Source organism: Streptomyces sp. NPDC021096 (assembly GCF_040641275.1).
In the GTDB taxonomy this organism is placed as follows: domain Bacteria; phylum Actinomycetota; class Actinomycetes; order Streptomycetales; family Streptomycetaceae; genus Streptomyces.
Window position 1 is genome coordinate 171,117 of sequence record NZ_JBFADG010000006.1, and the last position, 57,671, is coordinate 228,787.

47 protein-coding genes (2 of these 47 cut by a window edge) are annotated in these 57,671 nt (G+C 72.1%); 10 read left to right on the plus strand and 37 right to left on the minus strand.

Features of this window, described 5'->3' with window-relative positions; all coding sequences use genetic code 11:
- Window positions 1-60: the final stretch of a DNA topoisomerase IV subunit A gene (locus AB0G59_RS12360; protein ID WP_360910704.1), read on the plus strand. 2,403 nt of this gene lie to the left of the window's left edge; 60 of the gene's 2,463 nt are visible here — the last part of the coding sequence; its start codon lies beyond the left edge, outside the window; it ends in the stop codon at window positions 58-60.
- Between the two features lie 44 nt (window positions 61-104).
- Here AB0G59_RS12360 and AB0G59_RS12365 read toward each other — a convergent pair whose 3' ends face one another.
- Window positions 105-1,145 carry a GTP-binding protein gene (locus tag AB0G59_RS12365; RefSeq protein WP_360910706.1) on the minus strand — a complete coding sequence of 347 codons (1,041 nt, stop codon included), beginning with the start codon at window positions 1,143-1,145 and terminating at the stop codon, window positions 105-107.
- Between the two features lie 149 nt (window positions 1,146-1,294).
- Between AB0G59_RS12365 and AB0G59_RS12370 the strand changes: the two genes are divergently transcribed.
- Entirely contained in the window at window positions 1,295-2,200 is a 906-nt protein-coding gene (locus AB0G59_RS12370; RefSeq protein ID WP_360910708.1) for a sucrase ferredoxin, read from the plus strand.
- 28 nt (window positions 2,201-2,228) lie between these two features.
- Here AB0G59_RS12370 and AB0G59_RS12375 read toward each other — a convergent pair whose 3' ends face one another.
- The 3 genes from AB0G59_RS12375 to AB0G59_RS12385 form a co-directional block, all read right to left on the minus strand.
- Window positions 2,229-3,281: an ABC transporter substrate-binding protein gene (locus AB0G59_RS12375; RefSeq protein WP_360910711.1), complete on the minus strand. Its 1,053-nt coding sequence runs from the start codon at window positions 3,279-3,281 to the stop codon at window positions 2,229-2,231.
- Window positions 3,282-3,375: 94 nt separating this feature from the next.
- Window positions 3,376-4,251 (minus strand): ABC transporter permease, encoded by an 876-nt coding sequence (locus AB0G59_RS12380; protein ID WP_360910713.1) that lies wholly within the window; start codon window positions 4,249-4,251, stop codon window positions 3,376-3,378.
- Window positions 4,241-5,125, minus strand: a complete 885-nt coding sequence (locus tag AB0G59_RS12385) for an ABC transporter ATP-binding protein (protein WP_360910716.1) — start codon at window positions 5,123-5,125, stop codon at window positions 4,241-4,243. Before AB0G59_RS12385 ends, AB0G59_RS12380 begins: the two co-directional genes overlap by 11 nt.
- A 340-nt stretch (window positions 5,126-5,465) precedes the next feature.
- Here AB0G59_RS12385 and AB0G59_RS12390 point away from each other — a divergent pair, with 340 nt between their 5' ends.
- Complete coding sequence (locus tag AB0G59_RS12390) at window positions 5,466-7,103, plus strand: sensor histidine kinase (RefSeq protein ID WP_360910718.1); 1,638 nt, start codon at window positions 5,466-5,468, stop codon at window positions 7,101-7,103.
- Window positions 7,100-7,780, plus strand: coding sequence for a response regulator (locus tag AB0G59_RS12395; RefSeq protein ID WP_360910720.1), 681 nt, complete (start codon window positions 7,100-7,102; stop codon window positions 7,778-7,780). The genes AB0G59_RS12390 and AB0G59_RS12395 overlap by 4 nt, the downstream gene beginning before the upstream one ends.
- Window positions 7,781-7,801: 21 nt before the next feature.
- On the opposite strand, the gene AB0G59_RS12400 is transcribed toward AB0G59_RS12395, so the two are convergent.
- The 7 genes from AB0G59_RS12400 to AB0G59_RS12430 all read right to left on the minus strand — a co-directional run bounded on the left by AB0G59_RS12400 (window position 7,802) and on the right by AB0G59_RS12430 (window position 15,192).
- Window positions 7,802-8,071: a hypothetical protein gene (locus AB0G59_RS12400; RefSeq protein WP_360910722.1), complete on the minus strand. Its 270-nt coding sequence runs from the start codon at window positions 8,069-8,071 to the stop codon at window positions 7,802-7,804.
- A 135-nt stretch (window positions 8,072-8,206) separates the two neighbouring features.
- Window positions 8,207-9,844, minus strand: coding sequence for a cation acetate symporter (locus AB0G59_RS12405; RefSeq protein ID WP_360910725.1), 1,638 nt, complete (start codon window positions 9,842-9,844; stop codon window positions 8,207-8,209).
- Window positions 9,841-10,308, minus strand: a complete 468-nt coding sequence (locus AB0G59_RS12410; RefSeq protein WP_360910727.1) for a DUF485 domain-containing protein — start codon at window positions 10,306-10,308, stop codon at window positions 9,841-9,843. The genes AB0G59_RS12405 and AB0G59_RS12410 overlap by 4 nt, the downstream gene beginning before the upstream one ends.
- A 95-nt stretch (window positions 10,309-10,403) precedes the next feature.
- Entirely contained in the window at window positions 10,404-11,132 is a 729-nt protein-coding gene (locus tag AB0G59_RS12415) for a response regulator transcription factor (RefSeq protein ID WP_360910729.1), read from the minus strand.
- Window positions 11,129-12,328: a histidine kinase gene (locus AB0G59_RS12420; protein WP_360910731.1), complete on the minus strand. Its 1,200-nt coding sequence runs from the start codon at window positions 12,326-12,328 to the stop codon at window positions 11,129-11,131. Before AB0G59_RS12420 ends, AB0G59_RS12415 begins: the two co-directional genes overlap by 4 nt.
- Window positions 12,321-12,809 carry a DUF1453 family protein gene (locus tag AB0G59_RS12425; RefSeq protein ID WP_071961818.1) on the minus strand — a complete coding sequence of 163 codons (489 nt, stop codon included), beginning with the start codon at window positions 12,807-12,809 and terminating at the stop codon, window positions 12,321-12,323. The genes AB0G59_RS12420 and AB0G59_RS12425 overlap by 8 nt, the downstream gene beginning before the upstream one ends.
- A gap of 262 nt (window positions 12,810-13,071) precedes the next feature.
- Entirely contained in the window at window positions 13,072-15,192 is a 2,121-nt protein-coding gene (locus AB0G59_RS12430) for a DNA topoisomerase IV subunit B (RefSeq protein ID WP_071961819.1), read from the minus strand.
- 433 nt (window positions 15,193-15,625) lie between these two features.
- Here AB0G59_RS12430 and AB0G59_RS12435 point away from each other — a divergent pair, with 433 nt between their 5' ends.
- Window positions 15,626-15,856 (plus strand): hypothetical protein, encoded by a 231-nt coding sequence (locus AB0G59_RS12435; protein ID WP_071961820.1) that lies wholly within the window; start codon window positions 15,626-15,628, stop codon window positions 15,854-15,856.
- Window positions 15,857-15,998: 142 nt separating this feature from the next.
- Here AB0G59_RS12435 and AB0G59_RS12440 read toward each other — a convergent pair whose 3' ends face one another.
- The 7 genes from AB0G59_RS12440 to AB0G59_RS12470 all read right to left on the minus strand — a co-directional run bounded on the left by AB0G59_RS12440 (window position 15,999) and on the right by AB0G59_RS12470 (window position 26,608).
- Window positions 15,999-16,934: a serine protease gene (locus tag AB0G59_RS12440; RefSeq protein ID WP_360910735.1), complete on the minus strand. Its 936-nt coding sequence runs from the start codon at window positions 16,932-16,934 to the stop codon at window positions 15,999-16,001.
- Window positions 16,935-17,080: 146 nt separating this feature from the next.
- Window positions 17,081-18,640 (minus strand): RNA polymerase sigma factor, encoded by a 1,560-nt coding sequence (locus AB0G59_RS12445; RefSeq protein WP_071961822.1) that lies wholly within the window; start codon window positions 18,638-18,640, stop codon window positions 17,081-17,083.
- A 378-nt stretch (window positions 18,641-19,018) separates the two neighbouring features.
- Window positions 19,019-19,957, minus strand: coding sequence for an FCD domain-containing protein (locus AB0G59_RS12450; protein WP_360910737.1), 939 nt, complete (start codon window positions 19,955-19,957; stop codon window positions 19,019-19,021).
- A 175-nt stretch (window positions 19,958-20,132) separates the two neighbouring features.
- Window positions 20,133-21,929: an ATP-binding cassette domain-containing protein gene (locus tag AB0G59_RS12455; RefSeq protein WP_360910739.1), complete on the minus strand. Its 1,797-nt coding sequence runs from the start codon at window positions 21,927-21,929 to the stop codon at window positions 20,133-20,135.
- Window positions 21,930-22,080: 151 nt separating this feature from the next.
- On the minus strand, window positions 22,081-22,842 hold the full coding sequence (locus AB0G59_RS12460) for an NUDIX hydrolase (protein WP_071961825.1): 762 nt from the start codon (window positions 22,840-22,842) through the stop codon (window positions 22,081-22,083).
- Window positions 22,843-22,931: 89 nt separating this feature from the next.
- A complete protein-coding gene (locus AB0G59_RS12465; RefSeq protein WP_360910857.1) occupies window positions 22,932-24,869 on the minus strand; it encodes a glycogen debranching N-terminal domain-containing protein in 1,938 nt (645 codons plus the stop codon).
- A gap of 218 nt (window positions 24,870-25,087) precedes the next feature.
- Window positions 25,088-26,608 (minus strand): DUF4192 domain-containing protein, encoded by a 1,521-nt coding sequence (locus tag AB0G59_RS12470; RefSeq protein ID WP_360910741.1) that lies wholly within the window; start codon window positions 26,606-26,608, stop codon window positions 25,088-25,090.
- A gap of 157 nt (window positions 26,609-26,765) precedes the next feature.
- Between AB0G59_RS12470 and AB0G59_RS12475 the strand changes: the two genes are divergently transcribed.
- Window positions 26,766-28,931 carry a RecQ family ATP-dependent DNA helicase gene (locus AB0G59_RS12475; RefSeq protein WP_360910742.1) on the plus strand — a complete coding sequence of 722 codons (2,166 nt, stop codon included), beginning with the start codon at window positions 26,766-26,768 and terminating at the stop codon, window positions 28,929-28,931.
- A gap of 218 nt (window positions 28,932-29,149) precedes the next feature.
- Window positions 29,150-29,737, plus strand: a complete 588-nt coding sequence (locus tag AB0G59_RS12480) for a hypothetical protein (protein WP_360910744.1) — start codon at window positions 29,150-29,152, stop codon at window positions 29,735-29,737.
- Window positions 29,738-29,798: 61 nt separating this feature from the next.
- On the opposite strand, the gene AB0G59_RS12485 is transcribed toward AB0G59_RS12480, so the two are convergent.
- From AB0G59_RS12485 to abc-f, 5 genes are all read right to left on the minus strand, one after another.
- Complete coding sequence (locus tag AB0G59_RS12485) at window positions 29,799-30,392, minus strand: hypothetical protein (RefSeq protein WP_360910746.1); 594 nt, start codon at window positions 30,390-30,392, stop codon at window positions 29,799-29,801.
- A 59-nt stretch (window positions 30,393-30,451) separates the two neighbouring features.
- Window positions 30,452-31,153, minus strand: coding sequence for a ribonuclease HII (locus tag AB0G59_RS12490; protein ID WP_071961829.1), 702 nt, complete (start codon window positions 31,151-31,153; stop codon window positions 30,452-30,454).
- Window positions 31,154-31,219: 66 nt separating this feature from the next.
- A complete protein-coding gene (locus AB0G59_RS12495) occupies window positions 31,220-32,113 on the minus strand; it encodes an ADP-ribosylglycohydrolase family protein (protein ID WP_360910749.1) in 894 nt (297 codons plus the stop codon).
- An 11-nt stretch (window positions 32,114-32,124) separates the two neighbouring features.
- Window positions 32,125-32,784, minus strand: a complete 660-nt coding sequence (locus tag AB0G59_RS12500; protein WP_360910751.1) for a histidine phosphatase family protein — start codon at window positions 32,782-32,784, stop codon at window positions 32,125-32,127.
- 10 nt (window positions 32,785-32,794) lie between these two features.
- A complete protein-coding gene (gene abc-f / locus AB0G59_RS12505; RefSeq protein ID WP_360910753.1) occupies window positions 32,795-34,441 on the minus strand; it encodes a ribosomal protection-like ABC-F family protein in 1,647 nt (548 codons plus the stop codon).
- A 106-nt stretch (window positions 34,442-34,547) separates the two neighbouring features.
- Between abc-f and AB0G59_RS12510 the strand changes: the two genes are divergently transcribed.
- The gene (locus AB0G59_RS12510; protein ID WP_360910755.1) at window positions 34,548-35,174 is read left to right on the plus strand and encodes a TetR/AcrR family transcriptional regulator; all 627 of its coding nucleotides are present in this window, start codon (window positions 34,548-34,550) and stop codon (window positions 35,172-35,174) included.
- Between the two features lie 49 nt (window positions 35,175-35,223).
- On the opposite strand, the gene AB0G59_RS12515 is transcribed toward AB0G59_RS12510, so the two are convergent.
- The 4 genes from AB0G59_RS12515 to nrdR all read right to left on the minus strand — a co-directional run bounded on the left by AB0G59_RS12515 (window position 35,224) and on the right by nrdR (window position 40,383).
- The gene (locus tag AB0G59_RS12515; RefSeq protein ID WP_071961837.1) at window positions 35,224-35,829 is read right to left on the minus strand and encodes a YdbC family protein; all 606 of its coding nucleotides are present in this window, start codon (window positions 35,827-35,829) and stop codon (window positions 35,224-35,226) included.
- Window positions 35,830-35,862: 33 nt separating this feature from the next.
- A complete protein-coding gene (locus AB0G59_RS12520) occupies window positions 35,863-36,663 on the minus strand; it encodes an arylamine N-acetyltransferase (RefSeq protein WP_360910757.1) in 801 nt (266 codons plus the stop codon).
- A gap of 198 nt (window positions 36,664-36,861) precedes the next feature.
- A complete protein-coding gene (locus AB0G59_RS12525; RefSeq protein ID WP_360910760.1) occupies window positions 36,862-39,735 on the minus strand; it encodes a vitamin B12-dependent ribonucleotide reductase in 2,874 nt (957 codons plus the stop codon).
- A gap of 111 nt (window positions 39,736-39,846) precedes the next feature.
- A complete protein-coding gene (nrdR, locus tag AB0G59_RS12530) occupies window positions 39,847-40,383 on the minus strand; it encodes a transcriptional regulator NrdR (RefSeq protein ID WP_360910762.1) in 537 nt (178 codons plus the stop codon).
- A gap of 555 nt (window positions 40,384-40,938) precedes the next feature.
- On the opposite strand from nrdR, the gene lexA reads away from it, so the two are divergent.
- Window positions 40,939-41,724 (plus strand): transcriptional repressor LexA, encoded by a 786-nt coding sequence (gene lexA / locus AB0G59_RS12535; RefSeq protein WP_071961841.1) that lies wholly within the window; start codon window positions 40,939-40,941, stop codon window positions 41,722-41,724.
- Between the two features lie 108 nt (window positions 41,725-41,832).
- Here lexA and AB0G59_RS12540 read toward each other — a convergent pair whose 3' ends face one another.
- From AB0G59_RS12540 to AB0G59_RS12555, 4 genes are all read right to left on the minus strand, one after another.
- Window positions 41,833-43,812 (minus strand): ATP-dependent DNA helicase, encoded by a 1,980-nt coding sequence (locus AB0G59_RS12540; RefSeq protein ID WP_360910764.1) that lies wholly within the window; start codon window positions 43,810-43,812, stop codon window positions 41,833-41,835.
- A gap of 125 nt (window positions 43,813-43,937) precedes the next feature.
- Window positions 43,938-44,711, minus strand: a complete 774-nt coding sequence (locus tag AB0G59_RS12545) for a GNAT family N-acetyltransferase (protein WP_360910767.1) — start codon at window positions 44,709-44,711, stop codon at window positions 43,938-43,940.
- 23 nt (window positions 44,712-44,734) lie between these two features.
- Window positions 44,735-46,654 (minus strand): IucA/IucC family protein, encoded by a 1,920-nt coding sequence (locus AB0G59_RS12550; protein WP_360910769.1) that lies wholly within the window; start codon window positions 46,652-46,654, stop codon window positions 44,735-44,737.
- Window positions 46,655-46,673: 19 nt separating this feature from the next.
- Window positions 46,674-48,197: an aminotransferase class III-fold pyridoxal phosphate-dependent enzyme gene (locus AB0G59_RS12555; protein WP_360910771.1), complete on the minus strand. Its 1,524-nt coding sequence runs from the start codon at window positions 48,195-48,197 to the stop codon at window positions 46,674-46,676.
- A 260-nt stretch (window positions 48,198-48,457) separates the two neighbouring features.
- Here AB0G59_RS12555 and AB0G59_RS12560 point away from each other — a divergent pair, with 260 nt between their 5' ends.
- Entirely contained in the window at window positions 48,458-49,663 is a 1,206-nt protein-coding gene (locus AB0G59_RS12560) for a hypothetical protein (protein ID WP_360910773.1), read from the plus strand.
- Window positions 49,664-49,738: 75 nt separating this feature from the next.
- On the opposite strand, the gene hflX is transcribed toward AB0G59_RS12560, so the two are convergent.
- The 6 genes from hflX to miaA all read right to left on the minus strand — a co-directional run.
- On the minus strand, window positions 49,739-51,241 hold the full coding sequence (gene hflX, locus AB0G59_RS12565) for a GTPase HflX (RefSeq protein ID WP_360910775.1): 1,503 nt from the start codon (window positions 51,239-51,241) through the stop codon (window positions 49,739-49,741).
- A 137-nt stretch (window positions 51,242-51,378) separates the two neighbouring features.
- The gene (locus AB0G59_RS12570; RefSeq protein WP_360910777.1) at window positions 51,379-52,851 is read right to left on the minus strand and encodes a M1 family metallopeptidase; all 1,473 of its coding nucleotides are present in this window, start codon (window positions 52,849-52,851) and stop codon (window positions 51,379-51,381) included.
- Between the two features lie 126 nt (window positions 52,852-52,977).
- Window positions 52,978-55,110: an HD domain-containing protein gene (locus tag AB0G59_RS12575; protein WP_360910779.1), complete on the minus strand. Its 2,133-nt coding sequence runs from the start codon at window positions 55,108-55,110 to the stop codon at window positions 52,978-52,980.
- 168 nt (window positions 55,111-55,278) lie between these two features.
- Window positions 55,279-56,169 carry a diaminopimelate epimerase gene (gene dapF, locus AB0G59_RS12580; RefSeq protein ID WP_360910781.1) on the minus strand — a complete coding sequence of 297 codons (891 nt, stop codon included), beginning with the start codon at window positions 56,167-56,169 and terminating at the stop codon, window positions 55,279-55,281.
- A 52-nt stretch (window positions 56,170-56,221) separates the two neighbouring features.
- Window positions 56,222-56,698: a hypothetical protein gene (locus AB0G59_RS12585; RefSeq protein ID WP_360910859.1), complete on the minus strand. Its 477-nt coding sequence runs from the start codon at window positions 56,696-56,698 to the stop codon at window positions 56,222-56,224.
- 107 nt (window positions 56,699-56,805) lie between these two features.
- Window positions 56,806-57,671, minus strand: the 3' portion of a protein-coding gene (gene miaA / locus AB0G59_RS12590) for a tRNA (adenosine(37)-N6)-dimethylallyltransferase MiaA (protein ID WP_360910783.1). It continues 73 nt past the right edge of the window; the window shows 866 of its 939 coding nt (coding positions 74-939); its start codon lies off the right edge, out of view; the stop codon is at window positions 56,806-56,808.

Consider the following 57,671-nt stretch of genomic DNA (forward strand, 5'->3'; position numbering starts at 1 on the left):
CGTGACGGTTCGGGCACGCCGCTGCTCAAGCCGGTGGCCGCGGTGGCGGGGCCGGTGTAGGTCGCGGGCCCGGCGCGCGGTCCGGGCCGGCCCCGTCGGCCGGCTCAGGACTGCGCGTACCGCAGGACGCCCCACATGCTGTGGCCGGCGTCCTCCCCCTCGGTGGGCAGCGCGGTGTCCCGGCAGGCGTCGAGCCGGTCCCACAGGGCCCGGGCGTCGATGCCGCTGCCGATCATGACGAGCTGGGTGGCGCGCTTCTCGGAGCGCGCCCATGCCGAAGGGTAGAAGCGCAGGAAGTCGCCGACGGCGTGCACCGCGTACTTGTTCCTGTGCCCGGCCACGCCGAAGTGGACGAAGCCCTTGATGCGGTAGAGGCCCTCGGGCCTGCTGTCGAGGAACTCCATCAGCCTGCGCGGATGCATGGGGTCGTCGGATATGAACTCGACGCTCTCGTACGCGGCGTGCAGGTGGCCGTGGTGGTCGTCCTCGTCGCCCGTGCACAGGTCCTCGAAGGACAGCTGCCGGATCGCCTCGTTCCGTTCCTCTTTCGGCTTGCGGTCGAACAGCAGGTCCGGGTCGATGCGCCCGTAGGACGCCGTCACGACGGGCGTACCGGGGGCGAGCTCCGCGAGCGTCGCCGTGAGGCTCTCGCGCGCCTCGTCCCCGATCCGGTCGGTCTTGTTGAGGACCACGAGATCGGCGATGCCCACGTGCCGGTCGAGCTCCGGGTGCCGCTCCCGCGTGCCGGAGAACTCCGCGGCGTCGATCACCTCGACCAGGCCGCCGTAGACGATGGCCTTGTTCTCGCTGGCCAGGATCATCCGGATGATCTCCTGCGGCTCGGCGAGCCCGCTGGCCTCGACGACGATGACGTCGATCCGTGCCGCCGGGCGGGCCAGCCGGTCCAGGAAGCCGTCCAGCTCGCTGGTGTCGACGGCGCAGCACAGGCAGCCGTTGCCGAGGGAGACCATGGAGTCGACCTGTCCGGCGACGTTCATCGCGTCGATCTCGATGCTGCCGAAGTCGTTGACGATCGCCCCGATCCGACTGCCCCCGCTCCGCCCGAGAAGGTGGTTGAGCAGGGTCGTCTTGCCTGAGCCCAGGAAGCCGGCGAGGACGATGACCGGGATCTGTCGCTTGGCCAAGGGGGGCGCCTCCATCGTCGGTCGAGCGGGTCGTTCGCCCGTCCCAGGATAGGGGCGGGCGGCGCATCGGCCCCCGGGCACCCGTGGACCGCACCCGCATGCACCCACTCCGCGCGCCACGGGCAACCAGTCAGGTTAGGCTTACCTACGTGAGCACGTGCGCGACTGCTTCCCGCCTGTTGACCGAGCCGCTGGCCGGCACCGCCGCGACCGCGCGGACATGGCTGCTGATCGAGCAGCCGGGCCCGTGGGGCGCCGACGCGCTCACCTCCAGCCATCTCGATCCCGCCGTCGGCCGCGCCCTGGAGGAGGCGGCCGCGGGCACCGGCGTACGCGTCGCGCTGATCCGCCGCCCGGGACGGCACGCGGACTGCCACGGTCCGTCCACCCAGCGGGTCTTCGCCGCCCACACCGCGCCGGGCCGCTCCTGGATCCGTACGGCCGTGCTCGGCGACCCCGCCGCGCTGCTCGAGCTGGACCTCGCGGCGCTGGGCGCGGGCGAGCACGCCGGGCTGTGGGAGGAGTACGACGGGGATCCGCTGGCCCTCGTGTGCACCAACGGCAAGCGCGACCGCTGCTGTGCGCTCCTGGGCCGTCCCCTCGCGGCGGAGCTGGTCGCCTCGGGCGGTACCGAGGTCTGGGAGGTCACCCATATCGGTGGTCATCGCTTCGCGCCGACCCTGTTCGTCCTGCCCTACGGCTACGCCTACGGGCGGGCCACCGCGCACGCGGTCAAGGACGCGCTGGAGGCGGCGCGCGACGGCCGCATCGCCACCGCCAACTGCCGGGGCCGCTCGGCGTGGGAGCGCCCCGGCCAGGCCGCCGAGCTGGCGGTGCGCGCCCTGACCGGCGAGGAGGGCGCGGACGCCCTGGACGTCACCGCGACCGAGGGTGCGGCGCCCCGCTGGACGGTGACCGTCTCGCACACCGACGGACGCGCCTGGCGGGTCGAGGTCGAGCAGGGCGCGGCGGAGCCGCCCCGCCCCGAGAGCTGCGGCAGGGCGCTGGGCACGCCCGCCCGCATGGACGTCGCCGCCATCACCGCACTGGCGTGAGCCGCGGACGCCGCGCCCCGCGCGGCCGTCAGTCCTTCTTCTTCACGAACTCCGTGGTGTAGGTCTTGCCGAGGTCCACCGAGCCGCTCTTGAGGTTGGGGTTGAAGGCCTTGAGGACCTCCAGGACCGTCTTCGGCCCGTCGGCGGGCATCACGCCGTCCTTGGTGAACATGGGCAGGGTGCTCTCGATGGACTTCGCGTAGAGCTCCTTGCCGCCCTTCGCGTAGTCGGCGGGCATCTGCTCCACGATCTCCTCGGGCGTGTGCTCCGACATCCACTTCAGGGTCTTGACCATGGCGTTGGCGAGCTTCTGCACGGTCTCCTTGTGGCTGTTGACCCACTCGGTGTTCATGTACAGGCTCGACGCGGGGTAGAGGCCGCCGAGCGCCGCCCTGGACCCCTCGGGGGTGCGCATGTCGACGAGCACCTTGCCGAGGTCCTTGGCGAGGACCTGGGCGACGGTCGGGTCGGTGGTCATGCCGCCGTCGATGGCCCCCTTCTCGAGGGCGGAGATGAAGGTCTGGCCGGCTCCGACGGCCACCGGCGTGAAGTCGCTGACCTGGACGCCGTTCTTCACCGCCAGATACTTCGTCAGGAAGTCGGTGGAGGAGCCGAGTCCGGTGACGCCGAGCTTCTTGCCCTTGAAGTCCTTCGGCGAGGCCAGGCCGGACGCGGCCTGCTTGGAGACGATCTCCACCTCGCCCGGCGTCTGGGCCAGCTGGACCACGGACTCCACCTGCTTGCCCTTGGCCTGCAGGTCGAGCGTGTGGTCGTAGAAGCCGACGACGCCCTGGACGTCCCCGGACACCAGTGCGGTGGTGGCCTGCACGCCCGCGGGCTCGCTCAGCAGCTTGACCGACACGCCCTCCTCCCGGAAGTAGCCCAGCCGCTGGGTGAGCACCGCGGGCAGGTAGATGACCTTGTCCAGGCCACCGACCATGATCTTGACCTGATCACCCTTGAGCGCCTCGGTTCTGGAGCTGTCGACGGAGGAGTCGTCGGCACAGCCGGCGAGGGACAGGCACATCACCCCCGCGACGGCCGCCGCGGAGATCTTGGCGATCTTGCCGAACGTACGCATGGATCCGTTCCTTACGATCGAAGTGGGGCACAAGCGGGGGGTGTGGGGGTGGTGGGGGTGGTGAGACTTGCGGGACGGGACAGCCGTAAGGACGTCAGTGCCCGCCGCCGGACCCGCCGGGCTTCCAGCGGAAGAGGCGCTTCTCCGCGAAGGTCAGCAGCCCCTCGGCGAGGAGGGCGACGACGGCGAGGATGACCATCGCCGCGTACACGCCGGCCGAGTTGAACGTTCCCTGCGACTGGGCGACGAGCAGGCCGATGCCCTGCTCCGCCCCGATGAACTCGCCGACGATGGCACCGATGAGGGCGAAGCCGAAGCTGACGTGCAGGCTGGTGAAGATCCACGAGGTGGCGGAGGGGACCACGACCTGGAGCGTCACCCGGCGGTTGCTCGCGCCCAGGATGCGGGCGTTGGCGACGAGGTTGCGGTCGACCTCGCGCGCCCCCTGGAAGGCGTTGAAGAAGACGGGGAAGAACACCAGCACCACGGCCGAGGCGACCTTGGACGCCGGCCCGAGGCCGAACCAGATCAGGAAGATCGGCGCGAGGACGATCCGCGGCACCGCGTTGAGCACCTTGATGAACGGGCCCAGGACGTCGGCGAGGAAGCGGACCCGGCCCAGCACGATGCCGAGCACCACGCCGGCCGTCACACCGACGACCCAGCCGAGCAGGGCCTCGTAGAGCGTGCACCAGATCTGCTCCCCGAGCGAGCCCTGCGGGGTGCCGTGCAGCGTCCACTGCGCGATCTGGTCCCAGATCTTCGACGGCATCGAGAAGTTGAACGGGTCGATGGCCTTGGTGCGGGCGAGGATCTCCCAGGCCGCCAGCAGCGCGGCGAGCAGCAGCACGCGCGCGCCGAGCACCATGAGGCGGCGGTTGCGGGCGGCCTTCGCACGGGCCCGGGTCCGGCCGGTGTTCTGCTTCAGGGCGGTGTAGGCACCGACGGACTCGGCGGACTCAAGCGACATTGGAGGCACCCCTCTCGCGGGTGATGCGGACTTCCTCGCCGAGGGAGGACCAGATCTCCCGGTAGATCTCGATGAACTCCGGCTCCAGGCGCACGGATTCGACCCTGCGCGGCCGGGGAAGGGGGATCGGGAAGATCTCCTTGACGGTGGCCGGGCCGGCAGTCATCACCACGACCTTGTCGGCGAGCGCGATGGCCTCCTCCAGGTCGTGGGTGACGAAGACGACGGAGGCGGCGGAGGTGGCGCCGGAGGCGGTGCCGCCGCCCCACAGCTCCAGCAGTTCGTCCGACATCAGCGCCCTGGTCTGCACGTCGAGCGCCGAGAACGGCTCGTCCATCAGGAGGATCGCCGGCTCGTTGACGAAGGTCTGCGCGAGCGCCACGCGCTTGCGCTGCCCTCCGGAGAGCTGATGCGGATAGCGGTCCTCGAACGCCGCGAGCCCCACCCGCCCGAGCCAGTCACGGGCCCGCTCGCGCGCCTGCGCCTTCGGCACACCGCGGAAGCGCGGTCCGGCCATGACGTTGGACAGCACCGTGCGCCAGGGGAAGACCGCGTCCTGCTGGAAGACGAAGCCGACTTCGGGCCTGATGCCCTTCACCGCCTCGCCGCCGACCAGGACTTCGCCCTCGGTGGGCTCCTCCAGGCCGCTGACCAGGGTGAGCGTGGTGGACTTCCCACATCCGGTCGGGCCGACGACGGCCACGAACTCGCCCCGGGCGACGGTCAGATCGAGATCGCGCACGGCCGTGTGCGACGCCCCGGAGGGCGTACGGAACACCTTGCTCGCGCCCCGCAGTTCGATCGCCGCGACGCCGCCCGGCGGGATGTCCGGTGAGTTCGCGGGGGGATTGCCGCGTGGGGTGCCGCTGTTCATCCGTCTTGCCTCCGGTGCCCGGGTGTTTCGGCCCCGCGGTCCCGTGCGGGGCAACCGGTGCTGGAGGTTAGGAGTGGCGCAGGCCACAGGGGCAGTCTTGTGAGCGCTGTGCGACTTGAGCGCACGAAACCTGTTCTGCTCGTTTTGCTCGCGATAGAACAACAAATGCGACACGAGGGCGACACAAGAGGCCATCGTCCGGCTACGTTCGGTACACATCAACGGCGTTCGCGATCATGCAGCGGTCTGTGTGCTGAGGGCGAGCCGCCGTTCGTCGGTGAAGGGCGTTCGCGTCGGCCGGCGGCCCCAGGACGACGGATCGAAGACGAAAGGGACACGCATGCGCCTTTGGTGGCCCCGCCGCGTCTTCGCGCAGGTGCTCTCCGTCCAGCTCCTGATCACCACGGGCGTCATCGCCCTCACCGCCGGACTCTTCCTGCGGCCGCTGGGCGCCCAGCTCGACGAGCAGGCCCAGCACCGGGCGCTGGCCATCGCCCAGGCCACCGCCGCCCAGCCCGGCATCGCCCACGCCGTGCTCGCCGGCCGACCCGGCCCCGACGGCCCGGTCCAGGCCGCCGCCGAGCGCATCCGCCTGGCCACGGACGCCAGTTACGTCGTGGTGGTCGACACCCGCGGCATCCGCTACTCCCACACCACCCCCGGCCGGATCGGCCGGCACGTCAGCACCGACCCCGGCCCCGCCCTGACCGGACACGAGTGGACGGGCATCGAGAACGGCACCCTCGGCCGCTCAGCCCGCGGCAAGGTACCCCTGCGCGACACGGAGGGCGCCATCGTCGGCGCCGTCTCCGTCGGCATCGCCTACGACGACGTGCGCGACGTCCTGCTGCACGCCCTGCCCGGCCTGCTCCTGTACGCCGGCGCCGCGCTCGCGGCCGGCGCGCTGGCGGCGTTCGCCGTCTCGCTGCGGCTGCGCAAGCGCACCCACGGCATCGAACTCTCCGAGATCTCCGCGCTCCTCGACGAGCGCGAGGCGATCCTGCACGGCATCCGCGAGGGCGTCGTCGCGCTCGACCGGCGCGGCCGCGTACGGCTGGTCAACGACGAGGCCCAGCGCCTGCTGGGCCTCGGCCCGGACGCCATCGGGCAGTCGCTGGACGCGGTCCTGCCGCCCGGCCGGACCACGGACGTCCTGACGGGGCGCGTGACCGGCACGGACCTGCTCACCGTGCGGGACGGGCGGGTGCTGGTCGCCAACCGGATGGACACCACCGACGGCGGCACCGTCGCCACGCTGCGCGACCGCACGGAACTCGAGCAGCTCGCCCGGGAACTGGACGGCACGCGCGGACTGACCGAGGCCCTGCGCGCCCAGGACCACGAGCACGCCAACCGGCTGCACACCATCGTCGGCCTGCTCGAGCTGGAACTGTACGAGGAGGCCGTCGAGTTCGTGGCGGAAGTGACGGGAGCCCACCGGGCCACCGCCGAGCAGGTCACCGAGCGGGTGCACGAACCGCTGGTCAGCGCCCTGCTGGTGGGCAAGAGCGCGGTCGCGGCGGAACGCGGCGTGGCCCTGCGGGTGAGCGGTCGGACGCACCTGCCCGACGGGGTGGTGGACCCGCGGGACCTGGTCACGGTCCTCGGCAACCTCGTCGACAACGCGCTCGACGCGGCCGGCCGGCACCGGGCGGACGCGTTCGTGGAGGTCGACGTGCGCACGGTGGGCACCACGGCCGTGGTGAGCGTCGCGGACAACGGCCCGGGCGTGCCGGCCGAGGTGCGGGAGCTGGTGTTCGCCGACGGCTGGTCCACCAAGAAGGCCGAGGCCCCGCACCGCCCCCGTGGCCTGGGCCTCTCCCTCGTGCGGCGGCTGGCGGAACGGTACGGAGGCTCGGCCCGGGTGGCCGAACGGGACGGAGGCGGAGCGGTGTTCACGGTGGAGCTGCCGGAGGCGCTGCGTCCGGCGAGCCGGACACCGAAGGCCCCACGATCCCTCGAAGGAGTGAGCAGGTGATCGACGTCATGGTCGTGGACGACGACTTCCGCGTCGCCGAGATCAACGCGGCGTACGTGGCCCGGGTGCCCGGCTTCCGGGTGCGGGCCACGGCCCACAACGCGGCGCAGGCGCTGGCGCTGCTGGAGCGCGGCGGCATCGATCTGATGCTGCTCGACCACTATCTGCCCGACGAGACCGGGTTGTCGCTGGTCCGCCGCATCCGGCAGCAGGGCCATCACACGGACGTCATCATGGTCACCGCCGCCCGCGACATCACGACCGTGCGGACGGCGATGCGCTACGGCGCCCTGCAGTATCTGGTGAAGCCGTTCTCCTTCGCGGGCATGCGGGTGAAGCTGGAGGCGTACGCGCGGCTGCGCCGGACGTTCGAGGGCGCCGAGGAGGCGGAGCAGGACCAGGTCGACCGGATCTTCGGTGCCCTGCGCACCGCCTCGGCCGCCACGCCCCTGCCCAAGGGCCATTCCGCGCCGACCGCGGAGCTGATCCGGCGGGTCCTCTCGGACGCGGCGCAGCCGCTGTCGGCGCACGAGGTGGCGCAGCGGTCGGGGCTGAGCCGGTCGACGGCCCAGCGCTATCTCAAACGGCTGGAGGAGTCGGGCCGGCTCAGCCTGACGCTCAAGTACGGCGAGACGGGCCGCCCGGAGCACCGCTATGCCTGGTCGGGGCGCAACTGACCGTCCCCGGACGGCGGTCGGTCAGATGCGGGCGCAGTGCACGATCTGTATGCCCCGCTTGCAGGCGTGGACCATCGCGAAGCACTTGTTGCTGAACGTTCCTGTGGAGCCGTCGGAGAATCTGCAGCGCACCGGCTCGTACACGGTGGCGCAGACGTCGGGACACGCTGCGGCCACCTCGGCCACCTCGGTCTGCGGGGCCTGCGTGGCGGCGTGGGCGGGGGCGCTGAAGGTGAGTCCTGCCGCGCAGGTCAGCAGGAGGGTGGCGAACGGTGCGGCAAGCTTGCGCATGGATGGCTCCTTCGCTCGGCGTGCCTCACGTCTATCACCGGGCTTCTCCCGGGGGTAAGCCGGTGGCCGGGCTTCCGCCCGGCCGGAACCGGCCATCTCCCGTGGCCGTTTGCGAGGGGTGCCGCCGCCCGGTGCTCAGGCGGCCCCGGCGCCGGTGAGGGAGCGCACCTCGGCTTCCGCGTAGCCCGCGTCGTCGGCGGGTTCGGGGGAGGTGACGGTGCCGAGCCAGCCGGCGAGGAAGCCCAGCGGCACGGAGACCAGGCCGGGGTTCTCCAGGGGGAAGAGCCGGAAGTCGAGGCCGGGGAAGAGCGCGTCGGGGGCGCCGGAGACGACCGGGGAGACGAGCACGAGCGCCACGGCCGGGATCAGCCCTCCGTAGACCGACCAGACCGCGCCCCGGGTGGTGAAGCGCCCCCAGAAGAGCGAGTAGAGCAGCACCGGGAGGTTGGCCGAGGCGGCGACGGCGAAGGCGAGGCCGACCAGGAAGGCGACGTTGAGGTTCTGGGCGAGCAGTCCGAGCCCGATGGCGACCAGTCCGGTGCCGGCCGCGGCAAGGCGTGCGACGGCGACCTCACCGCGGGGCCCACGGCAAGCCCGGGCGCGGCCCGTCGGGTGCGTCCGGTCTCCGCGGCTCGCGCGGCGGCTCAGCGTGGCGTAGAGGTCATGGGCGACCGAGGCGGAGGAGGCCAGGGTGACCCCGGCGACGACGGCGAGGATGGTGGCGAAGGCGACGGCGGCGACCACGGCGAACAGGATCGTTCCTCCGGTGGAACCGGCGCCGCCGCCCAGCTCGAGGGCGAGCAGGGGCACGGCCGTGTTCCCGGCCGCTCCGGTGGCGCGCACCGCGTCGCTGCCGAGGACCGCCGCCGCGCCGAAGCCGAGGACGATGGTCATCAGGTAGAACCCTCCGATGAGGGCGATGGACCAGACGACCGACCGGCGGGCGGCGCGGGCGGTGGGCACGGTGTAGAAGCGGGCGAGGATGTGCGGCAGCCCGGCGGTGCCGAGGACGAGCGCGAGACCGAGGCTGATGAAGTCCAGCCGTGAGGTCAGGTCGTGGCCGTACTTCAGGCCGGGCGCGAGGAAGTCACGGCCGTGGCCGCTGCGGTCGGCGGCCGTGGTCAGCAGCGCGGAGAAGTCACCGTGGAAGCGGACGAGGACGAGGACGGTCAGCGCGATCGTGCCGCCCATCAGCAGCACGGCCTTGACGATCTGGATCCAGGTGGTGGCCCGCATCCCGCCCAGCGTGACGTAGACGACCATCAAGGCCCCGACGACGATCACCGTCCAGCCGCGGGCCCGCTCTCCGGTGCCGCCCAGCAGCAGGGCCACCAGGCTGCCCGCTCCGACCATCTGGGCGACGAGGTAGAGGACGGAGACGGTGATGGAGGAGATGCCGGCGGCGATACGGACCGGACGCTCGCGCAGCCGGGCGACCAGAACGTCGGCGAGAGTGAACCGTCCGCAGTTGCGCACGAGTTCGGCGACGAGGAACAGCACGACGAGCCAGGCGACGAGGAAGCCGACGGAGTAGAGCATGCCGTCGTATCCGTAGAGGGCGATGAGGCCGGAGATACCGAGGAAGGAAGCGGCGGACATATAGTCGCCGGCGATGGCGAAACCGTTCTCCAGGGGGGAGAACAGCCGCCCGCCCGCATAGAACTCCTCGGGCGAGCCCCGCCGTTCACGCCCCGCCCAGGTGGCGATGGCGAGCGTGACGACGACGAAGGCACAGAACAGAATGAGCGCGAGGCCCTGATGGGACCCGGTCAACGGATCTCACCCCGGCCCTGCGGCGAGCCCTGCTCCCTGACCTGCCCGGCGGTGATCGCGAGCCGCTGCGGCCGCACCCCGCCCTGCAGCGTCTCCATGGTGACCGCCCAGCGCAGCTCCATCGCCGCCGGGTCGCGGCGCAGCCGGGCATGGCGGGCATAGGTCCAGGTCAGCAGGAAGGTCGTGGCGAACTGGGCCAGCCCGGCGACCATCGCCACATTGAGCGCACCGGCCACGGGCCTGGCCATCACCCCCGGCGCGGCGATCGCCGCCAGCACATACGCCAGGTACCAGCCGAGGAACGCGGCGGTCATGGGAAAGACGAAGCGGCGGTAGCGACGACGCACTTCCCGGAACGCCACGCTGCGCTGGACCTCCCGGTAGATTCCGGCCGCGTCCCGTGCCTGCTCCGCCCCGGCCGTCCGCTGAACCGTTACGGCAACGCGCCCGTCGCTCTCTCTCACAGAACTCTCCTTGGTCGCCGACCCCGTTGGCCGCGTGCCCAAGAATGGACAGACCGGAAAGATCCAGCCCCGCCCACCAGCGGACGTTCACCCCATCAGGTGATAGGCGTCCCGGGTGGCCGGGCGATGCCATGCCGGAAGGCGTATCGCATGGCCTCCGCCCGGTCGCGCACACCTGTCTTGGCGAACAGGTTGTTGATATGCGTCTTCACCGTCGCCGTGCTCACCTGCAGCCGACGGGCGATCTCCGCGTTCCTCATCCCCTCGGCGACGAGCGAGAGCACCTCCGCCTCACGGGCGGTCAGCCCGTCAGGCAGCTCACGGGGGGCCGCGGGCCCGGCGGCCGGGCGCTGGTTCCCGGTAGCCGAGAGCCGCTCCAGAAGCCGCAGTTGCACCTTCGGCGACAGCCCCGCCTCCCCCGACATCACATGCTCCACGGCCCATACGATCTCCTCCCCGCCGGCGTCCTTGGTGAGGTACCCCCGTGCGCCCGCCTGGAGGGCGGGGAAGAGCGAGTCGTCGTCGGCATAGGTGGTGAGGACCACCACCTGGGTGGCCGGGTACTGCGCCCGGATCCGCCGCGTCGCCTCGACACCGTCGCAGCGCGGCATCCGCAGGTCCATCAGCACCACGTCCGGGGCGTGTTCGGCCACCAGCCGCACCGCCTCCAGGCCGTCGGCCGCCGCCCCCACGACCTCGATGCCCGGCAGCAGCCCCAGGAGCATCACAATGCCCTCACGCACCACGGTCTGGTCGTCCGCGACCACCACCCGTGCCGCCCGCCGGTCACCGGAGCCGCCCGCCCCGCCCGTACTGCCCGTCACGCGGGCACCCGCAGCCGCACCACAAAGCCCTCCTGGTCATCTCCGGCCGGCCCGGCCTCCAGCGTCCCGCCCAGCAACTCGGCACGCTCCCGCATGCCCAGCAGACCGTACCCGGCGCCGGGCAACGCCGGCACGCCCACGCTCCCGCGCCCGCCGCCGTCCCGGACCCACAACTCCACCTCCCCCTCCAGATAGGCGAATCCCATCTCCACCCGCGCGCCCGGAGCGTGCTTGCGCACATTGGTCAGCGCCTCCTGCGCGACCCTCCGCACGGCCTGCCCGGCCTCGGCGGGCAGCCTGCGCGGCTCCCCCGTCACCTCCAGTCGCGCCCCCTCCGACGCCGCCGCCTCCCGCAGGAAGTCCTCCGCCTGTGTCAGCTCACCGCGCAGGGCGGACAGTGCCTGCCGGGTCTCGGCCAGTCCCTCGCGGGCCATCCCCCGTGCCGCCGAGACCCGCTCCAGGATCTGCTGCCTGTCCGCCCTGCCCTCGATCAGCAATCGCGCCGCCTCCAGGTGCACCAACTGGGCAGAGAGGCTGTGCGCGAGCACGTCGTGGATCTCCCGGGCGATGCGGGCCCGCTCGGCCAGCGCCGCCGACTCGGCCTCCGCCTGCCGGGCCGCCCGCTCCTGTGCCAGCAGCCGGAAGCCGGCCCCCCGCGCCTCCTCGTCCAGCCGCAGCGCATACCCGATGAGCAGCACCCCGGCCACGGTCCCCGCCGTCGTCAGCGACCTGTCCTCGTTCACCAGGACGTACGCCGCCATGCCCACCCCCGCGACCGCCATCCCGTACCCGAGCGGCAGCCGCTCCACCGCGATGGTGGCGCAGACGCACCACAGCCCCGTGGCCACGGCATGCGCACCGGCGGACTCCGCCGCTGCCCCCACCGCCAGCAGCACCCCCAACAGCCCCACCGACAGCCACAGCCGCCGCCCGAGCGTCGAGAAGTAGAACCGCCACACGGCCCCCGCGCAGAGCAGGAAGCCCCCGGCGAGGGCGGCGTACCCCCACCCATGGAAGACGCCCTCCCGCAGCACCCCCCAGAGGAACACCCCGACCAGGGCGGTCCGCACCACCCAGGTCACCACCTGGCGCCGCCGGGGAACCCCCACCCCGGCCAGCGCCTCACGGGCGGGCCACTCGGTCCAGTTCTCGATCGGCACGCGCGTTCCCTCCACCGTGGCCTCGGTCTCAGCCACCGGCAGCCACACGGTACGCCGGGCGTATGTGCTGGGCCCGGTAGACCACCACCCCGGTGCGGGCGAGCAGCATGGCCGCCATCGTCAGCATCGTGGCGGGGCCGCCCTGGTGGACCCCGGCCAGCACGCCCAGGCCGTACAGGCCCACCCTCAGGGCAGCGCCGCCGAGCCATATCGCCGCCGTCGCCGCGCTGCCCTTGGCCCATACCGCCCCGGAGGCGTCGGTCCATATTCGGGTGGTCCACGCCCACCCGGCTCCGGCCGCGAGACCGGCCAGTACCCCGGCCGCGAGCAGCGCCAGAGAGACCGGTCGGTGATCCGGATCGATCAGCCCGGGCTCGCGCACGGACATGAAGATCAGGACGGCCGGCAGCACCGCCCAGCTCTTGGCGTCGGAGACCACCTGCTGCGGCTTCAGCTGCCGCGCGAGGACGAGCGCGCAGACCCCGACGATCACTGCGGCGTCGAGCGGACCTGACATGGGAGTGCCTCCGTGAGAACGCGGGCGAGCCGCGAAGATGCGTGGATGACCGACGCATCCGACGCTACGGAGTCGGCTCCCGGTCCGGATCGGAGCACGGGTGGGTTCGGGGTGGAGTCCGGGTGGAGAGCCTCTCTCCACCCGGGGGTGGACGGGCTGCGGGCCGCGGCCGGGGAATCCGGCCACGGCCCGGCAGGCGTGGAGAGGCGTGGATCAGGCGTGGATCAGGCGTGGACCGAGCGTGGAGCAGCTGCGGCGTCACTCAGGCATCGATGCGCGAGCGGTCGAGCGTGGCCGCGGAGTTGGTGATGAACTCCTTGCGCGGCGCCACCTCGTTGCCCATCAGAAGATCGAAGGCGCGCTCCGCCGCCTCCAGGTCGCTGATGTTGATCCGCCGCAGGGTGCGGTGGCGCGGGTCCATCGTGGTCTCCGCGAGCTGGTCGGCGTCCATCTCACCCAGACCCTTGTAGCGCTGGATGCCCTCCTTGTAGGGAACGCCCTTGCGGTCCAGCTCCAGCAGCGTCTGCCGCAGCTCGTTGTCGGAGTAGGTGTAGATGTACTTGTCCTGCCCCTTCTTGGGGCGGGTGAGCTCCACCCGGTGCAGCGGAGGCACCGCCGAGAAGACCCGGCCCTCCTCCACCATGGGCCGCATGTAGCGCTGGAAGAGCGTCAGCAGCAGGCAGCGGATGTGCGCGCCGTCCACATCGGCGTCGGCAAGGAAGATGACCTTCCCGTACCGCGCGGCGTCGATGTCGAAGGTGCGGCCGGAACCGGCTCCTATCACCTGGATGATCGCGCCGCACTCGGCGTTCTTGAGCATGTCGGAGACCGACGACTTCTGGACATTCAGGATCTTGCCGCGGATCGGGAGCAGCGCCTGGAATTCGGAGTTCCGAGCCAGCTTCGCGGTGCCGAGCGCCGAGTCGCCCTCGACGATGAACAGCTCGCTGCGCTCGACGTCGTCGCTGCGGCAGTCGGCGAGCTTGGCCGGCAGCGAGGAGGACTCCAGCGCCGTCTTCCGCCGCTGGGCCTCCTTGTGCTGGCGGGCCGCGATGCGCGTGCGGGCCGCGGCCACCACCTTCTCCAGCACGGCCCGGGCCTGCTGCTTGGCGTCGCGCTTGGTGGAGGTCAGGAAGGCCTTGAGCTCCTTCGCGACGACGTTGGCCACGATCCGGGAGGCGGCCGAGGTACCCAGCACCTCCTTGGTCTGCCCCTCGAACTGCGGCTCGGCGAGCCGCACCGTCACGACCGCCGTGAGCCCCTCCATGGCGTCGTCCTTGACGACGTCGTCCTCGGCGACCCGCAGCAGCTTGGTCGAGCGCAGCGCCTCGTTGACGGTCTTGGCGATCGACCGCTCGAATCCGGCCACATGCGTGCCGCCCTTGGGGGTGGCGATGATGTTGACGAAGGACTTCACGGTGGCGTCGTAGCCGGTGCCCCAGCGCAGCGCGATGTCGACGCCGAGCTCGCGGGTGACCTCGGTGGGGGTCATGTGGCCGCGGTCGTCGAGGACGGGCACGGTCTCCTTGAAGGTGCCCTGGCCGCTCAGCCGCAGCACGTCGCAGACGGCCTTGTCCTGCGCGAGGTACTCGCAGAACTCGCTGATGCCGCCGTCGTAGCGGAAGGTCTCCTCGGTGCTCTCCTGGCCGTCGAGGCCGCGCTCGTCGCGGACGACGATCGTCAGGCCCGGCACCAGGAACGCCGTCTGGCGGGCACGGCCGTAGAGGTTCTCCAGGGAGAGCTTCGCGTCCTTGAGGAAGATCTGCCGGTCCGCCCAGTACCGGACGCGGGTGCCGGTGCGGGCCTTGGGGACCTTCTTGCCCTTGAGGAGGCCGTTGGCCGGGTCGAAGGGGGCGTCCGGGCCGGACTCGGTGAAGATGCCGGGGACACCGCGGCGGAAGCTGATCGAGTGCGTCCGGCTGTTCCGGTCGACCTCGACGTCCAGCCGCGACGACAGCGCGTTGACGACGGAGGCGCCGACGCCGTGCAGACCGCCGGAGGCGGCGTACGAGCCACCGCCGAACTTGCCGCCGGCGTGCAGCTTGGTCATCACGACCTCGACACCGGACAGGCCGGTCTTGGGCTCGACGTCCACGGGGATGCCACGGCCGTTGTCCCGGACCTCCACCGAACCGTCCTCGTGGAGGATCACATCGATGCGGTCGCAGTAGCCGCCCAGGGCCTCGTCGACGGAGTTGTCGATGATCTCCCAGAGGCAGTGCATCAGGCCACGGCTGTCCGTCGACCCGATGTACATGCCGGGCCGCTTGCGGACGGCTTCGAGGCCCTCGAGGACGAGCAGGTGCCGCGCGGTGTAGTTGGATCCGTCCCGGTCTGCCCCGGTCAGCAATGCGGTGGACGGCACGGACGTATCGGCGGTCACGCGGTTCGCTCCTCGCTGAATTTCTGGCTGCCCCGACTGCGGGCACATGAGTGGCTCGGTTGCCGTTCAGAGGGTACCGAGGCCTGGTAGAGCCTTTGTGCCGCCACCCTTGAGAACAACCATCCTAATCGAGATTCGATCACATGTTCGATACCCCGATGGGGTGACGTGCACATCACGTTCCCTTCGAGGCATGAACCATTTAGGCTCCGGGCACGTCCTCAAGAACAACCCGGCAAGCCGGCCGGGGAGGACGACAACCCCCAGCGACGTGAAACCGTAAGCCCACGCAATACGGCTCATTCGCCGCCAAACGTCAAGATCCGGCTCACTCGGAAGGAAGTTTCGAGGAAAAGCCACGAGCGGGAACGTTTTCGGCCTGGTTGGATGTTGACCCTGGTACGACAGCTCGTCGAGCTAGAGAAGAGGCGACGTGACTACTGTTCTGACCCCCGCGAGCCCGCTGACGGCCGCTGACCGCTGCGACCGGTGCGGCGCTCAGGCTTACCTGCGCGTCGTTCTCATGAGCGGCGGTGAACTGCTCTTCTGCGCCCACCACGGCCGCAAGTTCGAGCCAGAACTCAAGAAGATCGCCGCGGAGATACAGGACGAGACGGAGCGGTTGACCGCCGTCCCGGCGTCCGCGTCCGACGAGGACCGCTGAGTCCGCAGTGGAACGCTGACACATCGCATCCCACGACGAGCGAGGTCCGGCCATCCAGGGCTGGACAGCCGCGGGCGGCTCCCCCACCGGGGAGGCCGCCCGCTCTCGTACCCTCTTGCGATCGCGGGCGCCCCGGGCGAGCTCATCCCGGCCCCCGGTGATGGGGCCTCTGCGCCGCATGCGGCTGCTGGGGCGGTGGCGCCGCGGGCGGTGAGCCCGCCGGAAGAGATGGCTGCCGCGCCGGAGGCGCCTTCTCGGGCAGCGCGTCGCTACTGTGCGCCCGTACCAGCCCGGCCACGGCCGAGATCCGCGTATAGACCCCCGGCCGCCCCGGCTGGGCACAGCCGCTCCCCCACGACACCAGTCCCACCAGACGCCCCCGTGCCACCAGCGGCCCCCCGCTGTCGCCCTGACAGGCGTCCCGCCCGCCCAGCGGCAGGCCCCCGCAGAGCATCGTCGCGGGGCTGTACGTGCCCTCCGGCCCGCCCGGATAGGCCTGCCGGCACAGCGCGTCGGCCAGCACGAGCACCCGGGCGCCACGCAACGTCTCCGAATAGGTGCCGGTGCCGGTCAGATCTCCCCAGCCGTAGACGCCGGCCGCCGTCCCCGGCTCGTACGCCGCGTCGCCCGCCGGAGCCATGGGGATCGCGCGCGCTGCCGGCACCGGCTCCGCCAGGGTGAGGACGGCCACATCCCCGGCGTTGGTCCCCATGTCGAAATCGGGATTGACCCAGATGCCGCGGATCGGAATCTCGGCCCCCGCCCGGCTGCGAAGATCGTCCCGGCCGGCGATCACTCGCAGATCCCTGGCATCCGCCACATCGACCCCGAGCACCTCACGGCTCAGACAATGCGCGGCCGTCACAACCGTCGTACGGCCCACCACGGCCCCGCCGCAGAAGTGCCCGGACCGTAGACCGCCGAACCGCTCCCGGCTCGCCAGAGCCACCATCCAGGGCGCGTCGGACACCTTTACGACCTGACCCCCGACGACCCCGCGGTCCACCGCCCTCACCGGATGGCCGGAAACCGCCAGCAGCACGAAGGCCGCGGCCAGCGGGTACCTCAGGGCGCGCATACACTCTCCCGACACAGCGGAGTCGTTTGTCTACCCAGCGTCACCCCAGGAGGGCGTCCGCGCATCCGGAAGCCCGCAGGGCCCGGCCCCTCCGAAGAGGAACCGGGCCCTGCCGGATCGATGGGCGCGGTACCGCGACGCCAGGATCAGTCGAGGTAGTCGCGCAGAACCTGGGAGCGCGACGGGTGACGCAGCTTCGACATGGTCTTGGACTCGATCTGACGGATCCGCTCACGCGTGACGCCGTAGACCTTGCCGATCTCGTCGAGGGTCTTGGGCTGACCGTCGGTGAGACCGAAGCGCATGGAGACCACGCCCGCCTCGCGCTCGCTCAGCGTGTCCAGGACGGAGTGCAGCTGCTCCTGCAGAAGCGTGAAGCTGACCGCGTCGGCCGGCACGACCGCCTCGGAGTCCTCGATGAGGTCACCGAACTCGCTGTCGCCGTCCTCACCCAGGGGGGTGTGGAGGGAGATCGGCTCACGGCCGTACTTCTGGACCTCGATGACCTTCTCGGGGGTCATGTCGAGCTCCTTGGCCAGCTCCTCCGGGGTGGGCTCACGGCCCAGGTCCTGGAGCATCTGGCGCTGGACACGCGCGAGCTTGTTGATGACCTCGACCATGTGCACCGGGATACGGATGGTGCGGGCCTGGTCGGCCATCGCGCGCGTGATGGCCTGGCGGATCCACCACGTGGCATACGTGGAGAACTTGTAGCCCTTGGTGTAGTCGAACTTCTCCACCGCGCGGATCAGACCGAGGTTGCCCTCCTGGATCAGGTCCAGGAAGAGCATGCCGCGGCCGGTGTAGCGCTTGGCCAGGGAGACCACCAGACGGAGGTTGGCCTCCAGCAGGTGGTTCTTGGCGCGCCGGCCGTCCTCGGCGATGATCTCCAGCTCGCGCTTGAGCTTCGGGGCCAGCTTGTCGGAGTTCGCCAGCTTGTCCTCGGCGAACAGGCCGGCCTCGATGCGCTTGGCGAGCTCGACCTCCTGCTCGGCGTTGAGCAGGGGGACCTTGCCGATCTGCTTCAGGTAGTCCTTGACGGGGTCGGCAGTGGCACCGGCCACCGCGACCTGCTGCGCGGGAGCGTCGTCCTCGTCCTCGTCGGACAAAACGAAGCCCTTGGTCTCGCCGCTCTCATCCTCGTCGTCACCCTTGCCCGGGGTGGGAGTCTCTTCGAGGAGCTCGTCCTCGAGGATCTCGTCGGAGTCCTTCTTGGCGGCGGTCTTCTTGGCCGTCGTCTTCTTGGCGGTGGCCTTCTTGGCCACCGTCTTCTTGGCGACCGCCTTCTTGGCGGCGGTCTTCTTGGCGGGCGCCACGGCCTCGTCACCCTCGGCGTCGTACGCGCCCTGGGCGGACGTGCCGGACGTCGAGGAAGGCGACTGCCGGGCCGTGACCGTCTTGGAGGAAACGGCCTTGGTGGCGGTGCGCTTCGCCGGGCTCTTCGCTGCGACGCTCTTGCGGGTGCGCTTGGGCGCCTCTGCGGCACTGACCATCAGCGTCACACCCTCCTCGTCGAGGACCTGGTTGAGGCTGCGCAGAACGTTCTTCCACTGGGTTGGCGGAATCTGGTCAGCCTCGAAGGCCCGACGCACGTCGTCGCCGGCGATCTGCCCCTCGGCCTTTCCCTGCTCGATGAGCGCCATCAGAGACTCGGATTCGGCGATCTCCGGCGGGAGCGTACGGGATGTGCTGGCCGACACGAACAACCTCTCGGAACGATGGAAACGGCTTCCGGCCCCGGCCGACCCTGAATGGGCGACCGGTTCCGACGACCGTCGGCAAAGGATGAACCGACGGCGCGGGCGATAGTGCAGAGCAACACAGCACCTCGAACGAGGCCTGTATTCCCTCCGCAGCCACCACCTCTTTAGTCATCGCGCTGCCTCAAGGAGCGTTACGCCCAATCCTCGTGGCCCGAGTCACACCGCATAACGGAGTGAATCACCACTGAAGCGGACAGATCGCCGAATCGGTCGCCGTCTGCGGCCGTGCGGAACGGCCCGTCCGGCTCGCGCGTACGGCCGTACGCGCGCGCTGGACGAGCGGTCCCGCACGTACCGCCCCCGTCCGGTGCCCTTCCGCCCTCAGTGCTCGCGGGGCGCGGGCACCACGCGCTCGACCTCCGGATGCGCGACGAGCAGTTGGCGCATCGCCGCCTCGGCCCCGGCGGCGTCGCCCGCGGCCACGGCGTCGACGATCCGCAGGTGCTGGCCGACGCCCGCCTCGGAGGGGCGGTCGCAGCCGCCGGTCGAGGCGCCGGAGACATGCAGGGCGGCGGAGACGATGCCCGAGAGGTGCTCGAGCATGCGGTTGCCCGCGACCTGCAGGAGGAGGGAGTGGAACTCGGCGTCGGCGCGGGCGAAGGTGAGGGAGTCGCCCTGGGCGAGGGCGTGCCCCATGATCTCGGCCATGTCGGCGAGCCGCTGCTGGACGTCCTCGCGGCCGTGGCCGGCGGCGAGCCGGGCGGCCAGCGGCTCGATGGTCCAGCGCAGCTCGCAGAGCTCACGGCGCTGGTCCTCGCGCTGCGGCCCGAAGGCCCGCCACTCGATGATGTCGGGGTCGAGCAGGTTCCAGTCGCTGACGGGGCGGACCCGGGTGCCGACGTTGGGGCGCGCGCTGACCAGGCCCTTGGCCTCGAGGACGCGCAGGGATTCGCGGACGACGGTGCGGGAGACCTCGAAGCGCTGTCCGATCTCCTCCGGGACCAGCGGGCGGTCGGCGCCCAGATCACCGGAGACGATCATCTGGCCCAGCTGCTGGACGAGCTGGCCGTGCAGCCCTCGGCCACGGCTGCCGGCGGCGCGGCGGCCGGCGCGGCTCAGCTCCGCCTCGCCGTCCCAGGCGGGCGAGGCGACGCGGTCGGGCCCGGGGGCCTCCGCGTAGGAGTAGCGGTCTAGCTCGCCCGGGCCGGCGAGGCCGGAGTCGGCGGGGCGAGCCGCGGTCATCATGGTGTGCGCAAGGGTACTCACGCTTCCTTTGTCGGCGACACCTCGAAGCCCCTTGAGGTCTTTGGTGAAAAGCACACGAAAGGGTGATCGCCCATTACCTCGCAATTGACGTCCAAACGGACAGAATCGGGCACCTTGCGAGAGGGGGCGATTGCGGAGCGTAATGGCAGTGGGTGTTTTTCTCCCGCCCCTTCCGACCGATTGTCACTCTGCGTTCGCTGCCGTCCGGCATGGCGCAATAGCACAGCCATCACCTCGGCCGGCCACGGAATACGGTGAGGACGTAGGCGCCGAGCAACCCCGCCAGCGCCAGGGCCAGGGCCCAGCCGATGGGCTGCGACATCAGCCGCAGGGCCGCCGAGATCCCCTGATCAAGACTTGACGGCCACTGCACCACGGCGGCCGAGCGCAGCCGTTCCGGAAGCCCGATCAGCGAACGGGCGGCCGGCCGGGAGAGCAGTCCGCCCAGGACGGGCACCACCAGCGTGGGCACCGCCAGGACCGCCACCAGCCCCAGCGCGGTGGACCGGAAGAGACCCGCTGCGAGCAGCCCGGCCCAGGCGCATCCCAGGGTGAGCCCGGTCCAGCCGGCGAGCGCGGTGACCCAGCCGTCGGGGAAGAGAGCGACGGAATGGCCGAAGAGGAGCCGCACAACGGCGCCGTCGAGGGCCAGGGAGACGAGGGCAAGGAGCAGCGCGGCCGCGGCCGAGACGGCGAGCTTCGCCCCCAGCAGGCCGAGGCGGCGCGGCACGGTGCCCTGGTCGGGAGCGAGCGCCGGGTAACGGAATTCCTGGCCGAAAGCGAGCGCTCCGAGCAGCCCGGCGGCGAAGGCGGCGGGGGGCAGCGGCAGCCAGACCGGCCAGCCCGTGAGCAGCCGCAGCGCCGGAGGGGCGCCGGTCCGGGCGAGCAGTACGGAGGCGACCAGCGAGGCGGCGAGCGCGGCGGCGGCCACGTTCCAGCCGGTGCGGACGCCCGTGGCCCGGCGCAGCTCGTATCGCAGCGGCCAGACGGGGCCGGGTGCGGTGAGTCGGGCGCTGAGGCCGGTGGGGACGGCGGGGACGGCGCTTTCGGGCTGCGGAGCGCTCTCGTCCGGCTCTGCGGCCTGCGGGTCCGCGGCGTCGGTGCGACGGCCGTCGGCCCGCTCCAGGGGGGTTACGGGGCCGGTGTCGCCGGTCTCCTCGGTCAGGCGGTGCACGAGGATGCCGTGCCGGTAGGCGGTCTCGCCGACGGCCGCGCAGCTGCTGCCGTAGACGGAGATGCGGCTGCCGCCTTCGTGCACGACCTCGACGGGAGGGCCGCCCGTCACTTCGCCGGCCTTGTCGGCCTCCGCGGCGAGGACGTGGGCGAGACGGTTCGCCAGCGGCGACCGGACGGCGACGCGGGGCCGCAGTCGGCAGCCGGCGAAGGCGGCGGCCTCCTGGTCGGCGATGAGACGACCCTCGTCGATGGTGACCACCCGGTCGCCGATGCGGCCCGCCTCCTTGGCGTCACGGGAGGTGACGAGTACGGCGCCGCCCTGGGCCGCGTAACCGCGCAGCAGCCCGTGGAGCCACGCGGTCTCGCGCGGGGAGAGCCCCTCGGCGGGGTCGTCGAGTACGAGCGTGTGGGGGTCGCCGAGGAGGGCGGAGGCAAGGCCGAGACGGCGGTCCATGCCGAGCGAGAAGTCGCCGAGGCGCTGGTCCGCGAGGCCGCTGAGCCCGACGACCTCGAGGACGTCGTCGGCGCGCTCGACGGGGACCCCCGCGGCCGCGCTGAGCATGCGCAGGTGGCCACGGGCGGTGCGGGAGGGGTGGCCGGGGACGTCGCCGAGCAGGACGCCGATCTCGCGGGTGGGGTGGGGGATCCGGTCCAGGGTGCGACCGCGGAAGAGGGCGACGCCACGGCCGGGGTCGAGGCGCAGCATGAGGCGCAGGGCGGTGGTCTTGCCCGCTCCGGGCTCGCCGAGCAGGACGGTGACGCGCCCGGGGCGGGCCTCGAAGGTGAGGTCGTCGACGACGGGAGGCTGTTGGCGGCGGGGAACGCTGGTCAGTCCGATGGCCTGAATCATGGCTTCACTCGCGGGACGACGGGACCGTACCGCAGCACCGTAACCCGATATGTCCTATTTGCTACGCAACGCCGGCATCTTCAGACACGCGTGTCACATCCGTGCGGGTGCGACGTCCCAGGGCCCGCGACTTCCGGCCGCCCGGCCCGGGCTAGGCCTCGGGCCGGAGCATCGGGGGGTTGAGCAGGGTGGCACCGCCCGCGCTGAAGAGCTGCGCCGGTCGCCCTCCCTGGCGTGTCGTCGTCCCGCCCGTCGGCACCAGGAAGCCGGGGGTGCCGGTGACCTTGCGGTGGAAGTTGCGGGGGTCCAGGGCCACGCCCCACACCGCTTCGTAGACCCGGCGCAGCTCCCCGACGGTGAACTCCTGGGGGCAGAAGGCGGTGGCCAGCGAGGAGTACTCGATCTTCGAACGGGCGCGCTCGACGCCGTCCGCGAGGATGCGGGCGTGGTCAAAGGCCAGCGGCGCGGCCTGTTCGTCCTCGCGGCCGTAGCCGACCTCCTGGTCCAGCAGGTCCTCCACCGGCGCCCAGCGCACGCTGCGCGCGTCGCCACCGGGGCGCGGGGCGGGCAGGTCGGGCGCGAGCGCGAGGTGCGCGACGCTCACCACCCGCATGCGCGGGTCGCGCTTGGGGTCGCCGTAGGTGGCGAGCTGCTCGAGGTGTGCGGCGTTGGCGATCGCCGGCCCCGCCGGGTCGTGGGCGTGCAGCCCCGTCTCCTCGGCCAGCTCGCGCGCGGCCGCCGTCGCCAGGTCCTCGTCACCCCGCACGAACCCGCCGGGCAGCGCCCAGCGGCCCTGGAACGGGGGCTCGCCACGCCGCACGGCCAGCGCGCACAGCGCGTGCCGCCGCACGGTGAGCACGACCAGGTCGACGGTGACTGCGAAGGGCGGGTAAGCCGACGGGTCGTAAGGCATGACGCGATCATAGTCGTCTTCCTGACGATAAACAGGCTCTTGACCATTGCCCGCCAGGGGGCCGTCGGACAACCTGACACGCATGACGTTCACGCCCCCAACTGCAGGCCATCGGCGGCCTCCTCGACCATGCCCAGTCCGAGCCGGCTGACCCTCACGGCGAACGGCTGCTCGGCGACGCGGAGCCCGGTGAACCGCAGCTCGCCCAGCGGTGCGGTGCGCGGCGGCCGGACAGCCACGCTGCCTGCCGGAACATCGGGGCGCACCCCGGCGAGCGACGCCAGCAACTGGACCGCGCCGGCCGCCGCGACGGCCGCGGGCCGGCAGGCCGCGGGATGTGGCAGGGGCGCGCTGCCGGTGATGCGCTGCTCCCCCGCGTACATCTCCGGCAGCCGGTAACCGAAGGCCTCAGCCGCGTCCAACGCCCCGCGCAACAGGCCGCTTGCTTCCTTCTCATAACCGGCCGCCACGAGCCCGGCCACGGCGACGGCCGTCTCATGGACGCGCACGGCCCCGCTGCGGTGGCCGAACGGGTTGTGCCCCGGCTCCTTGGCCCCCAGGCTGCGCAGCCCCCAGCCGGAATCGAGGGCGGGGCCGCCCAGGAGCCGGGCCACCTGCTCGGTCTGCACCCTGTCCAGCAGTCCAGCGGCGTACGCGCCGCCGCCGAGCAGGCCCGTGTCGAGCAGATGAGCGGCGGCGCTGCCGAGGTGAGGTATCCGCCGCCCGTCGGGGGTGCGCGCCGCCACGGGTCGGCCGCCGCCCAGGTCGTCGGTCCAGAACTCCTCCTGAAAGCGGCGCCGCAGACCGGCCGCCCACTCCCGCAGCCCGGCCGCGCCGGGGCGGCCGTAGGACTCGAGCAGGTCGGCGCCGAGCAGGGCGGCCCGGTGCGCGTGCGCCTGGACCTCACAGCGGTAGGGGCCTCCCGGCGCCGGGTCCGGGAGGTACACCCCGTCCCGGACGGACGCCCGCAGCCACTCCAGGCACCCCTCGGCCGCGGGCAGCAGCCCCTCCGTCTCCTGGTCGGCCAGGCCCCAGCGCCTGGCCTCCGCGAGGACGACGGGGAACAGCAGCGTCGCCTCCACGCCCGTACAACCGGGCGGCAGGTGGGCCCCCGAGTGCCGCAGCGCGCCGGGAATGCGGCCGCGGTCGGGCCCCGGCCCGGGCAGTTGCATACGAGCCAGGGTGCGCAGCGTGCCCGCGGCCAGGCGGACCCCCAGGGGCAGCGTCATGCGGGCGGCCCACAGCGCCTCGGCGGGGGCGAGATGACCGCAGCGCCAGGGAATGCCGGCGGCGAGATGGACGTCGCCCGGATGCCCGGGGTCGCGTACGAGCAGGGCCCGGAGGTCGGCGAGGCTCGCCGCCAGCAGTGCGGCCGCCCGTGGGTCGTCCCCGTCGGCCTCCGCGTCGCCCCAGGGAGGCGGTGCCCCGCCCCGGCTGGCGGCGACGGGCTCGGGCGTGCGGGGCCTGCCCGGCAGTTCAGGCCGGACCCGTAGTTCGATGTTCCGGCTGCCGCCGGGCGGCAGCTGTATCTCCCAGCACAGCAGCCCGGCCGAGGCGAGTACGTCCCCCGGCTGGGGGTCGGCCGTGACCACCGCGTGCAAGCCGGGCGCCGACCAACGCAGCCCCGAGGCGTGCACGGCGGCCGGGATCTCGGGGCCGGCGCGTCCGGCGGCGATCGCGCCCAGCTCGGCGAGGTCGGTGCCCAGGGACACCTCGACCACCAGCCGCAGCTCCTGCACGGCCGCGCTGCGCACGGTGATCCGCTCGACGCCCTCGGCGTCCCGCACCCGCTCGACGGTCACAGCCGGGTCGGGCCCCGCCTCGGCGGGAGTCCGCACCGTGCCGACGAAGCGGGCCCGGTCCGCGGTGAGCATGCGCCCCTGGACGGGGACCGGCTCGGCGCCGGCGACCTTCACCCGGCACCTCGCCAGCAGGCGGCGCCCACCCCTGTAGAAGCCTTCGAGTCCGTCGCCGGTGAGCTGCCCGTGCTCCCCGGAGATGGCGAACGCGGGCAGGGCGACGCAGATCAGCGCCTGATGAACGGGTTGCGGTGCGGGGGCCCGTCCGGCCGGGGGGCGCCGTTGCTCGGGTGGGCGGTGGATCGAAGGGCCGTTGGGGGCAATGCCTTGCACGTGTCTGCGCTCCCTTGGGCGTCACGGACCTGGACGACCGACAACGAGTGCGGGCCACTCAGGTGAACGGCGGCGGACCCGCCGAGGTCACGGGGGCCCGCCCGTGGCGAACCTCACTGCCGACCCCGCACCCCCCGATGCCCCGCGCGCCGCCGCGTGCGCGCCTTCCCCGCCGGTCCGTTCGCACCGGCCGCCCCGTCCGGGCGGCTCTTCCCGTTCGCACCTCCGGGGCCGGCGGGGCTGGTTCCGCGTCGGCGCGACCCGCCTGCCGGGGTCGCGGCCTCGACGGTGGCCTGGGCGGTGGCCCGGCCTGTAACCGCGTTGTCCGTCGCCTGCGTGTCACCAGGCGCTTCCGCCTCCATCGCCGCTTCCAGTACGTCGTTCTCCGGCGTATCGGCGGAAGCCGTCGGCGCCGAGGCCCCGGCCTGGTCGGCTCCGGCGCCGGCGGTCCGGTGGTTCACTACGCGGTCGGCGCGTTCACGGCGCAGACAGCGGCGCAGGAGCTCGGGGTCCATGCCGTCGTTGCACGCGCGGTGCAGCAGTTGGGCGAACAGGTACTCGGGGTCGGCGCTCAGGGCCCGGCTGAGGGCGACCCGGGCCTCGGGGTGATCACCGGTCGACCAGGCGACCCAGCCGGCGAGGGTGAGGGGTGCCGCCGCGTGTTCGACGTACGGCCCCACACAGCGGCGGGCCAGGGCGCGCCAGACGCGCAGCGCCGCCGGGGCCTGCGGTCCTTCCATCCACTCCGCGGCGCGGTCGCGCGTGGTGCGGTCCTGGAGGCCGAGGACGATGGCCGCCGCCTCGTCGGACGCCAGCAGGTCGTCGTCCCTCGCGTCGGCCTCCGGCAGGGACGCGGCGGGCGGGGCGTCGTGGAACCGCTCCATGACCAGGCGCGCGAGATCCAGGGTCTCGTGGCGGACCGTCTCGCAGTCCGTTCCCCTGAGGATGCGCGGGATGAGATCCGCGGCGGCCGCGTCCAGCGCCGATTCCTGTTCCTCGGCCCGCCGGCCGGTGAGCGGGGCGTAGCGGGACTCCATCTCGCGCAGTGTTCCGCGCACCTGGATGCCGGCGTAGGCGGCTGCCGCGGCCATCACCGAGGTGCCGGGCACAGCCAGAGGGGTGCCTTCCGGCGGACAGCAGCGCTCGTCGGGGCAGCAGTAGGACCAGAACCGGCCGCCGGAGATACACAGCGCCTCGTACACCGGCACGTCCAACCCGCCGCACGCCAGGCGCAGGCTCTGGGCGAGCGGGCGGAGCCGCTCCATCACCTGCCGTGCGCTCTCCTCTTCCTTCGCAGGGTCCTGGCACAGGAACAGGACGATGCCGTCGGGCCGGGAGCCCCGCTTGCCGCAGCCCGCGACGAGGGTTTCGGCGAGCTGGTCGCTGACATCGCTCCACTCCTCTTCGTTGTCCGGAATCCCGAGCCTGAGCCGGCCTCCGAAGCGTCCGCGCTCGCCGTGCAGGGCCAGCATGACGACCGAATCGGTTGGATGAAACCCCATCAGGTAGGGCAGGGCGTCGGCGAGTTCGGCCGGGCTGCGGAGGGTGATCTGGGTCTCCGTCCGGGATTCCCACGCGGGCGTCGAGGCGGCGGACGAGGCGGATGTGCGGGCGGATTCGTTGTGCTGCGTCATGGCCCGAGAGTCCCGCGGCCCCGGGAGAGCCCGCCAGCCCTGTGGATAACTCCAGACATCTTGTCGTACTAACTCTGTGGATAACCGCCTGCCCGGGTTTTCCACAGGTCCGGCGGCCCATTCGCGCTTTGTCAGTGCCCTCGTGTTGCATGGGGCCATGACCAACGAAGCCCTCCGCACCTCGGCGGACACCGTTCTCGCCCGCCTCGTCGGAGACACCACGGGTACGGCGAGACTGCGCGAGGACCAGTGGCGCGCGATCGAGGCGCTCGTCGCCGACCGTCGCCGCGCGCTGGTCGTGCAGCGCACCGGCTGGGGCAAGTCCGCGGTGTACTTCGTCGCGACCGCGCTGCTGCGCGAGCGCGGCGCCGGCCCGACGGTGATCGTTTCCCCGCTGCTCGCGCTCATGCGGAACCAGGTGGACGCGGCCGCCCGGGCGGGCATCCACGCCCGCACGATCAACTCCTCCAACACCGAGGAGTGGGAGACCGTGCAGGCCGAGGTGGCGGCGGGCGAGGTCGACGTGCTGCTGGTGAGCCCCGAGCGGCTCAACAATCCCGACTTCCGCGACCAGGTGCTGCCCAAGCTCGCCGCCGCCACCGGCCTGCTGGTCGTCGACGAGGCCCACTGCATCTCCGACTGGGGCCACGACTTCCGCCCGGACTACCGCCGGCTGCGCACCATGCTGGCCGACCTGCCGCCGGGCGTGCCCGTGCTCGCGACCACCGCCACGGCCAACGCCCGTGTCACCGCCGACGTCGCCGAACAGCTGGGCACGGGCGAGGGCGCGGAGGAGGCGCTCGTCCTGCGTGGCCCGCTGGACCGGGAGAGCCTGAGCCTGAGCGTGCTGAGCCTGCCGGACGCCGCCCACCGGCTGGCCTGGCTCGCCGACCACCTCGACGACCTGCCGGGCTCCGGGATCATCTACACCCTGACCGTCGCGGCGGCCGAGGAGGTGACGGCCTTCCTTCGCCGGCGCGGGCACACCGTGGCGTCGTACACGGGCAAGACGGAGAACGCCGACCGGCAGCAGGCGGAGGAGGACCTGCTCGCCAACCGGGTCAAGGCGCTCGTGGCCACCTCCGCGCTGGGCATGGGCTTCGACAAGCCGGACCTCGGCTTCGTGGTCCACCTGGGCTCGCCCTCCTCCCCCATCGCCTACTACCAGCAGGTGGGCCGCGCCGGCCGTGGCGTGCAGCACGCCGAGGTGCTGCTGCTGCCGGGCCGCGAGGACGAGGCGATCTGGAAGTACTTCGCCTCGCTGGCCTTCCCTCCCGAGGAGCAGGTCCGCCGCACGCTGGACGTACTGGCCGCCGCCGGGCGTCCGGTGTCGCTGCCCGCTCTTGAGCCCCAGGTGGAGCTTCGACGCTCCCGGCTGGAGACCATGCTCAAGGTCCTCGACGTGGACGGGGCCGTCCACCGGGTGCGCGGGGGCTGGACCTCGACGGGCGAGCCCTGGGTGTACGACGCCGAGCGGTACGCATGGGTCGCGCGCCAGCGCGAGGCGGAGCAGCAGGCGATGCGCGAGTACGCCACGACCACGCAGTGCCGGATGGAGTTCCTGCGGCGCCAGCTGGACGACGAGCAGGCCGCCCCGTGCGGACGGTGCGACAACTGCGCGGCTCCCCGGTTCACCGCGGATGTCTCCTCCGGGGCGCTGGACGCCTCCCGGGGCGAGCTGGGCCGCCCGGGAGTGGAGGTGGAGCCGCGACGGATGTGGCCGACGGGCATGCCTGCGGTCGGCGTGGACCTCAAGGGCCGTATCCCGGCGGGCGAGCAGGCCTCTCCCGGCCGGGCGCTGGGGCGGCTCTCCGACATCGGCTGGGGCAACCGGCTGCGTCCCCTCCTCGCCCCGCAGGCTCCGGACGCCGAGATTCCGGACGATGTGGCCGACGCCGTGGTCACCGTTCTGACCGACTGGGCCCGGGGGCCCGGCGGTTGGGCATCGGGGGCACCGGACGCTCCCGCCCGGCCGGTGGGTGTCGTCACCGTCGCCTCCCGCACCCGGCCGCGCCTGATCGGCTCCCTGGGCGAGCGCATCGCCCGGATCGGCCGCATGCCGATGCTCGGCACGGTCGAGTACGGGCACGGGGAAGCGGACACGCGGGTGCCGCGTACCAACAGCGCACAGCGTCTGCGGGCATTGGACGGAGCGCTGACCGTCCCTCCGGCCCTCGCCGAGGCGCTGGCCTCGGCCGGTGGTCCGGTGCTGCTCGTGGACGATCTGGCGGATACGGGCTGGACGCTCGCCGTGGCGGCACGGCTGCTGCGGCGATCCGGGGCGAAGGAGGTGTTTCCGCTGGTCCTGGCCGTCCAGGGGTGAGCGCGGACGGGCAGGAGAGGCGAAGGGGAATTTCGTCGGCGGACCGCCAGATACCGGTCAGTGGCGCCAATTGATCGTTGCCGCACGGCCGGTGGGACCGCGAGAATTGGACCGACTCCCCACTCCCGCCCGTCGGCGGCCTGCCGGGACCGCCGTCGCGGCGTGCCGCCCTGCCTGCATCCCGCCCGACCAGCGGGCGTGCAGACGAAGGGAGAATCATGGCCTTCGGCACCGCCTCGCCGCCGTCCGCCGACTCCGTCACCCGTCTGAGCAGGCTGCTCGAGCCCGCTGAGTGGGTCGCGTCCGGAGTCCCCCCGCTACGCAGTCCGCGCGAGGTCGTCAGGGGGCTGTACGCCAGGCACCGGCCGGCTCCGTCCACAGCCGTCGCCGCCGTCTTCCATTCGGACGACCGGCTGGCGGCAAGCGCCTCCTTCGCCCGGCCGGCCATGCGGACGAGCGCCACCGACGGCTGGGAGCTGCGCAACGCACTGCTCTCGCAGCTCCGTCTGGTGATCCCGCACGACCTGCGCAGACGCACCCCGGCCCGTACGGCCGTACTGCTCTACTGCCGCGAGGGCGAGGCCCATTGGACCGAGGAGGACGGCGCCTGGATGTGGGCGCTGCGGGACGCCTGCACGCTGCACGGGCTGCGCTGCGGCGCCTACATCACGCTCACCGCGGCCGGCTGGCACATCCTGGGCGAGGGGCGCAGCGGGCGCTACCCCCGCTCCTCCGCACGTCCGGCCGCGCCGATCGGCTTCGGCGGCGGGGCGCCCGAAGCGCACCGCCACACGGCCGCCCGGTGACACGGGAGGACACGGCGGCCGACGCGCTCCCTCAGGAGCGGACGGCCACCGCGATCACCCGTCAGGCGCTGGCGGGCAGAAGGGCGTTGACCCGCTGCGGATCGCCGCAGACGATCAGCAGCGCACCCGCGCGGGCCATGGCCGCGGGAAGCGCACCAGCCACCGCCGCGTCCGAACCGCCGTTGACGGCGACGACCACGACGGGGCGGGTCGAGATCCGGTCGGCATCGGCGGCCGCGTAGAAGACGTCCTCCGCGGCATCGTGCTGCGCCCAGTAGGACGCCTCGCCGAAGGACAGCTCGTGCGCGGCCCACGGGTGTGCCTCACCGGTGGTGAGGACCAGGACCTCGCCGGGCGACCGGCCGGTGTCGAGCAGCAGGTCGACGGCCTCGTCCGCGGCGTCCAGGGCACCCTGCGCCGAGGCGGGGATCAGCTGGATCTGCGGCGTGGCCGCCTGCGCGCCCACCTCAGCGGCACGCGGGGCGCGCGGGGAGGGAACGGGTCCGCTGCGCGGGCCGGGGCTGCCGGACCGCGTCGGAGCCGGGCGGGGACCAGGGACAGGGCGGGGGGTCATCGCGGGGCGGCCGGCGGCCGGAACTGCGCGGGGACCCGGGACACTCTCGTGAATCTGAGGCTCCTCGGGGATGAGAGGCATGAAATGATGTTTATCAAACGCCGGTGCGAGTCGCGTCGGCGGGTGGCGTTTTGGGCCACTCAGAAGTCGAAGCCGAGCTGGCCTCCGGCCTCCAATGCCACGTTTTCCGGGGCGATACGGGCCCGCTTGAGGTGCTGCCACTTGGGCAGCGCGTCCAGGTAGGACCAGGACAGCCGGTGGTGCGGGGTCGGGCCCAGCTCTTCCAGGGCGGCGCGGTGCACCGGCGAGGGGTATCCGGCGTTGTCGCAGAACCCGAAGTCGGTGTGGCTCGCGCCCAGTTCGGCCATCATCGTGTCGCGCCGCACCTTGGCGATCACGGAGGCCGCCGCCACGGCCACACAGGACTGGTCGCCCTTGATGACCGTACGGACCTTCCACGGGTCGCCGAGGTAGTCGTGCTTGCCGTCGAGGATCACCGCGTCCGGCCGCACGGGCAACGCCTCCAGGGCGCGCGTCGCGGCCAGCCGCAGGGCCGCCGTCATGCCCAGCTCGTCGATCTCCTGCGGGGAGGAGTGGCCCAGGGCGTAGGCCGTGACCCACGTCTCCAGGGTCTCGGCGAGCGCGGTGCGCCGCTTGAGCGTCAGCAGCTTGGAGTCCGTGAGGCCCTCGGGCGGACGGCGCAGGCCGGTGATGGCCGCGCACACGGTGACGGGTCCGGCCCAGGCGCCCCGGCCGACCTCGTCCACACCGGCGACGATCTTTGCTCCGGTCGTCGCTCGGAGCGAGCGCTCGACGCTGTGGGTAGGCGGTTGGTAGGGCATGGCGCCTGTAAGGTTACGCCCCCGCGCCCGGCGTGTCCCGCCCCGCCCCCACTCCTCGCCCTGCGCTCAGCGCGCGGCCCGCGGCAGCCAGTCGGGGAGCGCCTCGGTGTGCCGCAGCCAGTCCGCCGGCGGAGCGCCTCGTTCCGCTGCGGCGACCACGCCGCCCGCGATCGCGGAGGTGGTGTCCACATCGCCGCCGGCCTGCGCCGTCGTCCAGAACGCCTCCTCGAACGAGTCGAGATGGCGGGCCGCCGCCCACAGCGCGAACGGCACGGTGTCATGTGCGCTGGTACGGCGGCCGCAGCCCAGGACGGCGGCGACGGTGGTCGCGTCGCCGTAGTCGAGCATGTCGCGGGCTCGGCGCAGCCCCGCCTGGACCGCGCTGCGCGGCACGAGTGCGATCACGCCGTCCAGCAGGGCCTCGGGGGTGACGGTCCCCGCTGGGCCGGCGGCGATGGCGGAAGCGGCGGCCACGGCCATGCTGCCGGCCACCGCTTCGCGGTGCTGGTGGGTGGTGTAGGCCGAGATCTCCGCCTGGTGGGTCGCCTGCTCGGGGTCGTCGGCGTACCAGGCGCCGAGCGGGGCGATGCGCATGGCGGCGCCGTTGCCCCAGGAGCCCTGGCCCTTGAACAGGGCGGCGGCCAGCTCCCGCCAGTCGCCGCCTTCCCTGACCAGGCGCAGCATGCGGTTGACCGCCGGGCCGTAGCCGCGGTCGAAGTCGTGGTGCTCGGCGAAGGACTGTGCGAGGGCGTCCTGGTCGATGCGGCCGTGCCGGGCGAGGACGGCCAGCACGGAGCAGGCCATCTCGGTGTCGTCGGTCCATTGCCAGGGTGCGGGCGGCAGCTCGCGGCGCTTGAGCGACGGATAGTTGGCGGGGACGAAGAACTGGGAGCCGAGGGCGTCGCCCACGGCCAGCCCTCGCAGGCTCGCCAGGGCTCGGGGGAATCGGTCAGCTGTCATCGCTGCGAACTCTAACCGGTGAAGCCATACGATTCGGGGGTGCACCAGCGGTCGAACGGCCGGTCCAGGTGATACCTGCCGTCCGGTCCGAGCAGCAGCATGCGCGTCTCGCCGTTGCCGGGATTCGACAGACATTCGAACTCGGCGACGCTCCAGTGCAGCCACCTCATGCAGAACAGCCGCATGGTCAGGCCATGGGTGACGAGCAGGACGTTCGGCGGGTGGCCGGGGTCCTCGAAGCTGCGCCACAGGCTCTCCAGGAAGGAGCCGACCCGGTCGTAGACGTCGGCGCCCGACTCGCCCTGCGCGAAGCGGTAGAAGAAGTGGCCGTAGGTGTCCCGGTAGGCCTTCTGGCGGCGCACGTCCTCCCGCTCCTGCCAGTTTCCCCAGTCCTGCTCCCTCAGGCGCGGCTCCTCCCGGACGCGGATCCGGCTCGGGTCGAGGCCGAGGGCATGGAAGGTCTGATGGGTGCGCCGGTACGGCGAGACGTAGGCGGAGACGTATTCCTCCCCGAACACCGCCCGCAGCCGCAGGCCGGCCGCCTCGGCCTGCTTGCGGCCGGTCGTCGTCAGCGACAGGGCGTGGTCGGGCTCGCGTTCGTAGACGGTGTCGTCGACATTGCCTTCGGACTCTCCGTGCCGGAGGAGGACTATGCGCCGGGGCCGTGCCATGCCGTCAACCCTAGTTCGAGCCGTCGGCGGCCGCCTCGTGGGTCCGGGTGAGCAGTGCCCGGCCGGCGCGTATTTCGCACCGGTGGCCGGTGAAGCGACGGTGCAGCGCCCGGTCGTGGGAGACGATCACCAGGGCCCCGGCCCACGCGTCCAAAGCCTGCTCGAGCTGCTCGACCAGGCCGAGGGCGAGGTGATTGGCGGGCTCGTCGAGCAGCAGCAGGTCGGCGGGGCGGGCCAGCAGCCGGGCGAGGGCGAGGCGGCGGCGCTGTCCGGCCGAGAGCGATCCGACGGGCACGTGAAGGTCGCGTTCCCGGAAGAGTCCGTAGGACAACAGGAGGGCCTCCTGCTCTTCGTCCGTCCCCGGCAGCCCTCGGCGGAAGGCCTCCAGCAGCCGCTCGGCCGGTCGGCTCACGGGAATCTCCTGGGCGAGGTAGCCGATGCGGCCGCTCCTGTGGACCGTGCCGGTGTCGGGCCGGGCGACCCCCGCCATCAGGCGCAGCAGCGTCGACTTCCCGGCGCCGTTGGCCCCGTGCACCAGCAGCCGCTCCCCTGCCCGTACCTCCAGGGCGTCGACGGCGAGGCGGTCGCCGACCCGTACGTTCTCGAGCGTCACGAGGGCCCCTCCTGCGGTTCCCACGGCCGGCCGGGCGGTGAAGCGCAGCGGTTCCGGCGGACGGGGCACGGGAGTCTCCTCCAGTCTGCGAAGCCGTTCCCGGGCATTGCGCACGCGGCTGGAGACCGAGGACTGCACGCGCGCCTTGTCCCGGTCGTAGGCCATCTTGTTGCCGTCCTTGATGGCACGTCCCTGGGCCACGGCGCGGGCGGTGGTCCGGGCGGTCTCGGTGAGCGCCTCGGTCTCCGCACACCAGCGTTCGTATGCCTCTTCCCACCGTCGGCGGGCCGCGGTGTGCTCCGCGAGGTAGCCGGCGTAGCCGCCGCCGTAGCGGACCAGGGTCCGCCGGTCGGCGTCGACCTCGACCACGGCGGTGGCGACGCGTTCGAGGAAGACCCGGTCGTGGGAGATGGCCACCACTGTGCCGCGATGGGCGTGCAGGGCGTCCTCCAGCCAGGCCAGGGACGCGCCGTCCAGATGGTTGGTGGGTTCGTCCAGCAGCATGACCTCGGGTGCGGCGGCGAGGGTGCAGGCCAGGCCGAGCCGGGCCTGTTCGCCGCCCGAGAGGGTGCCCAGGCGGCGGTCCCGGTCGAGATGGCCGACGCCCAGGCCGTGCAGGGCCTTGTCGACCCGGGCGTCGGCTTCGTAACCGCCGCGGGCCTCGAAGGCCGTGAGCAGGTCCCCGTATTCCTCGAGCGTGCCGGGTCCGGCCGTGGCCAGGGTGGTCTCCAGCTCGCGCAGGCGACCCTCCATGGTGCGCAGTTCGGCGAGGGCCGCGTCGACCGCCTGCGCGACCGTGCCGTCCGGGGGCAGGTCGGGCGTCTGGCCGAGGTATCCGATGCCGCCGTCGGCCAAGGCCACCACCGTGCCGTCATCGGGCCGCTCCGCTTTGGCCAGGAGCTTCAGCAGGGTGGACTTTCCGGCGCCGTTCTCCCCGACGACACCGACTCTTTCGCCCGCCCGCACCGAGAGGGACACGCCGTCGAGGAGCAGGCGGTCGCCACGAGAGAGGGACACCTCGCGCAGGGAGAGCTGGGTAGGCATGAAGGGACCTCCGAGAACAGGCAGGCGACCAAACAGCAAACGCAACCAGTGTTGCGTTACGCTCAGCATGACAGAGCCCCACCCCTTAACGCAACAGGAGTTGCAGTTGCCTGCGGAGGCCCCCTCCCCCAGCACCCCGGGCACCGTGCGCCCCGGCGGCCGCACCGCCCGCACCCGTGCCGCCGTGCGCGACGCCGTCCTCACCGGACTGGCGGAGCACGGTTACCCCGGGCTGAGCGTCGAGTACGTCGCCGAGCACTCCGGCGTTCACAAGACCACGCTGTACCGCCGCTGGGGCAGCGTCGAAGGGCTGGTGGCGGACGCCCTCGATCTGGCGGGCGAGGACAGCTGGACCCCTCCGGACACCGGCTCCCTGCGAGGCGACCTGCTGGCTCTGGCCCATGAGGTCGTCGACACCTTCAGCGACCCGGTGGTCGCGGCCGCCCCCACCGCCTTCATCAGCGCGGCTTTCCAGTCCGAACGCGCCTCAGAGGCGCTGCGCCGCTTCTACGCCGAGCGCTTCGGGCGCTGCGCGCCGATGGTCGAGCGGGCCGTCGAGCGCGGCGAGGCCCCGCCCGGCACCGACGCGGGCGCGGTCGCGCGAGCGGTGTCCGCGCCGTTGTTCTTCCGGCTGTTCATCACCCGCGAACCCGTCGACGCGGCCGTGGCGGAGCAGGCAGCCGACAGCGTGCTCGCCGGGGTCCGGGCGGGGGTCTACGCCCCGGCGGCGTGACGGCGGACGGCACTCCTGACGCCGGGCCGGGAACGCCCCGGGCCGGTCGTCACACCGTCCACGCCTGCTCTATCTCCACGACGTCGCCGGTGATGGCCGCGACGTCGGCCTCGGTCTGCGCCCGAAGACCGAGCCGCTCCACCCGGTCCGCACGGTATTTCCCGTGCTCGGCCTCGGAGTTCCACATCGACAGCACGAGGAACTCCTGGCCGGGCGCTTCGCCGAAGACGCCGCGCAGCATTCCGGGCGAGCCGGCCATCGCCGGATTCCACACCTTCTCCTGCATGAGCGTGAAGTGCTCGACCCGGTTCTCACGGACCCGGCAGTGGGCGAAGCGCACGACGTCCGCATCCGTGAACTGCGGCCGGAATCCGACCTTCACATCGAAGCGGTGCTCGAAGAGCCGCACCTGGGTGTTCCTGAACGTGCCGACCTGCGAGGCCGCCAGCCGGTCGTGCGAGCGCGCCATGAAGGAGTCGTAGAACGCCCGGCTCTCCCAGAAGCCGAAGAGGTGCACCACATCGGGGCGCGCCCGGCTCCAGCCTCCCCCCTGCCCCCGGAACCCGGGCTCACCGAGCAACCCCGCCCACTTCCGCTGCCCCCGCTCGAACCCACGGCGGTCCACCACGGTGCAGCGAATCCACTTGACCAGCACCGAGCCATCGTACGGCTCAGGCAGTGGCCCGGGTCACGTACCGGAGGAGTACACGCGGGCGAGCGTCGAGGAATCCGCGGCGTCCAGTTCGATCCGGAACTCGCTCCGCAGTACCTCGGTCAACTCCTCCACCGGGACCACCCGTTGTTCCATCGAGCCGTCGGGATGTGCGGTCGCGAGCGTCGAGCCCACGAGCATCCGCCGTAGGCCCGGCTCCGTCTGCTGGATGATCGGCCGGGAGACGAACGGCGAGCGGGGATGCGTCGAGGTGTAGTGGTTCATCAGGACATAGTCGATCGGAAAACGGTCCTCCGGACCGACGGCGTAAAGGTCGCGCCAACCGTCCGACCGGAGCGTGCGCAGAACGTAGACGTCCTTCTCTTCACGCCCGATTCCAAACCGCCACTTTCCCTGCCCGGCTTCCGCCCCGTCCCTCAGGGGCAGCGGTTCCAGCAGGCCCTCACCGCCGAACCCGACGTCGCACAGCCACTCCTCACCGTCGGCCTCCACCTTCAAGGCCATGTGGGTGACCGGACGCAGACTCTCGCTGCCCGAACGCACCCGCGCGCCGAGCCCCGAGAAGGTGAACCCGATGCGTTCGAGAGCGGCGGCCAGCAGGGAGTTCTGTTCGTAGCAGTAGCCGCCGCGCTTCTGCGCCACCATCTTGTCCTGCAGCGCCTTGATGTCCAGCAGCACCGGACGGCCCAGGATCACCTCGAGATTCTCGAAGGGAATCGCCGCCACATGTCTGCGGTGCAGCGCCCGCAGTGTCTCCAGGTCCGGCCGGACGGGCCCCTCCCAGCCGATCCGAGCCAGATAGGCATCGAGGTCCAATTCCTCACCGCACCATATGGAATTACTCATTCCCCACCTCCGCCTTCCAGTTGATCACTGCACCAGTATTCACACAGGGGCAGGGACCCGGATACGCCGATGGGGGAGCCGGCACAAAGCCGGCTCCCCCATCGGTCATACGACGGTCAGCCGCTCACATGGAGCGACGGGCAGCGACGTACGGCGCTGACCGCGCGATCAGCTGCAGCCGCTGGTCGAACCGCAGCCCTCGCAGAGGTAGCAGCTGCCCGCACGGCGCATCTTCGTGCCGCAGGAGAAGCACAGCGGGGCGTCCGCGTTCAGGCCGAGCTGCATCTCCACCAGCTCGGTGGAGTTGTGCACCTGCTTGGGGGCCGGGGCCGGGGCGGGCTGGGCCGGGACGTCGGGCTTGGGAGCCTGGAGGTGACGCGGCGCCGACTGGGCCAGGCCCTCGACGTCCACCTCGTCGTCGCCCGCTTCGTACGACCCGGTGTCCAGGTGACGCTGACGCTCCTCGGCGGAGTGGATGCCCAGCGCCGAGCGCGTCTCGAAGGGCAGGAAGTCCAGCGCCAGGCGGCGGAAGATGTAGTCGACGATCGACTGCGCCATCCGCACGTCCGGGTCGTCCGTCATGCCGGCCGGCTCGAAGCGCATGTTGGTGAACTTCGAGACGTAGGTCTCCAGCGGGACGCCGTACTGCAGACCGACCGAGACGGCGATCGAGAAGGCGTCCATCATGCCCGCGAGGGTCGAGCCCTGCTTGGACATCTTCAGGAAGACCTCACCCAGACCGTCGTCCGGGTAGGAGTTGGCGGTCATGTAGCCCTCGGCGCCACCCACCGTGAAGGAGGTGGTGATGCCCGGACGGCCCTTGGGCAGGCGCTTGCGGACCGGACGGTACTCGACGACCTTCTCCGCGGCGGCGGGAGCGACGGCCTCGGGGGCCTTGGCCTGCTCCTTCTTCTTGGCGGAGAGCGGCTGGCCGACCTTGCAGTTGTCGCGGTAGATCGCGAGCGCCTTCAGACCGAGCTTCCAGCCCTCGAAGTAGACCTCCTCGACCTCCTCGACGGTGGCCGACTCGGGCAGGTTCACGGTCTTGGAGATCGCACCCGACAGGAACGGCTGCGCGGCGGCCATCATGCGCACGTGGCCCATGGCGGAGATCGCGCGCTCGCCCATGGCGCAGTCGAAGACCTCGTAGTGCTCGGCCTTCAGGCTCGGGGCGTCGATCACGTTGCCGTGCTCGGCGATGTGCGCGACGATCGCCTCGACCTGCTCCGGCTGGTAGCCCAGGCGCTTGAGCGCCTTGGGCACCGTGTTGTTCACGATCTGCATCGAGCCGCCGCCGACGAGCTTCTTGAACTTGACCAGGGCCAGGTCCGGCTCGACGCCCGTGGTGTCGCAGTCCATCATCAGGCCGATGGTGCCCGTGGGGGCCAGCACCGAGGCCTGGGCGTTGCGGAAGCCGTCCTTCTCGCCGAGGCGGACGACGTCCTGCCACGCCTCGGTCGCCGCGGCCCAGACCGGGGTGTCCAGGTCGTCCATGCGCAGGGCGGCGCCGTTGGCGTCGGCGTGCTGCTTCATGACGCGCTTGTGGGCGTCGGCGTTGCGGGCGTAGCCGTCGTACGGGCCGACGACCGCGGCCAGCTCGGCGGAGCGCTTGTAGGAGGTGCCGGTCATCAGCGAGGTGATGGCACCGGCGAGCGCGCGGCCGCCCTCGCTGTCGTAGGCGTGACCGGTGGCCATCAGCAGGGCGCCGAGGTTGGCGTAGCCGATGCCCAGCTGGCGGAAGGCGCGAGTGGTCTCGCCGATCTTCTCGGTCGGGAAGTCGGCGAAGCAGATGGAGATGTCCATCGCCGTGATCACGAGCTCGACGACCTTGGCGAAGCGCTCGGCGTCGAACGACTGGTTGCCCTGGTCGTCGTCGCGCAGGAACTTCATGAGGTTGAGCGAGGCGAGGTTGCACGAGGAGTTGTCCAGGTGCATGTACTCGCTGCACGGGTTGGACGCGGTGATGCGGCCCGACTCCGGCGAGGTGTGCCAGTGGTTGATCGTGTCGTCGTACTGGATGCCCGGGTCGGCGCAGGCCCAGGCCGCCTCGGCCATCTTGCGGAAGAGGCCCTTGGCGTCGACCTCCTCGATGACCTCGCCGGTCATCCGGGCGCGCAGACCGAACTTCGAGCCGCTCTCGACGGCCTTCATGAACTCGTCGTTGACACGGACGGAGTTGTTGGCGTTCTGGTACTGGACGGAGGTGATGTCATCGCCGCCCAGGTCCATGTCGAAGCCGGCGTCGCGCAGGGCGCGGACCTTCTCCTCCTCCTTCACCTTGGTCTCGATGAAGGCCTCGACGTCCGGGTGGTCGACGTCGAGCACGACCATCTTCGCCGCACGGCGCGTGGCGCCGCCCGACTTGATCGTTCCGGCGGAGGCGTCGGCGCCGCGCATGAAGGAGACGGGACCGGAGGCATTGCCGCCGGAGGAGAGCAGCTCCTTGGAGGAGCGGATGCGGGAGAGGTTCAGGCCCGCGCCGGAGCCCCCCTTGAAGATCATCCCCTCTTCCTTGTACCAGTCGAGGATCGACTCCATGGAGTCGTCGACGGAGAGGATGAAGCAGGCCGAGACCTGCTGCGGCTGCTTGGTGCCGACGTTGAACCAGACCGGCGAGTTGAAGCTGAAGACCTGGTGCAGGAGCGCGTAGGTGAGCTCGTGCTCGAAGATCTCGGCGTCCGCGGGAGAGGCGAAGTAGCCGTGCTCCTCACCGGCCGCGCGGTAGGTCTTCACGACGCGGTCGATGAGCTGGCGGAGGCTGGACTCGCGCTCGGGGGAACCGGTGGCGCCACGGAAGTACTTGCTGGTGACGATGTTGACCGCGTTCACCGACCAGAAGTCGGGGAACTCCACGCCGCACTGCTCGAAGTTGATCGAGCCGTCGCGCCAGTTGGTCATGACGACGTCACGACGCTCCCAGACCACCTCGTCGTACGGGTGCACGCCGGGGGTCGTGTGGATGCGTTCGATGCGCAGACCCTTGCCGCCCTTGTTTCCCTTGGAGCGGGAACCTCGTGCCGGGCCGCTCGTCGTCTCGGTCATGCCGCCTCCCTCTACGGGCAAAACGCCCTAATGCGCCTAATTCTTCCGGGGCGCGATGTGTTCTGTCACCCGGCTGCGCTCAGCGCGCCGGGTAGGTCTGATTGCGGCCGCTCAGTCGACGGCCACGGCGGGCGCCGGGACTTCGACGCCGGCGGCGGGACCGCCCGGGTCCGCCGCGGATGCGTCCTCGGCCTCGGCGCGACGGACTCCGTCACGCAGTTCCGTGACGGCGGCCTCGAAGTCCTCGAGCGAGTCGAACGCCTGGTACACGGACGCGAACCGCAGATACGCCACGAGGTCGAGGTCCTTGAGCGGACCGAGTATGGCGAGGCCGACGTCGTGCGTGGAGAGCTCGGCGCTGCCCGTGGCGCGCACCGCCTCCTCGACCCGCTGGCCGAGCTGGGCCAGGGCGTCCTCGGTGACCGGGCGACCCTGGCACGCCTTGCGCACTCCGGAGATGACCTTGTTGCGGCTGAAGGGCTCGGTGACCCCGCTCCGCTTGATCACCATGAGTGACGCGGTCTCCACGGTCGTGAACCGACGGGAGCAGTCGGGGCACTGGCGGCGCCTGCGGATCGAACAGCCGTCATCGGTGGTCCGGCTGTCGACGACTCGACTGTCGGGGTGCCTGCAGAAGGGGCAGTGCATGGCTCTCCACCCTCCTTCACCCTCGAGGAACCTCGAAAAAACTGTGCACGATCTCCGCCGCGACGGGCCCCTCGGGGGCTCTCGCCGAGCAGCCCCCAGCATAGGCGATGCCCGGGTCCGCGAATGACCGGGAGGGACCATCGACCACAACTTGTGGGTAGCCGCCGCCATCAAACCACTAGATCTGGTGCCGGGCACTCAACCCAGGCCGTCGCGTGTCGAGCCCCGGAAGCCGGGCGCGCCCCTGCGGGAGGGGCCCGAGGAGGCCCCCGCGGGTGCGCGGATGTCACACTGGCACCATGGCGCGGCGGCCCCGCGCGGTACCGGACGAGCCCTCCCGACCGGCTACTGTCCGTCCCGTACGGACGTCGGCACGGCCCGGGCGACTCAGCACCGAAGAGTACCGTAATGGGGCGAATTGATCTCCGTCCGTACACCCTCCAACCTGATCACGTCAGCCGATCCGCGATATTTCACTCGAACGTGTGTTTGGCGCAACCTTTCGAAAGCAACTACCGTTGTCCAGCTAGGGAGAACATCTCGAGAGGGGCCGACGTGACCACCACCGCAGACAGCGCCACCATCACCGCCCAGGACCGCTCCCAGAACCGACTCGACCAGGCACACCCGATGAACGACGCAGCCATGAACACCGAGGGCCAGAAGCCGGCCCGCTCGCTTCCCGGGCGGCCCCCGGGCATCCGGGCGGACAGCTCCGGGCTCACCGACCGGCAGCGCCGCGTGATCGAGGTGATCCGGGACTCCGTCCAGCGCCGTGGGTACCCACCTTCCATGCGCGAGATCGGCCAGGCGGTGGGGCTGTCCAGCACGTCCTCCGTCGCCCATCAGCTCATGGCCCTCGAGCGGAAGGGCTTCCTGCGCAGGGACCCTCATCGCCCCCGGGCCTACGAGGTGCGCGGCTCCGATCAGCCGAGCACCCAGCCCACCGACACCACCGGCAAGCCCGCCGCCTCCTACGTTCCCCTGGTCGGCCGGATCGCCGCCGGTGGCCCGATCCTGGCCGAGGAGTCGGTGGAGGACGTCTTCCCCCTCCCCCGCCAACTGGTGGGTGACGGCGAGCTGTTCGTCCTGAAGGTCGTCGGCGACTCCATGGTCGAGGCGGCCATCTGTGACGGCGACTGGGTGACGGTACGCCGCCAGCCCGTCGCGGAGAACGGCGACATCGTGGCCGCCATGCTCGACGGCGAAGCGACCGTCAAGCGCTTCAAGCGCGAGGACGGCCACGTCTGGCTGCTCCCCCACAACGCCGCCTACCAGCCGATTCCCGGCGACGAGGCGACCATCCTGGGCAAGGTGGTGGCGGTGCTACGGCGCGTGTGAAGCCCCGCACCGAAAGGCCGGGCCCCGGGACCACTGCGCCGGTTCCGGGGCTCTTCTTTTGCCTCTGTGCGCTCCGGTGCCACCCGGAGCACCCGACCCCTGGTGGCCTTAGTGGCCCTCCGCCTTCGCGGCCGCGTCGATCGCGGACAGGGAGCGGCGCACCTGATTACGGTCCGTGGTGTACCAGAAGTCCGGCATCGAGGCCCGCAGGAACGAGCCGTAGCGGGCCGTCGCCAGCCGGGGGTCGAGAACGGCGACCACACCACGGTCCCCCGAGGCGCGCACCAGCCGGCCGGCCCCCTGGGCCATCAGCAGAGCCGCGTGCGTCGCGGCCACGGCCATGAAGCCATTGCCGCCCGCGTCCTCCACCGCCCGCTGCCGGGCGCTCATCAGCGGATCGTCCGGCCTCGGGAAGGGCACCCGGTCCATGACGACGAGCTGGCAGCTCGGGCCCGGGACGTCCACTCCCTGCCACAGCGACAGGGTGCCGAACAGGCACGTACGGGTGTCCCCGGCGAACGTACGGATCAGCTCGCCCAGCGTCTCCTCGCCCTGCAGCAGGATCGGCATGTCGAGCCGGCCGCGCAGCTCCTCGGCCGCGGCCTGGGCCGCCCGCATCGAGGAGAACAGGCCGAGCGTGCGGCCTCCGGCGGCCTCGATGAGCTCTGCCAGCTCGTCGAGCATGTCCGTCCGGCTGCCCTCCCGCCCCGGCTGGGCGAGGTGCTTGGCGACGTACAGGATGCCCTGCTTGGGGTAGTCGAACGGCGACCCGACGTCGACGCCCTTCCACTCCGGGCAGTCCTCCCCCTCGACGCCCTCGGGCGCGAGGCCGAGGGAGGCCCCGACGCCGTTGAAGTCGCCGCCCAGCTTGAGGGTGGCCGAGGTGAGGACCACCGAGCGCTCGTTGAAGAGCTTCTCGCGCAGCAGCCCGGAGACCGACATCGGCGCGACCCGCAGCGAGGCCCCGAAGCGGTCGTGGCGCTCGTACCAGACGACGTCGTACTCCGAGCCCTCCACGATGCGCTCGGCGACCGCGTGGATGTTCTCCACGGAGGCGAGGGCCTGCTTGCGGACCGCGTCCTCGTCCTGGACGGACTTGTCGCGGGTGGTGCCGAGAGCGCTGATGACCGTGCGCGCCGCGTCGCGCAAGGACATCAGGCAGTAGCCGAGATCCTCGGGGATCTCCTCCAGCCGGCCGGGAAGGGCCAGCTCCATCAGGCGCTCGAAGCTCTCGGACGCCGTCTGCAGGGCGTCCGCCGCCTTCTCGTCGACGAGCTTGGCAGCCCGCCGGACCGCCCGGTTCACCTGGCCGGGGGTGAGCTCGCCCGTGGCGACCCCGGTGACCCGGGAGACCAGCTCGTGGGCCTCGTCGACGATCAGCACCTCATGGCTGGGCAGGACCGGCGCGCCCTCGATGGCGTCGATGGCGAGCAGCGCGTGATTGGTGACGACGACGTCGGCGAGCTTGGCGCGCTCGCGGGCCGCCTCGGCGAAGCACTCGGCGCCGTACGCGCACTTCGAGGCGCCCAGGCACTCGCGGGAGGTGACGGACACCTGCGACCACGCGCGATCGGAGACGCCCGGGGTGAGGTCGTCACGGTCGCCGGTCTCGGTCTCGTCCGCCCAGTCACGCAGCCGCAGCAGGTCCTTGCCCAGCTTGCTGGAGGGCGCGGCGGCCTCGAAGGGGTCGAACAGCCCTTCCTCCTCTTCCTGCGGCACGCCCTCGTGGAGCCGGTGCAGACAGAGGTAGTTGGACCGGCCCTTGAGCATGGCGAATTCCGGGCGGCGGCGCAGCTGCGGGTGCAGCGCGTCGACCGTCCGCGGAAGGTCACGCTCCACGAGCTGGCGCTGGAGCGCGAGCGTGGCCGTCGCGACGACCACCCGCTCGCCGTGCGCCAGGGCCGGCACGAGGTAGCCGAGCGACTTTCCGGTGCCGGTGCCGGCCTGCACGAGCAGGTGGGAACCGCCGTCGATGGCCGCGGCGACGGCTTCGGCCATGGCGACCTGACCGGGCCGCTCGGTCCCGCCGACGGCGGTGACGGCGGTGTGCAGCAGGTCGGTGAGGGAGGGCGAGGAGGTGGCAGTCATAGCGTTGCCAGCCTACGGGGCGGCACTGACATCGCGGGCCCTGATGGTCGTGCCGGTGACCGGATCGACGGGACCATGGGGCTGAGGAGCAGCGAAAGCACTCGCGTGACGGCTGCAGGTGACGCCTACAACACAGCCCGCAGCGCCCGGTCGCGGATCATCAGTGCCGCGCGCTTGTCGGGCAGCTCCACCTCGCCGGTCAGCCGGAAGCCCGCGCCGAGGAAGGCCGCGGCGGACGGGGTGTTGCGCAGGTCCGGTTCCCCGACGACGCGGTTGCAGGAGGGGCGCCGGTCCAGGACGAGGTCGGCGACCGTACGCAGCAGGAGCGTGCCCAGCCCCCGGCCCCGGTCGGCGATCTTGCCGATGAGGAAGTGGATCCCGGTGTCGTGCGGCCGGGCCGGATAGTGGCGGGCCAGTGGATCGAGGTCGGCGCGGTAGAGCTCCCAGTAGCTCATGGGGACCCCGGCGAGCACGCCGAGGCAGGGAACGCTGCGCCCGTCGCCGTCGAGCTGGCCGCGGAGGTGGGTCTCGACGACGGCATCGGACCCGGCCAGCCCCCAGAACGCCGCGACTGCCGGATCGTTCATCCACCGCGTGAGCAGCCGAAGGTCGCGCTCGACGCGGACCGGTACGAGCTGGAACGGCCCCAGCTCCGTACCGACGGGCCCCCAGTCCGCGGGGGCGTCCAGGAGGTCGGCTCCGAGCGGCGGGCCCGGGGCGGTGGCGCTCCCCGGATGGTCGCAGGCGATGAACTCGATGAGTTCCTCGGTCAGCCGGAGGTCGACCGTGTCGATGCAGTCCTCGCTGTGGAAGCCGGGGATCGGGTCCGTCAGTGGGTCGAACGACGGCGCGCTTCCACCGCCGTTCCACTCCGCGCCCGTCCCGTTCATCCTGTTCATCCCGCTCGTCCCGTCCATCGCCGTCATCCCGCTGCCGAGGCCAGGGGGTTGGCGACGGTGACGTACACGGACTGGGTGTCCACGGGTCCGACGAGTTCGTCGAGCCCTCGCAGCCTGGTCAGCATGTTGGCCTTGCAGCGCAGGGTGGGCGCCTGCAGGAGCCGCTCGGGGAGAGGGGAGCGGGTCGGTGAGGAGCCGGTGGCGGCTTCCTTGAGGAAGCGGCGGAGCGCGGCGAGCAGGATCTGTTCGTCGGCCAGACGCTGGGAGCCGAACGCACCGATCAGCCCGAGGACGTTGTTGATGCCCAGGTAGTACAGAAACCGTTCGTCAGCGACCTCGTCGGCTACGAAAGTGTCGCTCTCCTGTCCGATTCCGGGGAGGCGTTGGCCGAGGGCGGCTCGGTGGGACTCACGGAAGTAGTAGCCCTGGTTGTCGCGGAAGCGCCCGCCGACCGGCCAGCCGTCGGGGTCCAGCAGGACGAGGGTGTTCTGCTGGTGGGCCTCCAGGGCGATGCCCGCTTCGCCGTCGAGCCAGAGCAGGGGTCGTACGACGGCTTCCAGATAGCGCAGGAACCACTCCGCGGCGACGGCACCGGTGGGCCGCCCGGTGCGGAACGCCAGCCGGCCGATGGTGTCGGCGAGGCGGGAGCAGACGGCCGGCTGCCCGGCCGGTCCCTGCCGGCCGGGCCAGGGCCGGGGCGAGATGAGCCCCGCGACGCACACGGCGTCGTCGCCGGGGCCGAAGGGGTTGTGCCGGATGACGACGTCGACGCCCGGCAGCGGGGTGCCGTCGGGGGCGTCGACGGCCAGCCAGGCTGGGTCGCGGACGATGTCGAAGCCGAGGCCTCCGGGGCAGGCCGCCCGCCACCGCTCGGCGAGGCCGCCGCGCAGCAGCCGGTGCACCTCGACGCCGCGGCACAGCTCCTTGCGGAGGTTCTCCCGGCGCGAGTTGGTGATGCGCAGGCCGAGCGAGAGCTTCAGCATGGCGGGGGCGCCGGGCCGGTGCACGGTACGGACCGATGAGGTGGGGTACCAGGCGTCGCCGCGGGCACCGAGGTCGTGGAGCAGCCCGGCCTCGAAGAGCGCGGCCACGGCCGGGCGGTGGTGGAGGTCGCGCGCCTGCCAGGGGTGCACGGGCAGGGCCACCGTGTCGGCCGGAAGCTCCAGTTCGAGGCCGGGCCCGGCGAGACGGGCGGCCAGCGTGGGGGCGTCGACGGCACGGCCGCGCTCGGTCCAGGCCGAGTCCGTGGCCAGCACGGAGCGGTGGACGGCCAGCCAGTGCAGGGGGAAGCGGCCGCGCAGCTCCGGGGAGTAGTCGAACGTTTCCGCATCGGAGAGCCCTTCGCGGCTCTTGGGCGCGGGGTGCAGGGGGTGCCCCAGAAGCAGGGACTGCTCGCCGTAGAGGAAGAGCTCCCCAGCGTCCGGGTCGGCGGGCCGTTCGCGGCGGGCCGTAAGGAACGTGGCGGTACGGCGCGCGGAGTCCGCGACCCTGGCGACGAGTTCGGCCCCGTCCTCCGTGGGGGGCCGGCCGGTCTGCGCCGCCCGGTGGGCGGCTTCGCGGCCGAGCAGGGCGGCGAGGGTGACGGCGTCGAAGGCGGGGGCGTCGTCGGGTCCGCCGGTGAGGGTGACCCTGCCGAAGCGGTGCCAGCCGGTGGCGGACCAGTAGCGCACGGGGACGGTCAGGGGGATGCCGCTGGCGTTGAGCGGCAGGTAGAGGATGTCGCCGTGGGGCCGGGGGATGTCGTGTTCGCGCACCCAGCAGCGCAGCAGGTTCTCCACGGTGGCGGCGTCCGCGGCGGCGTGCGGGTCGGGGTGGTCCAGCGGGTCGGTGGCGCCGCCGGCGCCATGGACCTGCGCCTCGCCGCGTGGGCCGGCCGGGCGGGGCACTGCCGGGGACCGGTCCGGGCCGGCGGCGGACGCGTCGGCGTGGAGGGGTGCGTTCATGCGGTGTGCGGCGGGCATGTCACGGCGTTCCGGCCGGGGATGCGGCGCCTTCCTCCTTCGGCGTTCTCGGGTGGGGGATCCGCTGGGCGGTGCGGGAGACCGTGGCGATGGCGTCGGACAGCCGGTCGAGGACGGCTTCGGTCTGTTCGTCGGTGATGGTCAGGGGCGGCAGCAGGCGGACCACGCAGGAATCGCGGCCGCCCAGGGCGACGATCAGGCCGCGCCGGAGGCATTCCTGCTGCACGGCGGCGGCCAGCGCCGGGCTCGCGGGGGACGGGCCGACACCCGCGGCGGGGTGGTCAGGACCGGTGCCCAGGGCCGCGAGGTCGAGCTCCCCGCAGAGACCGGGGTCGTACGCACCGGGCACCGCGGCCACCGGCCGGCAGGAACCGGTGTCACGGGCGGTCGTCTCCTCCGCCCCGGGGTCGACGAACTCGATGCCGATCATCAGCCCTCTGCCCCGCACGTCACCGACGCAGTCGTGTTCGCGTGCCAGGGGGCGCAGCCGGTCCAGCATGCGCCGGCCGAGCAGGGCCGCGCGCTCGGCCAGGGCGTTCTCCCTGATGTGGCGCAGGGTCGCGGTGCCCGCGGCCATGGCGAGCTGGTTGCCGCGGAAGGTGCCCTCGGGCTCGGCGGACCGCCCGGTCCCGAGGTCTTCGTGGTGGACGACGACGGCGAGCGGCAGGCTGCCGCCGATGGCCTTGGACAGGACCATCACGTCCGGGACGATTCCGCTGTGCTCGACGGCCCAGAAGGCGCCCGTCCGGCCGGCCCCCGTCTGGGTCTCGTCGGCGATGAGGGGGATGGCGCGGGCCGTGGTGATCTCGCGCAGGCTGCGCAGCCAGCCGTCGGGGGCCGGGAGGACCCCGCCCTCGTCCTGCACGGGTTCGACGATCAGTCCGGCCGGGTCTCCCGCGCCGCCGGTGTCGTCGAGCAGGGTCTCGGTCCAGCGCACCGACAGCCTCTCGCCGGCCTCGCCGCCGACCCCGAACGGGCAGCGGTAGTCCTGCGGGAACGGCAGCCTGACCGCCCTCGTCTCCCACGCCGCGCCGGAGCCCGGCATTCCCTGGGAGGAGCCGGAAGAGGCCAGCAGCCCGTCGCGGCCGGTCGCGGCCCGCACGAGCCGGACGGCGGCCTCCCTCGCGTCGGCGTCGGCCGGTCCGCAGAAACGGATCCGGGCCGAGTCGGCCAGGCCGCGCGGGAGCGTGGCGAACAGCTCGCCGGTGAAGGCCTCCTCCACCGGGGTGGCCAGGTCCAGGGCGTGCAGCGGAGCGCCGGAGTCGAGGACGCGACGGATGGCTTCCAGCACGACGGGGTGGTTGTGTCCGAGCGCCAAGGTGCCGGCCCCCGAGACGCAGTCCAGATAGCGGCGGCCGTCGGCGCCCTCGATCGTCAGTCCCCGGGCGCGCACCGGCACGACGGGCAGCGACCGGGCGTACGTACGGGCCGCGCTCTCGCGTGACGACTGCCGCCGGGCGGCGGTCTCGTGGGCCTGCGGCGACGCCGCGGACGGTGCCGGCAGCGGTGGTCGGGTCGGGGCCATGGCTCGGTTACTTCCTCCTGCCGCTGAACGATGGTCGGGCGTCCCCCGTACGTACCAACGACGCCGAGAGCTGCGGATCACGGCCCGGGCTCAAGATCCTTCGTTCCGGAACCGCGGACCCGCCCATGTCCGTCTCTCCCGGCACCGGCATAGTGGGGCCCTGCCCCATGCCGGGGCGGTGCATGACAAGTTCACGACATTCCGTGCTCAGAGCGGACATTCGCCAAGAGCGAGTGCAGATCACAGGGGGAGCCCACTCCATGCCATCGAAACGCCGGCCGGCCCTGGCGGCCGCCGCCCTCGCCGCCGCGCTGGCGCTGACCGCCACCGCGTGCGGCCCGAGCGACGACAAGGCCTCGGGCGAAGCCAAGCCCAGCGCGGCCGCGGGTCAGAAGGGCGACGACTTCCCGAGCCTGCCCAAGGGGATCCCCACCCAGGACCTGGAGAAGTGGAAGAAGAAGTGGAAGGACGGCGCCTGGAAGAACTGGGACAAGGAGCAGTGGCTCCGTGAGGCCCGTGACTTCATCAACCCCATCATCGAGGGCCACTGGAAGCCCGACACGATGAAGGACGCGCGCGCCAGCGACAAGACGCTCGCGACGCAGGGCGCCCCGGGTACGGTGCCGGGCGGCGGCAGCGCCAGCGACCAGGGCGTCACCGACCCCGAGCCGCGGCCGGTCCAGGCCAAGGCCGTCGGCCTGCCGTACCACAACAACGCCGCTCCGGTGGGCAAGGTGTTCTTCGACAGCCCCGAGGGCCACATGGTCTGCTCGGCGACGGTCGTCAAGGACCCGGCACACCCCGGCAAGTCCAACATGGTGTGGACCGCGGGCCACTGCGTGCACGCCGGCAAGAAGGGCGGCTGGTACCGCAACATCGCCTTCGTGCCGTCGTACAACGACAAGGGCCTGCCGGGCGCGCAGGTCAACAGCGCGCCGGTGACGGACGTCGCTCCGTACGGCGTGTGGTGGGCGGACTGGGCGCAGACGTCCTCGCAGTGGATCACCCAGGGTGCCGAGACCGGTGGCGCCGGCGCTCCCTACGACTTCTCCGTGCTGCACGTGAAGTCGGAGAACGGCAACGGCAAGTCGCTCGAGGAGACGGTGGGCAACGCCCTCACCGTCGACTTCAGCACCCCGCAGGTGAAGTCCATCCAGAGCATGGGCGCCTGGGGCTACCCGGCCGCGCCGCCCTTCGACGGCCAGAAGATGTACGACTGCGTCGACAGGCCGGGTCGTCTGACCATCGAGCCCTCGCAGCCGACGATGTACCGCATCGGCTGCACCATGACCGGTGGTTCGTCCGGCGGCGGCTGGTTCGCCAAGGGCCCCGACGGCAAGGCCGTGCTGGTCTCGAACACCTCGATCGGCCCGGCCAACAGCACCTGGCTGGCGGGCCCGCGCCTGGGCCCGGAAGCCAAGGGCGTCTACGACGCGCTCAGCCAGAAGTTCGCGAACAAGCGCTAGAACAAGCGCCAGCCGTAGCGGCAACGCACGAGGCCCGCCCCGACGACGTCGGGGCGGGCCTTCGCGTGCGTACGGTCAGGAACGGACCGCCGGTGCGTACCGCTGGAGCTCCGCCGCGAGCTCCTCGTGCACCCGGGCCTTGATCAGCGTGCCCTCCGGGGTGTGCTCCTCGGAGATCATCTCGCCGTCGGCGTGGGCCCGCGCGACCAGGGCACCGTGCGTGTACGGCACGAGCGCCTCGATCTCCACGGCAGGCCGCGGCAGCTCGGCGTCGATCAGGGCCAGCAGCTCCTCGATGCCCGCGCCGGTCCGCGCGGACACCGCGATCGAGTGCTTCTCGATGCGCAGCAGCCGCTGCAGCACGAGCGGGTCGGCCGCGTCCGCCTTGTTGATCACCACGATCTCGGGCACGTCCAGCGCGCCCACATCGCGGATCACCTCGCGCACGGCGGCCAGCTGCTCCTCCGGCGCCGGGTGCGAGCCGTCCACCACGTGCAGGATCAGGTCGGAGTCGCCGACCTCCTCCATGGTGGAGCGGAACGCCTCGACGAGGTGGTGCGGCAGGTGCCGGACGAAACCGACGGTGTCGGCGAGGGTGTAGAGCCGCCCGGAGGGCGTCTCGGCCCGGCGCACGGTCGGGTCGAGGGTGGCGAACAGGGAGTTCTCCACCAGCACGCCCGCGCCGGTGAGCCGGTTGAGCAGCGAGGACTTTCCGGCGTTGGTGTAGCCGGCGATGGCCACCGACGGGACCTTGTTCCGACGGCGCTCCTGGCGCTTGATGTCGCGGCCGGTCTTCATCTCCGCGATCTCCCGGCGCATCTTCGCCATCTTCTCGCGGATCCGTCGCCGGTCCGTCTCGATCTTGGTCTCACCGGGGCCACGCGTGGCCATGCCGCCGCCGGACGAACCGGAGCCACCGCCACCCATCTGCCGGGACAGCGACTGACCCCAGCCGCGCAGCCGGGGCAGCATGTACTGCATCTGGGCCAGCGAGACCTGGGCCTTGCCCTCGCGGGACTTGGCGTGCTGGGCGAAGATGTCGAGGATCAGGGCGGTCCGGTCGACCACCTTGACCTTGACGACGTCCTCGAGGTGGATGAGCTGGCCGGGGCTGAGCTCACCGTCGCACACGACGGTGTCGGCGCCGGTCTCCAGGACGATGTCCCGCAGCTCCTGGGCCTTGCCCGAGCCGATGTAGGTCGCCGGGTCCGGCTTGTCGCGCCGCTGGACGACACCGTCGAGCACCATGGCGCCCGCGGTCTCGGCCAGCGCGGCCAGCTCCGCGAGGGAGTTCTCGGCGTCCTGCACGGAACCGGAGGTCCAGACGCCCACCAGCACCACGCGCTCCAGGCGCAGCTGCCGGTACTCGACCTCGGTGACGTCCTCCAGCTCGGTGGACAGTCCCGCTACGCGTCGCAGGGCCGCGCGCTCGGAGCGGTCGTACTGGTCGCCGTCGCGCTCCCCGTCGATCTCGTGGCTCCAGGCGACGTCCTCTTCCATCAGGGCGTCGGCCCGAAGGCTCTCCGGGAGGCTCTGCCGGTCCTGCCGGTCCTGGGGAAGGGAAGAAGAGGAGGTCATTTGATCCTTACGTCGTGGGTACGTGCCTGCCCCCGCGCCGGGGGCCCTCAGGGTCGACAACGTCCGGCGCGCCCCGGAGATTCCCGGGGCCGGCGGCCTCGCCGACCCGTCGATCGTCCCACGCCCGTGCCGTGTCGTCACGCGGGTTTCGCGGCGGTCTTCCAGTCGGGGTGCCCGGGCATCGGCGGGGTCTTCTGCCCGTACAGCCAGGGCCTGAGGAACGCCGACTGGTCCTGGCCGGAGACCTCGGTGGCGAGGGCGACGAAGTCGGCGGTGGACGCCGTGGAGTCGCGGTGCCGCTGGACCCACGCGCGTTCCAGCCGGTCGAAGGCGGGGGCTCCGATCCGCTGGCGGAGGGCGTAGAGGACGAGTGCGCCGCCGTCGTAGACGACCGGCCGGAAGATGCTGATCTTCTTGCCGGGGACGGGCTTGATCGGGGCGGCGGGCGGGCCGCCGTCGGCACGCATCCGGTCGGAGAGCTCGTAGGCGGCGCGCATGCGGTCCACCAGTTTCCGGCCGGACCTCTCCTCCGCGTACTGCGCCTCGTACCAGGTGGCGTGGCCTTCGTTGAGCCACAGGTCGGACCACACCCGCGGGCTGACGCTGTCACCGAACCACTGGTGCGACAGCTCGTGGACCATCACGGACTCGATGTACCAGGCGGGGAAGCCGGCCTTGGTGAAGATGTCGCGCTCGAAGAGGGACAGGGTCTGGGTCTCGAGTTCGAAGCCGGTGGAGGCGTCGGCGATGAGCACGCCGTAGCTCTCGAAGGGGTAGGACCCCACCTTCTTCTCCATCCACGCGACGTGGTCCGGCGTCCTGGCCGTCCACCGCTCCAGCTCCTTCTGGTCCGCGGCCGGCACCACGTCCCGCAGCTTGAGCCCGCCCGGCCCGCTGCGCTCGGGTACGGCGGAGCGGCCGATGGCGACCTGCGCGAGCTCGGTGGCCATCGGGTGGAGCGTCCGGTACGTCCAGGTGGTGTTCTCCCCCGAGGTCTCGCGGCCGGCGGACAGCCCGTTGGCGACGACGGTCAGCTCCTTGGGGGCGGTCACCCGGAAGGTGAACATCGCCTTGTCGGAGGGGTGGTCGCTGCCGGGGAAGACGCGGTGGCCGGCGTCGGCCTGGTTGGCCATGACCAGCCCGTCGCTGGTGGCCACCCAGCCGCCTTCGCCCTCGCCCCGCGGATCGCTGGTGTGGCGGACGGTGACGGTGAACGACCCTCCGGACGGCACGGCCCGCGCCGGCGTGACGACCACGTCCTCGCCGGCCGCGACGAACTGTGCCGCGGCGCCGTTGACCTCGATCGCGCTGATCGTGCCGTGGGTGAAGTCCAGGTTGAACCGCTCCAGGGGGGCGGTGGCCCGGGCGACGATTCTGGTCACGGCGTCGAGCGGCTGGTTGTTGGCGCGGTAGCCGAAGGAGATGTCGTAGGCGGCGATGTCGTAGCCGGGGTTGCCGAGGTGCGGGAAGAGCCGGTCGCCGACCCCGAGCGCCCCGGGGACCGGCGGTGCGGCGGCCCCGAGGACAAGGGAGGCTGCTGCGACGACGAGGGCGGCCCGGCGGCGCGCGGACCGCCGGCGCCGGGAGGAACGCTCCGGTGAGTGCGACATGCGTCCACCGCTATCAGCGCCCGGCCGCCGACCGGTGGCGGCGCGGCGCCGTCCCACCCGTACGAGCGTCTCGGATGGTGGTACGAGTGTCGTATCACCCGTACGTGCAAGGAGCGCCCCGCGCGGTCACAGGGGCGCCGGGGCCACCGATCGTCCCGCCCGCGCGACGTCGTAGACCCCCGGCACCCGGCGCATCGCCCGCATCAGCTCCGGCAACCGGCCCACGTCCGGCAGCTGAAGGGTGTACGTGTGGCGCACCCGCTGCTCGTGCGGCGGCTCGACGGCGGCGGAGACGACGGCGGCGCCCGCGGCCGCGATGACCTCGGTGAGGTCGGCGAGCAGGTGCGGGCGGCTGAACGACTCGGCCCGCAGGGTGACCCGGTAGTCGCCGGTGCCCGCGCCGTCCGGGCTGCTGCGCCAGTGCACCTCCACCGGCTTGCGGCCCGAGGTGACCATCCGGTCCACCACGGGGCACGGGGCGCGGTGCACGGTCACCGTGCCCCCGCGCACGGTGAAGCCGGTGACCTCGTCGGGCGGTACGGGCGTACAGCAGCCGGCCAGTCGCACGCTCGGGGCCACCGGGCCGCCGCCCCCGGCGACGACGGCGACCGGCCCGACCCCGGCCGCCGCGACGGTCCGGGGGGCGGACCTCGGGGGGCCGGGGGCGGTGGGAGCGGGCGGTGCGGGGGCGGCGGGCTCCTGCGGATGGGTCGCCAGCCAGCGGCCGATGGCGATGCGGGCCGCAGGCGTACGGGCGTGCTCGAGCCAGTCGGGCGACGGCCCGGAGGCGGCGTCGGCGGACATCAGCAGGTGCAGGGTGTCGCCGTCGCGCAGAACGGTGCTGAGGGTGGCCAGCCGGCCGTTGACGCGCGCGCCGATGCAGTGGTGCGCGCCCTCGCCGTACTGGGCGTACGCCGCGTCGACGCAGCTGGAGCCCGCCGGCAGGCCGATGGTGCCGCCGTCGGCGCGGAAGACGGTCACCTCGCGGTCCTGGGCCAGCTCGTCGCGCAGGGACGTCCAGAAGGTGTCGGGGTCGGGTGTGGCGCGCTGCCACTCCAGCAGCCGGGAGAGCCAGCCGGGGCGGGTGGGGTCAGCACGCTCGCCGTCGGGGGCGTCGGGCGCCTCGGGGGCGGCGTAGGGGTTGCCGAGGGCGATGACGCCGGCTTCGGCGACGCGGTGCATCTGGTGTGTGCGGATGAGGACTTCGGCGACCTGCCCGCCCTCACCGGCGATGGCGGTGTGCAGGGACTGGTAGAGGTTGAACTTCGGTACGGCGATGAAGTCCTTGAACTCCGAGATGAACGGCGTGAAGCAGGTGTGCAGTTCGCCGAGGACCGCGTAGCAGTCGGCGTCCTCCCCCACCAGGACGAGCAGCCTGCCCAGGTCCGAGCCGGTCAGTTCGCCGCGCTTGAGGCGCACCCGGTGCACGGAGACGAAGTGCCGTCGGCGGACGATGACTTCGCCGGCGATGCCCGCCTCGCGCAGGACCGCCCGTACGCTCGCCGCCGTCGCCTCCAGCGGGTCGGGGCGGCCGGCGTGGGCGAGGACGAAGTCGCGGGTGCGCGTGTACTCCTCGGGGTGGAGGATCGCGAAGACCAGGTCCTCCAGCTCGGTCTTGAGCGCCTGGACGCCCAGCCGCTCGGCGAGCGGGATCAGCACATCGCGGGTGACCTTGGCGATCCGGGCCTGTTTCTCGGGGCGCATGACGGTGAGGGTGCGCATGTTGTGCAGCCGGTCGGCGAGCTTGATGGACATCACGCGGACGTCGTTGCCGGTGGCGACGAGCATCTTGCGGAAGGTCTCGGGCTCGGCGGCGGTGCCGTAGTCGACCTTCTCCAGTTTGGTGACGCCGTCGACCAGGAAGCGCACCTCCTCGCCGAACTGCTCCCGCACTTGATCGAGCGTCACCTCGGTGTCCTCGACGGTGTCGTGCAGCAGTGAGGCGGTCAAGGTGGTGGTCTCGGCGCCCAGTTCGGCGAGGATCAGGGTGACGGCGAGGGGGTGGGTGATGTACGGCTCGCCGCTCTTGCGCGTCTGGCCGCGGTGGGAGGACTCGGCGAGGACGTAGGCCCGGTGCAGGATGTCGAGATCGGCGCCGGGGTGATGGGCGCGGTGGACCTTGGCGACGTGGTCGATGGCATCAGGGAGCCGGCCGCGGGCCCCGGAGCCGCTGAGCGCCGCACGCCCGAGCCGTCTCAGGTCGATGCGACGGCCGCGCCTGCGGCCGGGAGCACCGGTGTTCGTGGCCTCTGCGCTCATGGGCACCTCCGGCAGCGTCGACCGGTGGTCGGCTCACGCCTCCAGACCGGTGCTTGATGCTACCGAGCCCATCACGCACCGCTCACCCCCTCTCGCCCAGAGTGAAACGGATCACCCATTCGAGGGAGCCCGTTGGGTGTGTCGGGACGGTGCGGGCGCGCGGGGGTGTCAGGCGGTGGCCGTGGCGAACCAGGAGGCGTCGATGACGCCCTCGGCGACGATGACGGCCGCTCCGGTCATCTCGATCTCGCCGTCCGGGGTCTCGCTGATGACCAGTCGCCCGCCGGGCAGGTCGACGGTGTACGTGACGGGGTGGCCGAGGACGGCCGGGTCGGCGCCGTCCCGCCGGGCGGCCGCCACCATGACGGCGCAGGCGCCCGTTCCACAGGAACGGGTCTCGCCGGAGCCGCGCTCGTGGACGCGCAGGGCGACGTGGCGCGGGCCGCGGTCGACGACGAACTCGACGTTCGTGCCGTCCGGGTAGGCGCCGGCGGGGCTGACGGCGGGGGCGGTGAGCAGGTTTCCGGCGTCGGCCAGGTCGGCCACGAAGGAGACGGCGTGGGGGTTGCCCATGTTGACGTTGCGCGCGGGCCAGCTGCGCTCGCCGACGGTGACGGTGACCTCGCCCTCGGGGAGCACGGCCCGGCCCATGCCCACGGTGATCTCGCCCGGCTCGCCGTCGGGGCCGGCCTTGGCGATGTGGGCGCGGCGGATGCCGGCGCGGGTGGCGATCGCGACGTCGCCCTCCCCGGCGAGGCCCGCCCGCTGGAGGTAGTGCGCGAAGACGCGGACGCCGTTGCCGCACATCTCCGCGATGCTGCCGTCGCCGTTGCGGTAGTCCATGAACCACTCGGCCTCGGCGGCCATGGCCCGCGCCTCGGGGTGCGCGGCGGAGCGCACGACGCGCAGCACGCCGTCCGCGCCGATGCCGGCCCGCCGGTCGCACAGCCGCGCGACGGCGGCAGGGGACAGCTCGATCCGGCCGTCGTGGTCGGGGATGATCACGAAGTCGTTCTCGGTGCCGTGACCCTTGAGGAAGGCGATCTGCGCGGTGCTCACCCTTCGATGGTACGGGTGAGCTGTGACAACGCCTTCCGCGGGCCCCGGGGGCTCAGCGCAGGCGGGCCACGCGCCAGACGGCGAGGACGACCACGACGATCACGACGGCCGTGTACGCGGCGACGTACCGCCAGTCGGGGCGGCGCCCGGAGCCGCGCGGCGGCAGGCCGGGCCAGGTGTAGCCCACGCGGCGGGCCGCCATGACGCCCCAGCCCGCGGCGCAGCAGCTGATGAGCAGGCCGAGCATGGCGACGACGGGGCCGCCGTCCCCGAACTCGAAGGCGAGGGGGAAGGCGAACATGAGGGAGCCGATGGCGGCGAGCATGACGATCGGGGCGAGCTGCCAGGCGCGCAGCCTGCGCTGGGGGCGCAGCTCGCGGAACGACGCGGGCGCCGTGGCGTCGGCCGTGGTCCCCTCGGTGTCGTCGGGCCCGTCCGGGCTCAGGCCCACCGGTTCCGTCCCGGCCGCCGCGGGGAGGTGCCCCCTGCGCGGCGGCTGCTGCGGTCTGTCACGAGGGCCGGCCTCCATCGCCACGCGCCCTCCCAACCCGGACTTCACGGCTCGATCGAAGCTCGATGATGGCACGCCAGAGGATGCCTGCACGGCACACGGAGCGTCCCGATGCCATCACGTGATCAGGCTGTAATCGCCCGTTCGACCAACGCCAGCGCTCGGCCGGGCAGTTCCCCCCGCTGGTCGGCCGCTCCGCTCAGCCAGTGCACGCGCGAATCCCTGCGGAACCACGAGTCCTGACGGCGCGCGAACCTCTTGGTGGCCCGGACCGTCTCGGCCCGGGCGGCCTCCTCGGTGCACTCCCCCGCGAGGAAGTCGAGCACCTGCTGGTAGCCGAGTGCGCGCGATGCCGTGCGCCCGTCGCGCAGCCCTTCGCGCTCCAGCGCGCGGACCTCGTCGACGAGCCCCTCCTCCCACATGCGGTCGACCCGGAGGGTGATCCGCTCGTCGAGCTCGGGGCGCTCGACGTCCACGCCGATCTGCAGGGCGTCGTACACCGGCTCCTCCCCGGGCAGGTTGGCGGTGAAGGGGCGGCCGGTGAGCTCGATGACCTCCAGGGCGCGCACGATGCGCCGGCCGTTGCCCGGCAGGATCGCGCGGGCGGCGTCCGGATCGGCGGCGGCGAGGCGGGCGTGCAGCGCCCCGGGCCCCTGCTCGGCCAGCTCGGCCTCCAGCCGGGCCCGTACGACCGGGTCGGTGCCGGGGAAGTCCATGGCGTCGATGGTGCCCTTGATGTAGAGCCCGGAGCCTCCGACGAGCACCGGGGTGCGGCCCTCGGCGAGCAGCCGGTCGATCTCCGCCCGGGCCAGCCGCTGGTACTCGGCGACGCTCGCGGCCTCCGTGACGTCCCAGATGTCGAGCAGATGGTGGGGCACGCCCTGGCGCTCCGCCATCGTGAGCTTGGCGGTGCCGATGTCCATGCCTCTGTAGAGCTGCATGGAGTCGGCGTTGACGACCTCGCCGCCCAGGTGCTGGGCGAGGGCGACGC

What these genes read in the sequence shown, in the direction of transcription:
- nrdR (WP_360910762.1), bottom strand. Translation starts at nt 40,383, where the DNA reads ATGCACTGCCCCTTCTGCAGGCACCCCGACAGTCGAGTCGTCGACAGC.
- AB0G59_RS12425 (WP_071961818.1), bottom strand. Translation starts at nt 12,809, where the DNA reads ATGTCAGGTCCGCTCGACGCCGCAGTGATCGTCGGGGTCTGCGCGCTC.
- AB0G59_RS12475 (WP_360910742.1), top strand. Translation starts at nt 26,766, where the DNA reads ATGACCAACGAAGCCCTCCGCACCTCGGCGGACACCGTTCTCGCCCGC.
- AB0G59_RS12455 (WP_360910739.1), bottom strand. Translation starts at nt 21,929, where the DNA reads ATGATTCAGGCCATCGGACTGACCAGCGTTCCCCGCCGCCAACAGCCT.
- AB0G59_RS12585 (WP_360910859.1), bottom strand. Translation starts at nt 56,698, where the DNA reads ATGGAGGCCGGCCCTCGTGACAGACCGCAGCAGCCGCCGCGCAGGGGG.
- AB0G59_RS12560 (WP_360910773.1), top strand. Translation starts at nt 48,458, where the DNA reads ATGCCATCGAAACGCCGGCCGGCCCTGGCGGCCGCCGCCCTCGCCGCC.
- AB0G59_RS12375 (WP_360910711.1), bottom strand. Translation starts at nt 3,281, where the DNA reads ATGCGTACGTTCGGCAAGATCGCCAAGATCTCCGCGGCGGCCGTCGCG.
- hflX (WP_360910775.1), bottom strand. Translation starts at nt 51,241, where the DNA reads ATGACCTCCTCTTCTTCCCTTCCCCAGGACCGGCAGGACCGGCAGAGC.
- AB0G59_RS12555 (WP_360910771.1), bottom strand. Translation starts at nt 48,197, where the DNA reads ATGGCCCCGACCCGACCACCGCTGCCGGCACCGTCCGCGGCGTCGCCG.
- AB0G59_RS12485 (WP_360910746.1), bottom strand. Translation starts at nt 30,392, where the DNA reads ATGCCTCTCATCCCCGAGGAGCCTCAGATTCACGAGAGTGTCCCGGGT.
- AB0G59_RS12460 (WP_071961825.1), bottom strand. Translation starts at nt 22,842, where the DNA reads ATGCCTTACGACCCGTCGGCTTACCCGCCCTTCGCAGTCACCGTCGAC.
- AB0G59_RS12400 (WP_360910722.1), bottom strand. Translation starts at nt 8,071, where the DNA reads ATGCGCAAGCTTGCCGCACCGTTCGCCACCCTCCTGCTGACCTGCGCG.
- AB0G59_RS12480 (WP_360910744.1), top strand. Translation starts at nt 29,150, where the DNA reads ATGGCCTTCGGCACCGCCTCGCCGCCGTCCGCCGACTCCGTCACCCGT.
- AB0G59_RS12380 (WP_360910713.1), bottom strand. Translation starts at nt 4,251, where the DNA reads ATGTCGCTTGAGTCCGCCGAGTCCGTCGGTGCCTACACCGCCCTGAAG.
- AB0G59_RS12385 (WP_360910716.1), bottom strand. Translation starts at nt 5,125, where the DNA reads ATGAACAGCGGCACCCCACGCGGCAATCCCCCCGCGAACTCACCGGAC.
- AB0G59_RS12390 (WP_360910718.1), top strand. Translation starts at nt 5,466, where the DNA reads ATGCGCCTTTGGTGGCCCCGCCGCGTCTTCGCGCAGGTGCTCTCCGTC.
- AB0G59_RS12490 (WP_071961829.1), bottom strand. Translation starts at nt 31,153, where the DNA reads ATGCCCTACCAACCGCCTACCCACAGCGTCGAGCGCTCGCTCCGAGCG.
- AB0G59_RS12540 (WP_360910764.1), bottom strand. Translation starts at nt 43,812, where the DNA reads ATGACTGCCACCTCCTCGCCCTCCCTCACCGACCTGCTGCACACCGCC.
- AB0G59_RS12525 (WP_360910760.1), bottom strand. Translation starts at nt 39,735, where the DNA reads ATGACCGAGACGACGAGCGGCCCGGCACGAGGTTCCCGCTCCAAGGGA.
- AB0G59_RS12545 (WP_360910767.1), bottom strand. Translation starts at nt 44,711, where the DNA reads ATGAACAGGATGAACGGGACGGGCGCGGAGTGGAACGGCGGTGGAAGC.
- AB0G59_RS12570 (WP_360910777.1), bottom strand. Translation starts at nt 52,851, where the DNA reads ATGTCGCACTCACCGGAGCGTTCCTCCCGGCGCCGGCGGTCCGCGCGC.
- abc-f (WP_360910753.1), bottom strand. Translation starts at nt 34,441, where the DNA reads ATGCCTACCCAGCTCTCCCTGCGCGAGGTGTCCCTCTCTCGTGGCGAC.
- AB0G59_RS12500 (WP_360910751.1), bottom strand. Translation starts at nt 32,784, where the DNA reads ATGGCACGGCCCCGGCGCATAGTCCTCCTCCGGCACGGAGAGTCCGAA.
- AB0G59_RS12575 (WP_360910779.1), bottom strand. Translation starts at nt 55,110, where the DNA reads ATGAGCGCAGAGGCCACGAACACCGGTGCTCCCGGCCGCAGGCGCGGC.
- AB0G59_RS12470 (WP_360910741.1), bottom strand. Translation starts at nt 26,608, where the DNA reads ATGACGCAGCACAACGAATCCGCCCGCACATCCGCCTCGTCCGCCGCC.
- AB0G59_RS12440 (WP_360910735.1), bottom strand. Translation starts at nt 16,934, where the DNA reads ATGCGCGCCCTGAGGTACCCGCTGGCCGCGGCCTTCGTGCTGCTGGCG.
- AB0G59_RS12495 (WP_360910749.1), bottom strand. Translation starts at nt 32,113, where the DNA reads ATGACAGCTGACCGATTCCCCCGAGCCCTGGCGAGCCTGCGAGGGCTG.
- AB0G59_RS12550 (WP_360910769.1), bottom strand. Translation starts at nt 46,654, where the DNA reads ATGAACGCACCCCTCCACGCCGACGCGTCCGCCGCCGGCCCGGACCGG.